We start from the raw sequence: 53,800 nt of genomic DNA, 5'->3' as shown, positions 1-53,800 counted from the left end.
CAGATGGCCGGCGAGTGCGACCTGGTCCTCGTGGTGGGTTCCACGAATTCGTCGAACTCCGTGCGGCTGGTGGAGGTCGCCCTGGAGGCCGGCGCCCGCGCCAGCTACCTGGTCGACTACGCCGCGGAGATCGACGAGGCCTGGCTCGAGGGGGTCGGCACCGTCGGCGTCACCAGCGGTGCGTCGGTGCCCGAGATCCTGGTGAGCGAGGTGCTGGACTGGCTCGCCGTCCGCGGTTACCCCGACGTGGGGACGGTGAAGGCCGCCGAGGAGCGGCTGGTGTTCGCGCTGCCGCACGAGCTGCGCCGGGCAGAGAAGGCGAAGCGGGACACCACCGACTGAGCACGCCCGCCGGCCTCAGCCGACGCCACCCCCGAACGTCCAGTCGTTGCTGCTGGGGGAGCCGTGGGATGGGGCGCCGTGCCTCGTCGACAGGTGCGGGGCGTCCGACCGGCCGCTGCGCCGTTGGCGCCGCACGACGATCAGTGCCAGGACTGCGAGGAGGGCGCCCCCCGCGGCCAGCCAGAGCAGCAGCTCCATGACGTCGTCCTCCTCCATCCCCGGCCCACCGTCGGGGCGAGCGTGTCAGGGCGGCTGTAGGGCCGCCGTGGTCAGCGGCGGGTGACCAGCCGCACGACGCTCAGCAGGAGGGCGATCGCGGTCGCGACGGCCATCGTCGGGAACCCGCGGACCAGCAGGGTCGCCATGGTGGGCAGGTTCAGCGTCGCCGAGGGGGCGAGGACGATGTTCACGACCGCGACCAGCGTGAAGACCAGTGGCGGCGCGACGATGACGGTCAGCAGGTCCCGGCGCCGGACGAGCAGAGTGGCCGCCGAGACCCCGATCGCCAGCGCGACCAGCGTGATCAGACCCAGGCCGATGCCGAAGAACGAGTCGACCGCACCGCCGGCGAGGGTCAGCAGGAAGACGCCGAGCACGGCGAGGGAGCCGCGCAGCCGACTCCCCGGTGCGGCGGCGGGCGACGCGGTCTGCGCACGGCCGCGCTCCTGCGCGGGGCGCCCAGCGCTCGGCCGCGGCGGGCCGGGCTCGCGACGGCGGGGACCGGCCGGCTGTGACCGGTCATCCGCGTACTCGCGCTCGGCCGCGCGCAGGCGCTCGCCGGCGCGACCGGGTGCGGGTGCGCCGGCACGGGACGGGCGCGCGGGGCGGGCCGGGCGGTCGCTGGCGACGGGGGGACGCGGTGCGCGTGCGGGGTACGGCCGATCGGGCCGTCCTCCGCTCTGCCATGCGCCCGCCGTGCTCGCCGTGGCCATGGCGCACCTCCGTCCCGCTCCCGAGGACGACCCGGCTGGCCGACCTCCGGGGCAACGGTAGCGACCCGAGCTGGCAGTTCGCGGGAGGAGGCCATCGCGTCGCAGGCATCCTGTGGTGGCCCAGTAGCGCAGGGTGATGGTTGTGACGGGCGGGGTGGACGAGTCCGTCCGGCGGTCCGGCCCGCGTCAGCCCGCGGTGCCGTCGCGCTCCTCCACCCCGGCCGGGTCCAGCCGCCCGAGGTCGTCGGCCGGCCGCAGCGTGCGGATGGTCGCTTCCACCGGGGCAGGCTCGGGTACGGGGGCCTCGGCGATCCCCAGGTCGTCGAACCGGCGCGCGGCGGTCAGCACCGAGCGCTCGTAGGAGCCGACCGTCTCGTTGTAGCGGGTGAGCGTGGTCGACAGCGCCGAGCCCAGGCGGGTGAGGTGCCCGGAGAGCGTGCTGAGGCGGGCGTGCAGCCGCCGGCCCACCTCGAGCACCTGGTCGGCGTCGCGGGCCAGCCGCTCCTGGCGCCAGGAGTAGGCGACCGTGCGCAGCAGAGCCAGCAGGGTGCTCGGCGTCGCGAGCACCACGTCGCGGGCGAAGCCGTACTCGAGCAGGCCGGGTTCGGCCTCCAGCGCCGTCGTCAGGAACCCGTCGGAGGGGACGAACAGGACGGTGAACGGGGCCGCCGGCCGGAAGGCGGTCGGGTACCGGCGGGCGGCCAGCTGGTCGACGTGGGTGCGCAGCTGCCGGGCGTGGGCCACCACCCGCTGGGCGCGGACGTCGCGGTCCTCGGCCTGCACCGCCTCGATGTAGCCGGCGAACGGCACCTTGGCGTCGACCACCACCTGCCGGCCGTCGGCCAGGGTGACGACGAGATCGGGGCGGACCCCGGCGCCCTCGTCGTTGGTGCCGCCCGGCTGCTCGACGAAGTCGCAGTGCTCGAGCAGGCCGGCGACCTCGACCACGCGCCGCAGCTGCACCTCGCCCCAGCGGCCGCGGACGTGCGGCGTGCGCAGTGCGGTGACGAGCGCGGCGGTCTCGTGCTTCAGCTGCGCCGAGGCCTGGCCGACTGTGCCCATCTGCTCGCGCAGCTCCCCGTGCGCGGTGGCCCGGGCCCGTTCCATGCCGGCCAGCAGCCGGTGCAGGTGGTCGAGCGACTCGTGCACCGGCTCCAGCCCCGTGTCCTCCGGGCGGCGGCGGGCGAGCAGGGTGACGACGCCCAGCGTGATCGCGGCACCGAGCAGCGCGCCCAGGAGGAGCCCGAGGATGAGGGAAGCGGCGTCCATGGGCGCGACCCTGCCGGAGGGGTGCGACAGTTCCGGGGAGGTCAGCCGGCGGGCACGCCGGCGTGCGCCGCCTCGTGGTCGAGCAGCCAGCGCTTGACCGGCGTCCCCCAGCGGAAACCGCCCAGCCCGCCGCCGGAGCCGAGCACCCGGTGGCACGGCACGAACAGGGCCGTCGCGTTGCGGGCGCAGGCGTTCGCCGCCGCGCGCACCGCCGCGGGACGGCCGCACCGGGCGGCGAAGGCCGCGTAGGTGTCGGGCGCCCCGGCCGGCACTGTGCGCAGCACGTCCCAGGCCTCCTGCAGGAACGGTCCGGAGCGCTGCCGGACCGCGACGGCGTCGATCGCGCCCACCCGGCCGTCGTGGAACTCCTCGACGGCGTCGAGCACGTCCAGTCGGGGGGCGAGCTCGCTGGACACCGGACGGAGGGACGGGTGCACCACGGCCAGCAGGTCGGCCACCTCGGCGGTCCAGCCGCTGGCGAGCACGACCTCCCGGCCGTCGGGGTCGGTGTCCACCACCACGGTGAACGGGCCGGGTGCCGTGGCGACGGTGGCGTGCCGGGTGCGGGTCGGGACGGTCATCAGGCGCTCCTCGGGAGGGCGGGCGTGCGGGTGAACAGGGACGGCGCGGCGAGCGCCCACAGGTGCATCACGGCGTAGGAGCGCCAGGGCCGCCAGCGGGTGGCGGCCTCGACGTCGGAGCTGCCGAGCGCGGCCAGCGACCGGCGCAGCGCGAGGTCGCCGGGCAGCCACACGTCGGGATCGGCGAGGCCGCGCAGGGCGACGAGGGCCGCCGTCCAGGGGCCGATGCCGGGGACGGCGAGCAGCGCCCGCCCGGCCGCCTCCCGGTCGGCGCCGGGGTCGAGCGCGATGTCGCCCCGGTCCAGCGCGGCGGCCAGCGCGGTGACCGTGCGGCGCCGTGCGCCGGTCAGCCCCACCGCGCCGAGGTCGGCGTCGGCGAGGGCGGCGGCCCGGGGGAAGGCGTGGGTGAGCGAGCCGACCGGCTCGGCCAGCGGTGTGCCGGCGGCCAGCAGCCGCGCGGTGAGCGTCCGTGCGCCCGCGACCGACACCTGCTGCCCGAGCACCGCGCGGACCGCGAGCTCCTCGGCGTCCGGCGAGGCGGGCACCCGCCGCCCGGGAGCGGCGGCGACGAGCGCGGCCAGCGCGGGGTCCCCGCCCAGGGCCTCGTCGACGGCAGCCGGGTCCGCGTCCAGGTCGAGCATCCGCCGGCAGCGGGTCACCGCGGCGCCCAGGTCGCGCAGCTCGGTCAGCCGCAGGCGGGCGGTCACCGCGGCGCTGCCGTCGGCCGCCGGGGACAGCCGGACCACCGCCGGGCCGTGCGGCAGGTCGAGCACTCGCGAGAAGGTGCTCCCGTCCCACTCCTCGAGCCCGGGGACGGCGTGCGCGCCCAGGAAGAGCAGGACCTCGTCGGCGGCGTACGGCGCCCGGGCGGCCAGCCGCAGCGTCAACCAGCCGGGCTGCCCGGCCGGGGCGCCGCGGCGGGCGCGGCGCAGCTCGGTCGGGGTGGTGGCGAACACCTCCCGCACCGTGTCGTTGAACTGGCGCACGCTGGCGAACCCGGCCGCGAACGCGATGTCGGTGACCGGGAGCCCGGTGGTCTCCAGCAGCACCCGGGCGGTCTGCGCACGCCGGGCCCGGGCCAGGGCAAGCGCGCCGACGCCGAGCTCCCCGACGAGCAGCCGGTGCAGCTGCCGCTCGGAGTACCCCAGCCGGGCGGCCAGGCCCGGCACCCCGGAGCGCTCCACCTCGCCGTCGGCGATCAGGCGCATCGCCCGCGCGACGACGTCGGCGCGCACGTCCCACTCGGGGGATCCGGGGACGGCGTCGGGACGGCACCGCCGGCACGCCCGGTACCCGGCCCCCTGGGCGGCGGCGGCGGTGGAGAAGAAGGTGACGTTGCGGGCGAGCGGTGTGCGGGCCGGGCACGAGGGGCGGCAGTAGATGCCGGTGGTGCGCACCGCGGTGACGAACCATCCGTCGAATCGTGCGTCCCGGCCGGCGACGGCGCGGTAGCGGCGTTCGTGGTCCAGGAGCTCGGTCACGTCGTCGAGCATGCCAGTGCAAGGGGACGGCTCCTGGCGGTTTTCGGACGCCGCCGTGGGGGTGGGCGGGGCCGTCCGCCGTCCACCGGTCGGTGGACGGCGGATCAGCGCTCCGGTCGTTCCCCCGGGGTGGCTCTCCGGCGATGCTGGCTGCATGACGACGATCCACGAGGCGCCGGACGTGCCCGGTGCGGCAGCCGGCGAGCGACCGGCCGTGCGGGTGCGCGGTCTGGTGAAGCGGTACGGGGGGCGGGCCGTCGTGGACGGCGTCGACCTCGACGTCCGGCGGGGCGAGGTGTTCGCCCTGCTGGGCCCGAACGGGGCCGGCAAGACGACGACCGTCGAGATCCTCGCCGGCCTCCGGCGGCGGGACGGCGGGACGCTCGAGGTGCTGGGGGAGGACCCGGCCGGCGCCGACCGGCGCTGGCGGGACCGCGTCGGTGTCGTCGGGCAGAGCACCGGGGCGGGTGACGCCCTCACCGTGCGCGAGACGGTCGACCACTACGCGCACTACCACGCGACCCCGCAGGACAGCGTCGAGCTGCTCGCCGCCGTCGGTCTGGAGGGGGCGGCGGGCACGCGCGTCGACCGGCTCTCCGGCGGGCAGCGGCGGCGGCTGGAGGTCGCGCTGGGCGTGCAGGGGCGGCCGGAGCTGCTCTTCCTCGACGAGCCGACGACCGGGCTCGACCCGGTCGCCCGCCGGCAGTTCTGGTCGCTGGTCGAGGGGCTCCGCGACCGCGGCACCACCATCGTGCTCACCACCCACTACCTCGACGAGGCCGCGCACCTGGCCGACCGGGTCGGGGTGATCGCGGCGGGCCGGCTGGTGGAGGTGGCCGCGCCCGGGGCGCTCGGCGCTGCGCTGCGGCAGGAGGCCACCGTGCGCTGGACCGAGGACGGCGTCGTGCGCGAGGTCGTCACCCGCACGCCGGCCGGCGTCCTGCGCGACCTGCTGACGGCGACCCCAACCGGCGAGATCCCCGACCTGACCGTGACCCGCCCCGGCCTGGAGGACGTCTACCTCCGGCTCGTCTCCGAGGGAGCTCCCCGATGACCGCCCTGCTGCCCACCCCGCCGCCGGCCGCCCGCCGTCCGGCGCCCCCGGGGGCCTGGGCGATCGGGCGGGCCAGGGTGGCCCTGGAGCTGCGGCTGTTCGTCCGCGACCCGGGCCAGCTGGTGTTCTCGTTCGCCTACCCGGTCGTGATGCTGGTGATCTTCGGCTCGATCTTCGCCGGCCGCGAGGTGGCGCCCGGGGTGGACTTCCGGCAGTACTTCCTCGCCGGCATCGCCGCGACGGGGATCATGCTGACCAGCTTCCAGGCCGTCGGCCTCGCGATCACCGAGGAGCGCGACCGCGGCGACCTGCTGCGGCTGCAGACGCTGGGCACCCCGCCGCTGGCGTACGGGATCGGCAAGGCCGGCCAGGTGCTGCTCACGACCGTCGTCCAGCTGACGGTGCTGCTGGTGGTGGCGGCGACGGTCTACGACGTGCCGATGCCCGGCGACGCCGGCCGCTGGCTGACCTTCGCCTGGGTGGCGGTGCTGGGCATCCTCGCCGGCACGGTGCTCGGCATCGCGGTGTCGTCGTTCGTCGGCAGCGCGCGGGCGGCGGGCGCGGGCATCCCGGCGGTCGCCGTCGTCCTGCAGTTCTTCTCCGGCGTGTTCTTCGTGTTCTCGGAGCTGCCGGGGTGGATGCAGCAGCTGGCCGCGGTCTTCCCGCTCAAGTGGATGACGCAGGGCATGCGCTCGGTCTTCCTGCCCGACGCGGCCGCGGCCGCGGAGCCCGCGGGCAGCTGGGAGCACGGGACCACTGCCGTGGTGCTGGCCGCATGGGTGATCATCGGCGTCGTGGTCTGCGCCCGGACGTTCCGCTGGCGGCGGAACGCCGGATGAGCGTCCGCAGCCGGCTCGGCGCCGCCTTCCTCCCGCCCGCGGACGAGGAGGGCGGCGCCGAACCGCTGTCCGAGCGCGGCTGGCGGGCGACCGTCGTCGGGATGCACGTCATCTCGGCGGCGTTGTGGGGGCTGGCCGTGGCGACGGCGGTCGCCGACCACGACGGCGGGCGGCTGACCGCCGTCCTGGGGGTGCTGGCGGGGTTCGCGCTGGCGTACGTGCTGGCCGGTGCGCCGGCGCTGAGCGGTGATGCGCCGGTCCGTGCGGTCGTCTACCTGGCGGTGCTCGTCGCCGGGTTCTGCGCGCTCGGGTTCCTGTCCCCGGAGCTGTTCTTCCTGCTGTTCCTCGCCTATCCGCAGGTGTGGTTCGTCGTGCACGGCCGGACGACGGGTGTGGCGTGGACCGTGCTGCTGGCAGCCGCCACCGCGGCCGGCCCGCTGGTGCGCGCGGTATCGGGGGAGCTGGCCCGGGAGGTGCTGGTGCAGACCGCCATCAGCCTGCTGTTCAGCCTGGCGCTGGGGCTGTGGATCAGCCGGGTGCTGCACCAGAGCGCTCACCGCGCCGAGCTCATCGAGCAGCTGGAGCGCACCCGGGCGCAGCTGGCCCGCGCCGAGCACGAGCGCGGTGTCCTGACCGAGCGGGAGCGGCTGGCCCAGGAGGTGCACGACACCCTCGCGCAGGGCTACACGAGCATCGTGGTCCTGGCGCAGACCGCGGCCGCCCAGCTCGCCGCCGACCCGGTGGTCGCCCGCGAACGGCTGACGCTGATCGAGGAGGTGGCGCGGGAGAACCTCGCCGAGGCGCGCGCCATGGTCGCCGCCTTCCGGCCGGTGGCGCTGGACGGCTCGACTTTGGTCGAGGCGCTGGCCCGCCTGGCCGAGCGGTTCGGGCGCGAGACCGGCCTCCCGGTGCGCGTGGACACGTCGGCGCTGGACGGCGGTCTGGCGCTGCGCCGCGACGAGGAGGTCGTCCTGCTCCGGGGAGCGCAGGAGGCGCTGACCAACGTGCGCCGGCACGCGGCGGCGCGGGCGGTGGTGATCCGGGTGTCGGTCGTCGGCGGTGAGGGGGCGCGGCAGGTGTCGGTGCACGTGGAGGACGACGGGGTGGGTTTCGAACCGTCCCGCGCGCGCGGTGCGGGGCTGGAGGGGCTGCGCGACCGCGTCTCCTCGGTCGGTGGCGAGGTCGACGTGGTGTCGGCGCCCGGTGAGGGCACGCGGGTGACGGTGCGGGTGCCGGCCTCGTGAGCGGCAGCGCGGTGATCCGGGTGGTGGTGGTCGACGACCACCCCGTGGTCCGGGGCGGCCTGGTCGGGTGGCTCGACGCGCAGCCCGACCTCGACGTGGTCGGGGAGGCGGGCGACGGGGCCGAGGCGCTGGCGCGGGTGGCCGAGCTGGCGCCGGACGTCGTCCTCATGGACCTCCGCATGCCACGGATGGACGGCGTCACGGCGACCGGGCGCATCCTCTCCGCGCACCCGGACGTCCGCGTGCTGGTGCTGACCACCTACGACACCGACGCCGACATCGTGCGCGCGGTGGAGGCGGGGGCGACCGGCTATCTGCTGAAGGACACGCCACTGCCGCAGCTGGCCGACGCCGTCCGGGCCGCGGCCCGCGGGGAGACCGTGCTGGCGCCGCCGGTCGCCGCGCGGCTGGTCTCGCGGCTGCGGGCCCCGGCCGCCGAGGCGCCGACCGCGCGCGAGCTGGAGGTGCTCGCGGGCGTGGCGCGGGGGCTGACGAACGCCGAGATCGGCCGGCAGCTGTTCATCGGCGAGGCGACGGTGAAGACGCACCTGCTGCGGGTCTTCGCGAAGCTCGGGGTGGACGACCGGACCCGGGCGGTGCTGGTGGCGGTGGAGCGCGGGTTGCTGCCCTCGCCGGGGCGGTGACCGGATCGTCATCGGCCCCGAGGGGCAGCCCTGGACCTGGGCCGCACCACGGCCGCTCCGCAGGGACCCGCCGCGAGCTGCGTCCGTGCGGTGCTTGCCCACGCTGTATCCCTTCGACCGATCCATCACGGTCGTCGGCCGGCGGCGGGGGGAACTGGAGCACGGACCTCATCAGGGCGGGGAGGCCCACGGTGGTGGGCGCCGCCGCGCGGGTGCCACCACGATGTCGGGCGTCCGGAGGCGGTGCGCCGGGGCCGTACTCTGAGTTCCCGTGAGCCTCACCATCGGGATCGTCGGCCTGCCCAACGTCGGCAAGTCGACCCTGTTCAACGCCCTGACCAAGAACGACGTCCTCGCGGCGAACTACCCGTTCGCGACGATCGAGCCGAACGTCGGCGTGGTGGGGGTGCCCGACCCGCGGCTGGAGAAGCTCGCGGAGATCTTCGGCTCGCAGAAGATCATCCCGGCGACGGTGTCCTTCGTGGACATCGCCGGTATCGTGCGCGGCGCCAGCGAGGGTCAGGGCCTGGGCAACAAGTTCCTGGCGAACATCCGCGAGAGCGACGCGATCTGCCAGGTGATCCGGGTCTTCAGCGACCCCGACGTCGTGCACGTCGAGGGCAAGGTGAGCCCGGCGGACGACATCGAGACGATCAACACCGAGCTCGTGCTGGCCGACATGCAGACGCTGGAGAAGGCGATCCCGCGGCTGGAGAAGGAGGCGAAGAAGGACAAGGAGCGCGCCGCGCTGCTGTCCGCCGCCCAGGACGCGCAGAAGGTGCTGGACGAGGGGAAGACCCTCTTCTCCGCCGGCGTCGACCCCGAGCCGCTGCGCGAGCTGACGCTGCTCACCACCAAGCCGTTCCTCTACGTCTTCAACGTCGACGCCGACGAGCTCGCGAACAACGAGAAGCTCGACGAGCTGCGGGCGCTGGTGGCCCCGGCGGAGGCGATCTTCCTCGACGCGCAGACCGAGTCGGAGCTGATCGAGCTGCCGGCCGACGAGGCCGCCGAGCTGCTCGAGTCCATCGGGCAGAGCGAGCCCGGGCTGGACCAGCTGGCGAAGGTCGGCTTCCGCACCCTGGGGCTGCAGACCTACCTCACCGCCGGGCCCAAGGAGTCGCGCGCCTGGACGATCCCGGTCGGCGCGACCGCCCCGCAGGCTGCCGGGGTCATCCACACCGACTTCCAGCGCGGCTTCATCAAGGCAGAGATCGTCAGCTTTGACCAGCTGGTCGAGGCAGGGTCGATGGCCGAGGCAAAGAGCAAGGGCTGGGTGCGCATGGAGGGCAAGGACTACGTCATGGCCGACGGCGACGTCGTGGAGTTCCGCTTCAACGTGTGACCTCCGGGCGCACCCCACGGTGGACGCGCGGAACAGGGGTTACAGGAGCAACGTTCTGGTGTCGATGTCCCCGATGGCCGGTGTCGCCGGGGTGCCCCACGACCGAGGAGACCTGATGGACTACCTGCGACAGCTGCAGGCGGAACGGCCGCTGCTCTTCGGGATCCTGCTCCTGGTGGGCTTCATCGTCGCCTTCCAGCTCGCGATCTTCGTGATCCAGCTGATCGTCGGGCCCTTCGGCCTGCCGGGCTGGGCGCCCCTCGTGATCCTGGTGGGCGGCCTCGTCCTCGTCGCCCGCCGGCAGCAGCGGTAACCCCTCGTCAGCCCGGTCGGGCGTTGAGCCGGGCCGCCTGCCGCGTGAGGTGGTCGCGCTCGGGCAGGTTCGGGGCGGCCCGGGCGGCCTCGGCGTAGAGCCGCGCCGCGGTCGCCGGGTCGCCGTCGCGCTCGTGCAGGTACGCCGCGACGGCGGAGTAGCGGGGGAGCGAGGGGTCCAGTTCGGCCAGGGCGGCCAGACCGGCCCGCGCACCGTCGGCCTCGCCGACCGCGACGGCCCGGTTGAGGCGGGCGATCGGACTGCCGGTGAGCCGCACCAGCTCGTCGTACCACTCCACGATCTGCACCCAGTCGGTCTCCCCGGCGGTGCGTGCGTCGGCGTGCAGCGCGGCGATCGCGGCCTGCGCCTGGAACTCACCCAGCCGGTCGCGGGCCAGCGCGGCCTGCAGCACCTCGACGCCCTCGGTGATCGACCGGGTGTCCCACGCGGTGCGGTCCTGCTCGGCCAGGGGCACGAGGCTCCCGTCGGGGCGGGTTCGTGCCGGGCGGCGCGCGGAGTGCAGCAGCATGAGCGCCAGCAGGCCCGCCACCTCGGGGTGGTCGACGGCGGCCGCGAGCCGGCGGGTGAGCCGGATGGCCTCGGCGGCGAGGTCGACGTCGCCGGAGTAGCCCTCGTTGAAGACCAGGTACAGCACCCGCAGCACGGTGGCGATGTCCCCGGGCTGGTCGAACCGGACGCCCGACACCGTCTTCTTGGCCCGGCTGATCCGCTGCGCCATGGTCGCCTCGGGGACGAGATAGGCCTGGGCGATCTGCCGCGTGGTGAGGCCGCCGACCGCCCGCAGCGTGAGCGCGACCGCCGAGGCCGGGGTCAGGGACGGGTGGGCGCACAGGAAGTACAGCTGGAGGGTGTCGTCCACGCCCCCGGCCGGCCCGGGCGGCGGCTCGCCCTCGACGCGCAGCTCGCGCTGCCGCCGGGAGGACTCGGCGCGGGTGGCGTCGAGGAACTTGCGCCAGGCCACCGTGACCAGCCAGCCCTGCGGGTCGCGCGGTGGGTTCTCCGGCCACACCCGGACGGCTTCGAGCAACGCTTCCTGGACCGCGTCCTCGGCCGCCGCGAAGTCGGCTCCGCGGCGGCGGAGGATCCCGATCACGGTGGGGATGAGCGCCCGGAGCAGGGTCTCGTCCACCGGTGCGGTCACTCCGTGACGGTCGGCGGCGCCGTCAGGAACGGACGCAGCTCGAGCCACTCGTGGATCGGCTTCCCCCCTGCTCCGGGAGCCGCGGACAGCTCGCCGGCCAGCTCCACCGCCCGCTCGTGGCTGTCGACGTCGATCACCATCCAGCCGGCGATGAGGTCCTTCGTCTCCGCGAACGGGCCGTCGGTGACCGGCGGCCGCCCCTCGCCGTCCGAGCGGACCCACGTGCCCTCGGGCGCGAGCGCCTGCCCGTCGACGAACTCGCCGGTGCCCTCCAGCCGCTCGGCGAACTCCTGCATGTACCGCACGTGGGCCGAGATCTCCTCCGGCGTCCACTTCTCCATCGGGACGTCGTTCACCGCCGCCGGCGCGCCGCGGTAGTGCTTGAGCAGCAGGTACTTGGCCATGGTGTTCTCCCTGGTGAGGTACGGCCCATTCTGGCCGTTCGCACCCGGGGGACGGAGCCGCGCTCGGATTCTCGACATGGGGCGCGGGCCCTGTCGAGGACCTTCAGGACGGGGTCAGACCCGGCCGCGGAGGATGCGGTGCCAGTAGACCTGCGGCAGCCCGTAGCGGTCGAACAGCCACTGCCAGCGTCGCGGCACGAACGGGTCGAGGAAGGGCACCGACGGCTGGGACCGGTTGTCGCGGTCGACCTCGTTCAGCATCAGCTTCCGGCGGGTCACGGTGATCGGCATGACCGTGTAGCCGTTGTACTGCTGCATCGGCTTGCCCGTCGCGGCGGCCGACAGGTTCTCGCTCAGCACCTTCACCTGCTTCCGCAGCGCGCCCCCCGACGGGCGGGTGGCGAGGTCGGCGGCGTCGCCGAGGCCCCAGATCGACCCGTGCCGGCGGTGCCGCAGCGTCCCGGGGTCGACGTCCACCAGGCCGGGGGAGGCATCGACGGCGAGGCCGGCGTCGGCGATCCAGCGCGGCGCCCGGTAGTGCGGGACGGCGTGCGCGAACGCGACGTCCTCCAGCACCCGCCGGCCGCTCGAGGAGGTGATCGTGACCGAGTGCAGGTCGCCGTCCACCCGCTCGATCCGTGACTCGCGCAGCACCTCGATGCCGTAGCCGGCGAACACGTCCTCCAGGTACCGGTCCGCTTCCGGGATGCCGGTCCCCGCCGCCGCCGGCAGCACGAGGCGGACCTGCAGGTCGTCCAGCACGCCGGCGCGCCGCCAGTGGTCGCACGCCATCAACAGCGGCTTGAGCGCGGTCGGCCCGCAGGACGCCGGCTCCGGGGGCACGGTGAAGACCACGGAGCCGGCCCGCAGCGACGTCACGCCCGGCCACACCAGCGGGGCGCTGCCCGGCACGTACGAGGACGCGGCCCACCCCTCGGTGTAGGCCCGCTGCAGCCCCGGCGTCGCGTCCCAGTCCTCCACGAGGCCGGGGCAGAGCACGAGGGTCGAGCAGTGCAGGGTCCGGCCCCCGCGGGTGCGCACCGTCATGGCGGCGGGGTCGACGGCGTCGACGGCGTCGCGGATCCACGTGCACCCGTCCGGCACGACGTCGGCCATCGGGCGCTCGAGCTCCGCCATCGATGCCTCGCCCGCGGCGACGTAGTTCAGCAGCGGCTTGTACCGGTGCACCGGGGACGGCGCCACGACGGTGACGTCCTCCACCCCGTCCCGGAGCAGCCGCGCCGCCAGGGAGATGCCGGCGTTGCCGCCGCCCACGATGAGCACGTTCGTTCCCGCCACGTCCGCTCCCGAAGATCAGGCCGCGGACCTCTGGTCAGCGCCGCAGCTCGGCCACCGTGTCGAGCCTGCCCAGTTTGTGCGGGTTCCGAACCGCGTACATGCGGCTGATCCGGCCGTCCTCGACGACGAACGTGACCACGGTGTCGAACTCGCCGCCGGGGTCGATCCGCGCCCCGACCGCCCCGTTGACCAGCGGGGTGGTGATCCGCACGCCGGGCGCGAGCTCGGCGAACCGGGACAGCGCGTTCGCCACCCGCGCCCGGCCCGCGAACGGTCGCCGGGCGGCGGGCGCCAGACCGCCGCCGTCCGCGACCACGACGACGTCGGGCGCCAGGACGTCCAGCAGCGCCTGCACGTCGCCACCGGTGAGCGCGGCGAGGAACCGGTCCACGACCTGCTGCTGCTCGGTGCGGCTCACCGTCATCCGCGGTCGCCGGGCCGCCACGTGCTCGCGGGCCCGGTGCGCGATCTGCCGCGCCGCGGCGCTGGACCTGCCCACCGCCTCGGCGATCTCGTCGTAGGGCACGTCGAACACCTCGTGCAGCACGAGGACCGCGCGCTCGACCGGTCCCAGCGTCTCCAGCACCGTGAGCACCGCGATCGAGACGCTCTCCGCGAGCTCGACGTCCTCGGCGACGTCGGGGCCGGTCAGCAGCGGCTCCGGCAACCACTCGCCCACGTAGTCCTCGCGCCGGCGGGAGATCGTCCGCAGCCGGTTCAGCGCCTGCCGGGTGACGATCCGCACCAGGTAGGCGCGCGGGTCCCGCACCGTCGCGGGGTCCACCTCGGCCCACCGCAGCCAGGTCTCCTGCACCACGTCGTCGGCGTCGGCGGCCGAGCCGAGCAGCTCGTAGGCGACGGTGAAGAGCAGGCCGCGGTGGGCGGGGAAGGGGTCGTCGGTCATGCCGGGGTGAGGCCGTCCCGCGAAGGGGTGGCCAGCGGCGGCAGGCCGCAGGACGCCGCGAACTCCTGTGAGCGGATGCCGAGTGCGACGTTGGCCCGCGCCGTGAGGTTCATCGCGCCGACCCGGGCGGTCAGCTCGACGAGCGCGGGCGCGCCGAGGTCGGTCAGCAGCGCGGCCGACAGCTCGTCGGTCACGGCCGGCGGCGTCTGGCTCATCGCCTCGGCGTACTCCATCACTCGCCGCTCCAGGGGCGTGAACACCGTCGACTGCCGCCAGCGCGGCACCTCGCGGGCCTTCGCCTCGTCGAGCCCGCGGTTGCGCGTCATGAAGTAGTGGAGATCCAGGCAGAACCTGCACCCGACGGTCGCGGCCGCGGCCATCGACGCGAAGGTCGCGAGCTGGGGGTCCAGCCGGTGCCACGCGTCGGACTTGCGGCCCAGGCCCATCAGGTCCTTGACCACGGCCGGGTGGTGCCAGAGCACGCCGACTGACTCCGGTACCTGGCCGAACATCCTCCGGCACATCGCCTTCACCAGGCCTCCGTAGATGCCGGTGACCTCGGTCGCGGGGACCCGCGTGCTGCTCGCCATGTCTCCTCCTCCAGGTGTGTCGATCCGACGACATGGAGACACCGGCCGCGCCGCCGGTGTGACAGGGCGAGGAAGTCCACGGAGTCACACGGCGACGGCGAGACCGGCGGCGGTCGCGAGCAGCGCCAGGCCGCCCAGCCACGCCGACCGGACCCCGGTGCGCCGGCCGGCGGCGCTCCCTCGCCCGGCCAGCACGGCGCCGCCGACCACCGCGGCCGCCCCGGCTGCCACCGCCGCGAGCTCCATGACCAGCCACGGCGACGCGGTCGGGTGGAGCCACCGGGTGGGCGGCGTCCACCCGAGGAGCCAGCTGTAGGAGGCGACCCAGCACACGACGGCGAGGACCGCCAGGGTGCGCACGGGCCACCGCCACCGGTCGGCCCGGACCGGTCGTGAGCTCTCGCGGGCATCGAGCACGCCGGGAGAGTAGGGGAGGAGGCCACCCAGCGGCGGTGGACCGGACCCCGTGCGTCGGCGAGGGGCGCCCGGGGGTGACCCGGCGGCCCTCGCCGACGGAGCGCGTCCCGTCAGGTCGTGACGAGCCCGCGCACGCTCTCGGTCAGGGTCAGCGCCAGCCGGCGGGTCACGCGCAGCCCCTGGTCGGCCAGGGCGTAGGTGGTCTCGATGACCTCCTCCGGCCGGACGAACACGGCGGGCACGAAGCTGCGCACGATCGTCGTCACCCCCTGCACGAGGCCGACGACGGCGTCCTCGCTGCTGTCCGCCGCCGCGGCGAGCTGCCGGCGGGCCTGCACCTGCTCCTGCTCGCGCAGCTCCACGAGGAGGTCGCGGCGGACGGCGAGGACCAGCTGGCGGGCCCGCTCGTCGTGGGATCCGTTGCGGGCCTCCTGCAGGACCTGGGCGGCCAGCAGCTCCCGGGCCCGGTCCTCGGCCTCCTCGCGGGTACGGGCCAGCTCGTCGAGCTCCGGCGTCGTCGGCTCGGTGCCGGCCGCGTCCTCGTCGGACTGCTTGCGGTTCTTCGGCTCGGTGGTGGACGTGGCCGGCGGCTTGGCTGCGGGCGTGGTCATGGCTTCCTCCTGGATCGTCTCCGTCCGGACAGCACCAGGCTCCGGCCGGAAGGTGACCCGTGGGGGAGCAGCGCGCGCACGGCAGGGGAGCGACCCGGTAACAGTCGTACCGCGGCCGCCGGGATCAGCCGGCGAGGCGGGCGCACTCCCCGCACCGCGCCGTGCCGTGCTGCGTGGGCCAGTCCTGCGCGGCGGTCGCCCGCACCAGCTGCCCGCACAGCGACGCCTCCAGCCCGTCCACCACCGGCTTGGCGACCGCGTGCACGACGTCGTCCGCGCGACCGGCCCCGGCGTCGTCCGACCGGACGTCACGCCCGATCCAGCCGACCCGGATCCCGATCACGAAGGGGCTCGCCGTCATGGCGCCAGCGTGGGCACCGAAGGTGTCCGCCCGGTGACGCGGTCCGGAACACCTGGCGGCGACCGGGCGTCTCACCCCTTCCGGGCGGGCCGGTAGACCAGGTGCAGGACGCCGGTCGGGAAGGCCTCCGAGGACAGCAGCTCCAGCGGGGTGCGGCCCAGCTCGTCGGTCCAGCGGCGCTCCCCGGCGACCACGACCGGGTCCACCAGCAGCACCAGCTCGTCGAGCAGGCCGGCCTCCAGCAGCGACCGCACGGTCGTCAGGCTGCCGGACATGCCGATGGTGCCGGCGGTGCGCTCCTTCAGCGCCCGCACCTCGTCGAGGGAGCGCAGCACCGTCGTCCCGGCCCAGTCGGAGCCCTGGAGCGTCGTCGACAGCACGTACTTGGTGGCCGGGTTGATGAACTCGGCGAACTCGTCGCTGTCGTTGCCGGGCCAGTACCGGGCCCACTGGTCGTGCAGGACGCGGCCCATCAGGTAGGCCTCGCACCGGCCCAGGTGCCGGTCCATGGCCGCGCCCATCGCCTCGTCGAAGTACGGCCCGTGCCACTGGTCCGGGCGCTCGGCCGAACCGTCGACGGTGGTGAACAGGGCGGCGGCGATGCGTCCCACGGGATCTCCTTCGGTGAACCGGTCGTCGAGAACCTAGACGGGCCGGCCGCGGCGAACTCATCGGCCGGCGTGCGAGGGGGCCCGCACCCCCGGCAGGCTGGCACCCGGTGGCCGGCAGGCGGCCGCCGCTGCGCCCGAGGAGGCACCGCGTGTCCCGACCACCGTTCCCGCCGTTCACCCTGGAGACCGCCCAGCAGAAGGTGCGCGCCGCGGAGGACGCGTGGAACACCCGCGACCCGGTCCGGGTGGCGCAGGCCTACACGGAGGACACCGTCTGGCGGAACCGCGCCGAGTTCCTGCGGGGCCGTGACCAGGTGGTGGACTTCCTGACCCGCAAGTGGCAGCGCGAGCTGGACTACGCGCTGCGCAAGGAGCTGTGGGCCTTCACCGACGACCGCATCGCGGTGCGCTTCCAGTACGAGTGGCAGGACGCCGAGGGCCGCACGTGGCGCTCCTACGGCAACGAGAACTGGGAGTTCGCCGCCGACGGCCTGATGCGCCGGCGGGAGGCCAGCATCAACGACGTGCCCATCGCCCTCGAGGAGCGCTGGATCCTCGGCCCGCGGGAGGACGGCGACACGACGCCGCTCCCGCTGCGGTGAGGTCCGGCCGGGGGAGACCCTGAGCGCCGTTCTCGGGGACGGATCCGGGTGTCACCGGATGTCGCGCCGGCGGCGCCGCGCGCAGGCTCGTGGCATGACGAACTCAGTTCCCCTCCCTCCGCCCGCGGACGCCCCCGACGGCGGGCAGCAGCTCCCGCCGCGGCGACCGGAGCTCCGGCGCAGCACCACCGACCGCATGGCCGGCGGGGTGTGCGGCGGGCTCGCCGAGTACACCGGCATCGACGCCGTGCTGTGGCGGGTCGGCTTCGTCGGCCTGACCGTCGCCGGTGGTGCCGGCATCCTCGTCTACCTGCTGCTGTGGGTGCTGATGCCCGCGGGGCCGATGCGGGACGACGAGAACCCCAGCCCTCTGGAGCGGCAGGTGCAGCGGCTGCACGACGTCCTCACCGGTGGGCGGGCGGCGTCCCCGCGGTGAGCCCGGTCGCCCTCCCGCGGGCCGGCCGACGGTCGGCACCGGCCCGCGAGGGGCGCCGATCCGACAGGATGGGCCGACCCCAGCCGTCGACCACTGTTGGAGCACCGTCGTGACCGTTCCCCCCGCGCCCCAGCCGGCCCCTGTGGTCGTGCCGAAGTTCTTCGTCCGGCAGCGGGTCACGATGATGGTCAACCGCTACGAGGTGCGCTCGGCGAACCCCGACGGCAGCGAAGGGCAGCTCCTCGCCCTCGCCGAGCAGAAGCGGATGAAGCTGCGGGAGGAGGTCACCTTCTTCGCCGACGAGTCCAAGAGCCGGCGGGTGTTCTCCTTCAAGGCCCGCCAGCGGCTGGACGTCGGCGCCGAGCACGACGTCCTCGACGAGCACGGGCAGCCCGTCGGCTACTTCCGGAAGGCGTTCGGCGCCAGCCTGCTGCGCTCCACCTGGCATCTGTCGGCGCCCGGCATCGACGCCGTCGGCCAGGAGCGCAACCGGTTCATCGCGCTGCTGCGCCGGGTGTGGGGCCTCATCCCGTTCCTCGACAGCATCCCGGTGCCGTTCCTCTTCCACTTCGACTTCACCGACAGCCGGACCGGGGCGCTGGTGATGAGCAGCGAGAAGCGGATCGCGCTGCGCGACCAGTACACGGTGACCGTTCCCGACGACCGCCTGGACTTCCGGGTGGCGGCGGCGATGGCCGTCGCGCTGGACGCGCTGCAGAGCCGCTGACCCACGCTCTGGGGGTGTTCGCGGCGCTCCACGGCCACTGCAGGACCCGCGGAGCGGTCGGAACGCTCCCAGGGCGCAGGGGAAGGTGCGGCGGGCCGGCGGCGTTGCGCCAGGCAACCGACGTGAAAGGCCCGTACCGCACATGAGCATCACCCTGTCCGTCCTCGACCTGGCACCCATCCCGCGCGGGGAGACCGCGAGCAGCGCCATCGCCGCGAGCGTGGCCCTCGCCCAGTGCGCGGAGGAGCACGGTTACGCGCGCGTCTGGTACGCCGAGCACCACAACATGCCCTCCATCGCCTCGTCGGCCACCAGCGTGCTGATCGCGCACGTCGGCGCGCAGACCAGCAGCATCCGGCTGGGTGCCGGCGGGGTCATGCTGCCCAACCACTCGCCGCTGACGATCGCCGAGCAGTTCGGCACGCTCGACGCGATGTACCCCGGCCGCATCGACCTGGGGCTGGGCCGTGCCCCGGGCAGCGACCAGAACACCATGTACGCGCTGCGCCGCGACCCGCGTTCGGCCGACAGCTTCCCGCAGGACATCCTCGAGCTGCAGGCCTACCTGGCCGGTGAGAGCCGGGTGCCCGGTGTCGACGCGATCCCCGGCAAGGGCTCGCGGGTGCCGCTGTACGTGCTCGGGTCGTCGATGTTCGGCGCCACGCTCGCCGCGGCGCTCGGGCTGCCCTACGCGTTCGCCTCGCACTTCGCGCCGGCCATGCTCGAGCCGGCCGTCGCCGCCTACCGCCGGGAGTTCAAGCCCTCCGAGCAGCTGGCGGAGCCCTACGTCATCGCCGGGGTCAACGTCGTCGCCGCCGACAGCACCGCGGCCGCGCAGGAGCAGCTGCAGGCCGTCCGGCGGAACCTGGCCGTCGGCCTGTTCGGCCGTGGCCGGGCGCTCACCGACGAGCAGGCCGACCAGCTGCTCGCGCAGGGAGCCGGTCAGCACGTCTCCACCATGCTGACCCACACCGCCGTCGGCACCCCGGCCGAGGTGCGCGAGCACCTCGAGGGGTTCGCGAAGCTGGCCGACGCCGACGAGCTGATCGTCGCCCACCAGTCGGCGTCCCTCGACGGACGGCTGCGGTCGGTGGAGCTCCTGGCCCAGGCCATGGGGGACCGCGCACTGTGACGCACCGGGGTTTCGGGTCCCGGGGAGCCGCGGGTAGGCCGCCGCGGTGACCTACTCGATCGTGGCCCGCGACCCCGAGACGGGGGAGATGGGCGTCGCCACCCAGTCCCAGGCCTTCGCGGTCGGCAACAGCGTCCCCTTCGCCCTCCCGGGGCACGGGGTCATCGCCACGCAGTCGATGGCCGAGCCCATGTACGGCTCCGTCGGTCTCGACCTCCTGCGCGGCGGGTTCACCGCGCAGGAGGTGCTGACGGCGCTCAGCAGCGTCGACCCCCAGCCCGAGCGCCGGCAGGTCGCCGTCCTCGGTCTCGCCGGCGACTTCGCCGTGTACACGGGCACCAGCTGCGTCGACGCCGCCGGTCACCTCGTCGGCGACAACTGCGTCGCGCTGGCCAACATGGCGAGCTCGCCCGCGGTGTGGGAAGCGATGGTGGAGCGGTTCGAGGGCTCCGCCGGTCTGCTCGCGCAGCGCCTGCTCAGCGCGCTGGTGGCGGGGGAGGAGGCCGGCGGTGACTTCCGGGGACGCCGGTCGGCCGCGATCATGGTCGTCCGCGCGACCACGACCGGGCGTCCCTGGCACGACATGGTGGTCGACCTGCGGGTCGACGACTCCCCGGACCCGCTGGGCGCCCTGGCCGACCTGACCGTGACCCGCGCCCGCTACCAGGACGTCGTCCGCGCCTTCCAGCAGGCCATCGACGGGGACCCCGTCACGGCCGACCGGGAGCTGGAGCTGCTGCGCCCCATGGACCCGGTCACCGAGCCCGACCAGCTGATGTGGCGGGCCGTCGTCGCGGCCCTCGCGGGCCGGGAGGACGACGCCCGGGCGATGCTCGTCGAGCTTGCCGCCTCCGCGCCGCAGTTCATCGAAGCGGCCAGCCGCTTCGGCAAGGCCGGGCTGATGCCGGCCGACGTCGTCGACCGGATCATCCCGCCGGTGCCTCCCGCCTGACGCTCCCGGCGCGGCCCCGGCCTCCCCCCGGCGGGGGAGGAGGGACGTGAGCTGCGTTTCAGCCGATCTCGTACCGCGCCGATCGTCCGGTCATGGATGAGCGGCGCACCGGGAGCACGCGGGGGCGCGACGCGGACCGGGCGCTGCGTGCCGTGCGGGTCACGGCCGCCGTCGCGTCCGCCGCCTGGGTGCTCTGCCTGGTGATGGCCGCCCTCGGGATCCCGTGCGTCGGGGAGTACCTGGCCGCGGGCGGGAAGCTGGTCTTCCTCGCCGCCCTCACGGTCGTGCTCGTGCTGCGGGCACGCGTGACCTCGGTCGCACGCCGGGCGTGGCTCTGCTTCGCCGGCGCGGTCGGGGCCTACCTGCTCGGTGGCGCGGTCTACGAGCTGCACTACCGCGGGCTGGAGACGGTGCCCCGGCCGTCGTGGGCCGACGCCCTCCAGCTGGGGTTCTACCCGCTGGCCTTCCTCGCGCTGCTGCTCATGATCCGCGGCCGGGTGCGGCGGCTCACGGCCGACCTCTGGCTCGACTGCCTGGTCACCGGGCTCACCGCCGGGGCCCTGGCCGCGTCCCTGGCCCTCGGGGACCTGCTCCGCACCGCGGCGGACGGGCACGGCGCCGCCTTCGTCGGCATCGCCTACCCGGTGGGTGACCTGCTGCTGCTCAGCCTGCTGGCCGCCGGCCTGGTCGTCATCGGGCGGCGCGGCGGGGGCGGCTGGTGGTGGGTCGTCACCGGGCTCCTGCTGTTCGTCACCGGCGACACCGTGTACGCCTACCAGGTCGCCCACGACACGTACTCCGTGGGCAGCGCGCTCGACGTGGTCTGGGGTCTGGCGTTCCTGTGCTTCGGGTTCTCGGCCTGCCACGCCCCCGCCGGGGGCATCTCCGACCCCGCCGCGGTCCGCGCGCCGCTGCTCGTCCCCGCGGTGTGCACCCTGACCGCGGTCGGGCTGCTCGTCCACGGGTACTTCCGTGGCGGCGACCCGATGACGGGGGCGCTCGCCTTCGGCGCGGTCCTCGCCGCCCTGGCGCGGACCGCGCTCACCTTCCGCGCCGTCCGCGCGCTGGCCGACAGCCGCCGCCAGGCGCGCACCGACGAGCTGACCGGGCTGCCCAACCGGCGCTGCGTCTTCGAGGCGCTCGACGCCCTGGACACGCGGCTCCTCGCCGGTGAGGAGCTCGCCGTCCTCGTCCTCGACCTCGACCGGTTCAAGGAGATCAACGACTCGCTGGGCCACGGTGTCGGCGACGCGCTGCTGCGGGAGGTCGGCACCCGGCTGCGGGCGCAGGTGCGCGACGGTGACCTGCTGGCCCGGCTGGGCGGGGACGAGTTCGTCGTCCTGGCCCAGGACCTGGACGTCGACGGCGCCCTCGTCCTGGCCGACCGCCTCCGCGACCACCTGCGGCGCCCGTTCCGGCTCGCCGGCATGGAGCTCGGCCTGGACGCCGCCGTCGGTGTCGCCGTGGGCCCCGAGCACTCGCGCAGCGCCGTGGAGCTGCTGCAGCTGGCCGACCTGGCGATGTACTCGGCGAAGTCCGGCCGCCTCGGCGCCGCCGTGTACGACGAGGACCGGGACGGGCACGGTCGGCACCGGCTGGAGGACGTCTCGGCGCTGCGGCGGGCCCTCGAGACCGGTGAGCTGGTGCTGCACTACCAGCCGAAGCTCGATCTCCCCACGGGCACGGTGGCAGGCGTCGAGGCGCTCGTCCGCTGGCAGCACCCGACGCGGGGGCTGCTCTACCCGGACGCGTTCATCGACCTGGCGGAGTCGGCCGGGCTCATGGGCCAACTGACCGCCCGGGTGGTCGACATGGCCCTGGCCCAGTGCCGCCGCTGGGCCGACCAGGGCCGGTCGCTCACCATGGCGGTCAACGTCAGCCCCTCGAACCTGGTCGACCAGTCCTTCCCGGACGACGTCGCCCGCCTGCTCGCCGCGCACGGGCTGACCGCGGGCAGCCTGGTCCTCGAGGTCACCGAGAGCCTGCTGATGGAGGACCGGGAGCGCGCCGTCGGGGTGCTCGGCCGGCTGCGGGACGACGGCGTCGGCGTGGCCATCGACGACTACGGCACCGGCCACTCCAGCCTGGCCTACCTCGCCGCGCTGCCGGTCACGGAGCTGAAGCTGGACCGCACGTTCATCGCGGCGATGACCGGGAGCGCCCGAGCGGCTTCGATCGTCACCTCCACCCTGCAGCTGGCGCACGCGCTGGGCCTGGTGCTGGTGGCGGAGGGCGCGGAGGACGCGGCGACGGTCGCGGCCCTCGCGGAGCTGGGCTGCGACGTCGTCCAGGGGTACCACCTGAGCCGGCCGCTACCGCCGGACGAGCTGTGGAGCTGGCTGGACGAGCGGGAGCAGGCGCCGCTCACCAGCCGGGCGTGAGCCCTTCGTCGAGCCAGGTCTCGTACTCGTCCTCGGTCATCGGGCGAGCCGCGGCCAGCGCCGCCTCGAGCACCGGCAGCGCGACGACCGGGTCGGCCGTCACGCCGATCCGGACGTCGGGGTCGAAGCGGACCAGCTCCTGCCAGTACCCGGACGAGCGCAGCCAGCGCCCGTCGCCGAGGGCGGTGCAGGAGGTCATCGGCTGGTCGCCGCCCGGCGTCCAGAGCGAGGTCGCTGCGCACGGGTCGGCCGCCGCGGGATCCACCGGCTGGGCGCGGAACAGCCAGAGCACCGCGTCGGCCCGGTGGTCGGCGCGTTCCAGCCGCGTCCAGATCAGCGGGCTGCCGGTCGCCTGGGACGCGGAGACCCGGTAGCCGTCGACCGCGGTGACCCACGGGTGGTCAGTGGTGCCCACCTCCGTGAGGATCCGCTGCTGCTGGGCGTCCTGGGCCGCCTCCGTCCCGCGCGGCACGAGGACCGCCGCGGCGCATCCCGCGAGGAGCACCGCCGTGACGATCCGGACCACGCCGGGCCACTGCAGGCCGGCGACCGCGGCGAACGGCAGACCGGCGGCCGCGTAGCGGAGCAGCACGGGCACGCCGTCGCCGACGTCCAGGCGCAGCGCCACCCCCGCGAGCACGACGACGGCACCGGACGCGACCACGCCCAGGGTGACGCCCCGCAGCACCGAGCCGGGCCGGCCGCAGCCACCCGGTCCCGCGGTGCGGTCCACGGCGACGGCGAGCCCGCAGGCGACGGCGGTGAGCACGGCGACCGCGATGCCCACGGCGGTCCAGCCGCCGAAGAGCGAGGCGATGACGACGGGCGCGCCCACGACCGCCATCAGGATGCCGAGCCCACCGGCCAGCAGGACGTGCAGCAGCGCGCGGACCGGGGACGCCGTCGGGGGTGCCACGCGGTCTTCGGCGGTCGTGGGCGGCACGCGCGCAGTGTGCCAGCCGGCGTGCGGCCTCGGAGTGCACGAGAGCCCCCCTCCGGTGTCCGGAGGGGGGCTCTCGTGCAGTTCCGCGCCAGGGGGGCGCGGTGAGGTCAGCTCTTCGGCCGCGCCCCGGCGCGCAGGGCGCCGAGCAGGTCGTGGTTCAGCCGGGAGATCGTCTCCATCGAGATGCCCTTCGGGCAGGAGGCGGAGCACTCGCCGATGTTCGTGCAGCCGCCGAAGCCCTCGCGGTCCTGCTGCGCCACCATGTTGACCACGCGGTCGTTGCGCTCGGGCTGGCCCTGGGGCAGCAGCCCCAGGTGCGTCACCTTGGCGGCGGTGAACAGCATCGAGGAGGCGTTCGGGCAGGCCGCCACGCAGGCACCGCAGCCGATGCAGGTGGCGGCGTCGAACGCGGCGTCCGAGTCGGCCTTCGGCACCGGGGTCGCGTGCGCCTCGGGCGCGGTGCCGGTGGGCACGCTGATGTAGCCGCCGGCCTGGATGATCCGGTCGAACGCCCGTCGGTCGACGGCGAGGTCCTTGATCACCGGGAACGCGGTGGCGCGCCACGGCTCGATGTCGATCGAGTCGCCGTCCTTGAAGGAACGCATGTGCAGCTGGCACGTGGTCGTCTGCTGCGGGCCGTGCGCCTGACCGTTGATCATGACGCCGCACATGCCGCAGATGCCCTCGCGGCAGTCGTGGTCGAAGGCGACCGGGTCGTCGCCCTGCATGATCAGCTGCTCGTTGAGCACGTCGAGCATCTCGAGGAACGACATGTCGGGGGAGATGTCGGTGATCTTGTAGGTCACCATCTTGCCCTTGGCCGTCGGCCCCTGCTGGCGCCAGATGCGCAGCGTCAGGTTCATCCCGCGCTTCTCGGCCGCGGGGTTGCCGACGCTGGAGCGCATCGGGCCTTCGTGTGTGGCTGTCACTTGTAGCTCCGCTGGGCGAGGTGGACGTACTCGTACTCGAGGTCTTCCCGGTGCAGGACCGGGGGCTGGCCCTCCGGCGTCCACTCCCAGGCGGCGACGTAGGCGAAGTTCTCGTCGTCGCGCAGCGCCTCCCCGTCGGGCGTCTGGCTCTCCGCGCGGAAGTGGCCACCGCAGCTCTCGCGGCGGTGCAGGGCGTCGATGCACATCAGCTCGGCGAGCTCGATGAAGTCGGCGACCCGGCCGGCGTGCTCCAGCGTCTGGTTGAAAGAGTGCCAGTCGCCGGTCACCTTCAGGTTGGTCCAGAACTCCTTGCGGATCTCCTGGATGCGGTCGATGGCCTTGCGCAGGCCCTCGTCCGTGCGCTCCATGCCGCAGAGGTCCCACATCAGCTGGCCGACCTCGCGGTGGAAGGACGCCGGGGTGCGGTTGCCGTTGATGCTCAGCAGCTTCTGCACCTGCTCCTGCACGCCGGTGAGCGCCTCGACGGCGGCGGGGTGGCTCTCGTCGACCTTCTCGAACGGCCCGTCGGCGAGGTAGCTGCTGATCGTCGACGGGAGCACGAAGTAGCCGTCGGCCAGCCCCTGCATCAGCGCGGAGGCGCCGAGCCGGTTCGCGCCGTGGTCGGAGAAGTTGGCCTCCCCGATCACGAACATGCCCGGGATCGTCGACTGCAGGTCGTAGTCGACCCACAGCCCGCCCATCGTGTAGTGCACGGCGGGGTAGATCCGCATCGGGACCTCGTAGGGGTCCTCGCCCGTGATCTGGGCGTACATGTCGAAGAGGTTCCCGTACTTGGCCTCGACGGCCGGACGCCCGAGGCGCTCGATCGCCTCGGCGAAGTCCAGGTAGACGCCGAGCCCACCCGGGCCCACGCCGCGGCCCTCGTCGCAGACGTTCTTGGCCTGGCGCGAGGCGATGTCGCGGGGCACCAGGTTGCCGAACGAGGGGTAGAGGCGCTCGAGGTAGTAGTCGCGGTCGGACTCGGGGATGTCCCGCGGGTCGCGGTCGTCGCCGCGCTCCTTGGGCACCCACACGCGGCCGTCGTTGCGCAGCGACTCCGACATCAGGGTCAGCTTCGACTGGTAGTCGCCCTTGACCGGGATGCAGGTGGGGTGGATCTGCGTGTAGCAGGGGTTGGCGAAGTACGCGCCCCGCTTGTGCGCCCGCCAGATCGCCGTGGTGTTGGAGCCCTTGGCGTTGGTGGAGAGGTAGAAGACGTTGCCGTAGCCACCGCTGGCGATGACCACCGCGTCGGCGAAGTGCGTGCTGATCTCGCCGCTGACGAGGTCGCGGGCGACGATGCCGCGGGCGCGGCCGTCGACGACGATCAGGTCGAGCATCTCGGTGCGCGAGTGCTCCTCGACGGTCCCGGCCGCGATCTGCCGCTCCAGCGCCTGGTAGGCGCCGTAGAGCAGCTGCTGGCCCGTCTGGCCGCGGGCGTAGAAGGTGCGCGAGACCTGGGTGCCACCGAAGGAGCGGTTGTCGAGCAGGCCGCCGTACTCGCGGGCGAAGGGGACGCCCTGGGCGACGCACTGGTCGATGATGTTGACGCTGACCTCGGCGAGGCGGTGCACGTTGTTCTCGCGCGAGCGGAAGTCGCCGCCCTTGACCGTGTCGTAGAACAGCCGGTGCACGCTGTCGCCGTCGTTGCGGTAGTTCTTGGCGGCGTTGATCCCGCCCTGCGCGGCGACGCTGTGCGCGCGGCGCGGGCTGTCCTGGTACCAGAACGACTTCACGTTGTAGCCGGCCTCGCCCAGCGTGGCGGCGGCGGAGCCACCGGCCAGGCCCGTGCCGACGACGATGATCGTCATCTTGCGGCGGTTGGCGGGGTTGACCAGGCGGCCGCGGAACTTGCGCTCGCTCCAGCGCTCGCCGATCGGGACGTCGGTGGGGGCCTTGGTGTCGGCGATGGGCTCGCCGACGGTGAACAGCTCGAGAGGCATCTGGGGGAGCTCCTTAGTCGATGAGCCCGAAGAGGACGGAGAACGGCACCAGCAGGAATCCGAGGGTCAGGACGGTCGAGAACCCGAGGGCGAACAGGCTGACCGTCTTCTCGCGGCGCCGGTTGCTCTGGCCCAAGGTCTGCGTGGCGCTCCAGATGCCGTGCCGCAGGTGCATGCCCAGCAGGATCACCGAGATGGCGTAGAAGATCGTGACGAACGGGTTCTGGAAACTGGCGACGAGCCGGTCGTACGGCGTGCTGTCGAAGCCCTCGGCGTTCACCGCACCCAGGGTGAGGTCGAGGACGTGGTAGATGATGAAGGCGCCGACGATCACGCCGCCCCAGCGCATCGTCCGCGAGGCGTAGCTCTGGGCGGTGGCCTTCTTGGTCACGTAGCCCGACGGGCGCGCACGCTTGGCCTGGCGCCACAGCGAGACGGCGGCCCAGAAGTGCGCCACGACGGCGACCAGCAGCACGATCCGGATGACCCAGAGCGTGGTCTGCCCGGGCAGCGCCGGGTTGCCGACCGTGCGGATCCAGCCCGAGTACGAGTTGAACGCCTCGGCGCCGGAGAAGGCCTTCAGGTTCCCGATCACGTGCGCGATCAGGTACAGCACCATGATGATGCCGCTGACGGCCATCACGGCCTTCTTGAAGACCGAGTTGGTCTTCGCCACCTTCGGGGTCCTGCGCTGAGTGTGCTCCACCGTCACCACAAGTCCCCACGCTAGGACTACACGGTGCTTGCCACCAAGCCAACACGAGGTGACACGGCTCATGTAAGGCGACCCTCACCGCAGGTCGGAGGGGAGGCTCCCGGCATCCGTGCACGTCGGGGGCGCGCGGTGGTGGTCCAGGCGCCTCCGGTGGGGGATCGTGTCCTCGTGCCCACCCCCACCCGTGGATTCCTCGGCCGCCGCCGCGAGCGCGACCCGCGGCTGCCGCCCGGCCAGTACGACGTCGGCGCCGACTGGCCGGTGCTGACCGCCGAGCCGACCCCGCGCATCTCATCCGAGACCTGGAGCATCACCGTCGACGGGAAGGTGGAGTCGCCGACGACGTGGTCGTGGGAGGAGGCGCACCGGCTGCCGCCGTCGGAGTACCGCGGCGACATCCACTGCGTCACGACCTGGTCGAAGTTCGACACCCGGTTCTCCGGCGTCAGCGTCGACACGCTGCTCGATGCCGCCCGGCCGACCGCCGAGGCGCACTTCGTCATGGCGACGTCGAAGACCGGCTACACGACCAACCTGCCGCTGGCCGACGTCACCGGCGGCAAGGCGTGGTTGGTCTGGGACTTCGACGGTCGCCCGCTGACCCCGGAGCACGGTGGTCCCGTCCGGCTGCTGGTGCCGCACCTGTACTTCTGGAAGAGCGCCAAGTGGATCAGCAAGCTGACCCTGCTGGCCCGTGACCAGCCGGGCTTCTGGGAGCAGAACGGCTACCACGACCGCGGGGACCCGTGGCGGCAGCAGCGGTACCAGGGTGACTGAGGCCCCGGACCCGGTCGTGCTCGGCGCCGGGGTCCCCGGTGCCCCTGCCGGTGGCTGGCGGACGGCCACCGTCGCCGGCGTCCGTCGGCCGGTGCCGCGCTCGGTGCAGCTGCGGCTGGACGTCGCCGACCGGGTCGACCACCTGCCCGGGCAGCACTACGTGGTCCGGCTCACCGCCCCCGACGGGTACACCGCGCAGCGCTCCTACTCGGTCGCCTCCGCGCCCGGCGATCCGCTGGTGGAGCTGTTCGTGGAACGGCTGGACGACGGCGAGGTCTCCACCCACCTGGCCGACGTCGTGGAGCCGGGCGACGTGCTGGAGGTGCGCGGCCCCATCGGTGGCTGGTTCGTGTGGGACACGGAGAGCCCGGCGCTGCTGGTCGCCGGCGGCACCGGCGTCGTCCCGTTCGTGTCGATGCTGCGCACCGCCCGGGCGCTGGGACGCGCCGACCGGCTCCGGATCGCCGTCTCGGTCCGGACGCTGGAGCTGCTGCCCTACGCCGACGAGCTGCTCGCCGCCGGCGCGCTGGTCGTCACCACGCGGGAGCCGCACGGCATCCGGCCCGCCGGCCGGCTCACCGCCGCGGACCTCGTGCCGCTGTGGGAGCCGGGTCAGACGGCCTTCGTCTGCGGCTCGGCCGCGTTCGCCGGCGCGGCCACCCGGCTGCTGGAGACCCTGGGCATCCCGGCGGCGGACATCCGGGTGGAGCAGTTCGGGCCGAGCGGCTGAGGGGCCCGGCCGGGCCCCTCAGCCGCTCGGGTCGTCAGCCGGCCGCGGTCGGGTTCCCGGGGGTGAACAGCCACTGGTGGAACAGCTCGTCCAGCTGCTGCCCGGACACCTTCTCCGCGAGCGCGACGAACTCCTCGGTGGTGACCGTGCCGCCGGCCTGGGACGCCACCCACTCCCGGACGATCGCGAAGAACGCCTCGTCGCCCACCTCGGTGCGCAGCGCCTGGAGGGTCATCGCGCCGCGGTAGTAGACGGCGATGTCGAAGAGGTTCTCCGTGGCCGGCCCCGGGTCGCCGATGGTGAGCTCCCAGAACTCCGGCGGGGCGCCCGCGGCGATGGCGTCGAACTCCTGCTGCGGGCTGGACAGCCCTTCGCGCTCGAGCCAGAGCCACTCGGCGTACGTGGCGAACCCCTCGTTGAGCCAGATGTGCCGCCACTCGTCGATGCGCAGGAGGTCGCCGGTCCACTGGTGGGCCAGCTCGTGCACCACCACGAGGTCGCCGCTCACGGCGTCGGAGAAGAACGCCGACGCGTAGATCGGACGGGTCTGCGTCTCCAGCGCGAACTGGAACTCCGGGTGGTCGTCGACGATGCCGCCGGAAGCACGGAACGGGTACGGCCCGAAGACGCCGGAGAGGAAGTCGGTGATCTCCGGCTGCCGGGCCAGCGACCCCTCGGCCACCTCACCGACGGAGGCGCCCCCGGACCCCGGGTCGAGCTCCATGGTGAACAGGTCGGGGTCCAGCGCGTCCCAGTACCGGATGCCGTCGGCCCGGTACTCGCGCAGGTCGAACTCGCCGATCGCCAGCGTGACCAGGTAGGTGGCCATCGGCTCCTGCGCGCGCCAGTCCCAGGTGGTCCACCCGTGCGCGGTGCGGGTGCCGCGGAGGACGCCGTTGGAGACGGCCTCCAGGCCCTCCGGGACCGTGGCGCGGACGGTGACCGAGGCGGCGTCCCGGGGGTGGTCGTTCGCCGGGAACCAGGTGGCCGCGACGTCGGGCTGGCCGGCCACGATCGCGCCGTCGTCGGTGTGCATGAAGCCGGAGGTGCCGAACGCGTCGGTGATGGTCTGCGGAACGCCGTCGTAGGTCACCGTGGTGGCGAACCTCTGCCCCGCACGGGGCGCCTTGGCGGGGGTGACGGTGAGCTCGCCGCCCTCGCGCGCCCAGGCCGCGTCGCTGGAGCCCACCCGCACGGACCGGACCTCCATGCCCTCGAGGTCGAGGTTGAAGCTGGAGAGGTCCTGCAGCGCCCGGGCGGTGATCGTCGCGACCCCGTGGAGCACGTCGGTCGCCGGGTCGTACCGGACGTCCAGGTCGTAGTGGACGACGTCGTACCCGCCGTTCCCGTCGAGCGGGAAGTAGGGATCCCCGAGGCCGGGGGCGCCGGGGGACCCCGTGCGGGGCGGGTCGTCGCCGGCGGACGCGGTCCCGGCACCGAGGCCGAGCGCCACCACCGTCGTCATGGTCAGGATCGAGAGTTTCCGGGACATGGCTGCTCCTCCGAGCCGTCGCGGGTCTCCTGTGCGCGGAGACGGCGACGGTAACGGCTCGGTGCGGGCGCGATTCTCCGCGCCGACCCGCCGTGGCACCCCCGCCGCGTGGGACCACCGGGCGGTCACACGCGGTCGCTCGCTGCTACCGGCGGCCCGGCTCAGCGGTCGTCGCTGCGCGGCCGGCCGGGTAGAAGTGGGGGATGACGACGACCGCACCGCACCCGACCCGGACCCGGACTCGGGCGTCGGTCGGCGGCACGGCCGGGAGGGCATCCTCAAGTACACCGAGAGCCAGACCGTCGCCGTCCAGCGCAGGCTGCCGGTGGGGCCGGTGCCGGGGCTGCCGCTGGAGCGCTACGCGACGGTGGTGACCGCCGGGCTCCGGGCGCTCAAGCGGCTGCCGTTCCGCAGGTGAGCCCCTCGCCGCCCGGTGTCAGATCCAGCCGTGCCGGCGGGCCTCGGCGACGGCGGCGTGCCGGTTCGGCGCCCGCAGCTTCGCGGCGGCGGCGGAGAGGTGGTTGCGAACCGTGCCGGGGGAGAGGTGGGCGCGCGCGGCGATCTCCTCCACCGGCGCGCCGCCGGCGGCGAGCTCCAGGATGTCGGCCTCGCGCGGGGTCAGCGGGCTGTCCCCGGCGCTGATCGCCTCGGCGGCGAGCTCGGGGTCGACGTACCGGCCGCCGGAGTGCACCGTGCGGACGACGGTGGTCAGCACCCCGGCGTTCACCGTCTTCGGGAGGAACCCGCGCACCCCCGCCTCGAGCGCGCGCTTGAGGTGGCCCGGTCGGCCGTGCCCGGTGACGATCACCAGGCCGCAGCCGGGAAGGAACGCGGCCAGGTCGGCGGCGAGCGAGATGCCGTCGCGGTCGGGGAGCTGCAGGTCGAGGACGGCGACGTCGGGGGAGTGCGCCCGCGCCATGGCCAGCGCCTCGGCCGCGGAGGCCGCCTCCGCGACGACGTCGAGGTCGTCCTCCAGGGCCAGTAACGCGGCCAGCGCCGAGCGGATCAGGTTCTCGTCGTCGGCGAGCAGCACGCGGATCACCGGCGCACCGCCACCGGCACCGTGGCCTCCAGCGCGAAGCCGCCGTCCGCCGGCCGCGCCCGGAGTCGGCCGCCGAGGGCGGTCAGCCGTTCGGCGAGCCCGGTGAGGCCGTTGCCCCACTCCGTCCCGGGCGCGTCCGCTCCGTCGTTGACCACGGTCAGTCCTGCCTCCTGCTCGGTGACGGTCACGGTGATCGTGCACCGCGACGCACGGCTGTGCCGCAGCACGTTGGTCACCGCCTCGCGCACCACCCAGGCGAGCGCGCTCTGCAGGTGCTCGGGCAGCGCCGTCCCCGCGTCCTCGCCCGAGACGCTGCAGGCGACGCCGGCCGCGCGGAGCACCGAGCGGGCGCCCGCCAGCTCGCCGCCGAGGTCCGCCGAGCGGTAGCCGCGGACGACCTCCCGCACCTCCCGCAGCGACCCCTCGGCGATGCGGCTGATGTCGTCGAGCTCCTCGGCGGCCCCGGGCTGACCGCGCCGGACGAGCGCGCCGGCCAGCTGGCTCTTCACCGCGATGGTCGAGAGGTCCCGGCCCATGACGTCGTGCAGGTCGCGGGCGAACCGCAGCCGCTCCTCGGCCACCGCCAGCTGCAGCTGGACCTCCCGGCTGCGGGCCATCTCCTGCACGACGTCGAGCACCCAGACGGAGAACCGGAAGGCGAGCACCACCCCGATCACCGCCAGGGTGAGCGCGGTCCCCTGCGCCACCGCCGCGGGGGCCGGCGTCCCGTCGAGGTAGGCGGCGAAGCCGCTGAGCACCCCGATGGTGAGCGTGTGCGGCAGCAGCTGCCGGGTGGTCCAGACCGTCGCGCACGCGGTCAGCACCGTGCCCAGGGGCAGCGCCACCGACCACGGCACGGCGGGCGACGGCTCCCCGGTGCCGAACGCCCAGGCTCCCGCCGCCGCCATCAGCCCCGCGGCGGCGAAGGCGCCGAGGACCGTGCGCCGGGGCAGCGGCTCGCCGCGGCCGTGCGCGGCCAGACCGCGGCGGGTCACCACCACCCCGCCGACCGCCGTGGCGACGGACCCGGCGAAGAACAGGCCGACGGCGAGATCCGGGACCGGCTCGGCGGCCGCGCCGAGCACCGCGACGGCGAAGAGCGGGATCGCGCCGAGGAACGTGTAGAACGACCACCGCGTGTAGAGCTCGATGCGCTCGGGGTCGGAGCGGCTGCCCCACCAGCGGGTCACGGTCGGCACGGCGCCCATGCTGCCCGACCGGCGCGCCGTCGCCGGGCTCACCGCCGTGGCGCCCAGCGGAACCCCCGCCGGGCGAGCACGCCGGCGACGACGAGCCAGCCCGCGAGCACCGCCAGCGGCAGCGTCGCCGCGCTCCACGCGCCGGCCCAGTCCACCGCCTCGCCGCTCCAGGTCTGCCCCGCCAGACCGAGCTGGCTCAGCTCGACGGCCGGGGTGAGCGGCAGGAACCGGGCCGCGGTGGCGAGCGGGTCGGGCAGCACGGAGAGCGGGAAGAACAGCCCGGACAGCGTGGTGGAGACCAGCAGCAGCGGGAGCGCGGTGATCTGCGCGCTCTCGGGCGTGCGGGTGAACGCGGTGCTCGCGGCCGCCAGCAGCAGCATCAGCGCGCCGCCGCCGATCAGTGCCACCAGCGGCAGGACGACGTCCACCGGCATCGCCCACTCGCCGAGGACGGCGATCCCGGCGCCGACGAGGACCACCTGGCCCACCGTGATCAGCAGGGTCGGTGTGGCGGTCCCGAGGATCACCTCCGCGCCGGTGAGCTCGCCGGTGCGCATCCGCTGCAGGACCAGGTCCTCCCGGCGGGCGACGAACGTGGTGAGCAGGTTGGTGTAGGTCAGGAAGACCAGCATCACGCCGATCGCGCTGACCAGCAGCCGGGGGCCGACCGGGACCGCGCCGTCACCGAAGCCGAGCAGCGGGACGGCAGCGACCAGCAGCAGCGGCAGCACCGCCGAGTTCACCACGGCGGTGCGGTTGCGCAGGTAGAGCCGGGTCTCGGCGCCGGCGAGGGCGAGGGTGCGCCGGAGCCGGCTCGGCCCGGCGGGCGACGTCGTGGACGGGGCGGTGGACGTGGGGGCGGGCATCAGGCGCTCCTGCTCTCGGGGGCGGATCGGTCGGTGATCGGGGAGGCGCCGTCGGCGACGGCCAGGAAGGCCTGCTCCAGGGAGGCCGACCGCGCCTGCAGGCCCGCCAGCTGGACGTCGTGGTCGGCGGCCCAGGCCAGCAGCGTGGTCAGCGCCGCCTGGAGGTCGCGGGTGTGCAGCTCGACCCGGGGAGCGGGGGCGACGAGCCGGGTACCGGGCAGCGGCGGCAGCGGGGGAACGTCCCGGTCGAGGGTGAAGCGGACGGTGGCCGGCTGGGCCGCGGTGATCTCGACCGGGGTGCCTTCCAGCTCGATCCGGCCGGCGCGCAGGATGGCGATCCGGTCGGCCAGCTCCTCGGCCTCCTCGAGGTGGTGGGTGGTGAGCACGACCGCCGTCCCGCCCCGCACCATCTCCTGCACCAGCGACCACACCGTCCGCCGGCTCTCCGGGTCCAGGCCGGTGGTGGGCTCGTCGAGCACCAGGACGCGCGGCCGGCCCAGGAGGGCGAGGGCGAGGTCCAGGCGGCGGCGCTCGCCGCCGGAGAGGCTGCGCACGCGGACGTCCGTCCGGCCGGTCATGCCGACCTGCGCGAGCGCCTCGTCCACCGGGCGCGGGGACGTCAGGGTCCGCGCCCAGGTGGACACCGTCTCGCCGACGGTGAGATCGCCGGGCAGGCCGCTGCTCTGCAGCAGCACTCCCAGGTGCGGGCGGACGGCGGCGGGCTCGCGGTGGGGATCGGCGCCCAGGATCCGCACGGTGCCCCCGTCGGGCCGGGCCAGCCCCTCCAGCACCTCCAGCGCGGACGTCTTGCCGGCGCCGTTGACGCCGAGCAGCGCGAACACCTCGCCGGGGTGCACCTCGAAGGAGATGCCCCGGACGGCTTCGAAGTCGCCGTAGCGCCGGCACAGGTCCACGACCTCGACCGCCGGTGGCGCGTCCGGCCGCGGTCCTGGCCGGGCGCGGGGGGAGTGGTCGACGGTGGTCATCCAGAACCTCCTCGGCGCGCCCCGCCGGCCGCCGTCGGGCCGGTTCTCCGGGTCGCACCCCCCACGTTGCCGCCCGGTCGGGCGCTGCACAGGTGCCGTCGTTCACGACCTGCGCCGCCGTCCGCACGCCCGACCCGTGACGCGTGTCATGGTCTGGCACGACGGCGGGCCGTCGTGCACGGTGACGGTCGGGGTGCCGGGCGGCGGTCGCAGCCGCCGTGACCGGCGAGGGCCGAGGAGGCGATGTGGAGGATCTGGCCGCCAGGGCCCTGGCGGGGCTCATGATCGGGTCGGGTGCCGGCCGCACCGTCGTCCCCGGGTACTTCCGGGGGCTCGTGCCGCCGTGGGTGCCGGCGCCGAGTGCGGCGGTCGCGGTCAGCGGCGCCGCCGACGTGCTCGCGGGGGTGCTGCTCACCCGTCCCGCCACCCGCCGGGCGGGAGCCTGGCTGGCCGCCGCCCTCGTCACCGCGTACCTGCCGGCCCACCTCGACCCGTTGCGCCGCGCGTCGACGGCGACCCGGCTGTTCGACCGGCGGCCGGGCATCGCCGCGCGGCTGCTGGTGAACGTCAGCTACATCGGCTGGGCGGTGGCTGTCGCCCGCGGTGCGGAAGGCCGCAGTCGAGGACGCGGCGCGCCTCGGTCAGCACCGCGGGGCTGAGCACCGGCGCCCAGGCTTCGGCGAGGCGGTGGAAGTACGCGCCGTGCTGCTCGACGAACCCGGGGGCGTGCTCGGCGACGTCGAGCTCGTTGACCAGGCTGAGGTCGGCGAAGGCGCGCAGCTGCGCGCCGTCCAGCCGCTCGACGTCGCGGGTCCGGCGATCGTGCAGGAGACCGGTCGACGCCAGGTCCTCCCACGTCCGGTCGCGGTCGCAGCTGCCGTACCGATGGACCAATGCCTCCGCGGCCGCACCGATGATCGCCGCGAGCAGCGGCCGCTCGTCGTCGGCGAGCAGCCGGACGTCGAACCCGTCGGTGCCGTACACCGCGTGCGCCCGGCCGGCGAGCTGCACGTCGGGGGTGGCGCCCAGCCGGGCGAGCGTTCGCTGCACCCGCTCCAGGTGCGCGGCCAGCGTGCCGCCGGGATGGCCGATCTCCTCGGCGCCGCGTGCGCGGAGCAGCGCAGCCAGGCGCTCGTCGGGAATGGTCATCACCGGACCGTAGCCACGCCGCCGATGACCGGCGATGAGCACGATCACGTGTGGGGGCGGGACCGCTCCGGGTAGGGCCGCGCCAACGCGCCGCCCGGTCCCCGGTCCCGGTGTCGACGATCGGAGGAGCACCGTGGAGGACCAGGAGCAGGACCGGAAGCGCGCGGAGCTGGGCGAGACCGACGTCCCCGCCGAGGACGAGGTCGCCGAGGCGTTCGAGAAGATCGTCAGCGAGGGTGCGCAGCGCCTGCACCGCCGGTGGCGGGAGGTGCTGGCAACGGGGCTGGCCGGCGGGCTGGAGATCGCCGTCGGCGTGCTCGCCCTGCTGGCGGTCCTGGAGGCCACGGGCAGCGAGCTGCTCGCCGGCCTGGCGTTCAGCATCGGCCTGATCGCGCTGATGCTCGGGCGCAGCGAGCTGTTCACCGAGGGCTTCCTGGTCCCGGTCACCGCGGTGTTCGCCGGGCGGGCGAGCACCGCCCAGCTGGCGAAGCTGTGGGCCGGGACGCTGGTCGCCAACCTCGTCGGCGGCTGGCTGGTCATGTGGGTGGTCGTCCTCGCCTTCCCCGAGCTGGCGGACACCGCCGTCGAGTCGGCGGCGCACTTCGTCGAGGCGCCGCTGGACGTCCAGGCGGTCTCCCTGGCCTTCCTGGCCGGCAGCGTGATCACGCTGATGACGCGCATGCAGCACGGCGCGCACTCCGAGACGGGGAAGATCGTCGCCTCGGTGATCGGCGGCTTCCTGCTCGCCGGGCTGGTGCTGTTCCACTCGATCCTGGACTCGCTGCTGATCTTCGGCGCGCTGCACGCCGGCGCCCCGTTCGGCTACATCGACTGGCTGGGCTGGTTCTGGTACACCGTGCTGCTCAACATGGCGGGGGGGCTGTTCGTGGTCACCCTGATTCGCCTGGTGCGGAGCAAGGAGCTGATCGAGCGGGAGCGCGCGGCCGTCGCCTCCGGCCACTGAGCAGCGCGCCTCCGGCCGGTCGCGGCGGGCTCCCGCCATCCTGGCGGCGTGATCGAGCTCGACGGTCTGACCAAGCGCTACCGCGCCCGGGTCGCCGTCGACCGGCTGACGGTCACGGTGCAGCCCGGCCGGGTCACCGGCTTCCTCGGGCCCAACGGCTCGGGCAAGACGACGACGATGCGCTGCGTGCTGGACCTGGCCCGGCCCACGGCAGGGACGGCGACGGTGCTGGGCCGGCCGTACCGCGAGCTGGCTCACCCGGTGCGGGAGGTCGGTGCGCTGATCGACCCGCGCGCCCGCCACCCGGGGCGCACCGCCCACGCCCACCTGCTCGCGCTGGCGCGGAGCAACGCGCTGCCGCGGCGCCGGGTGGACGACGTGATCGGGCTGGTCGGGCTGGAGCCGGTCGCCCACGAGCGGGTGCGGGGCTTCTCCCTCGGCATGGCGCAACGACTCGGCATCGCCGCCGCCCTGCTCGGTGACCCGCAGGTCCTGCTGCTCGACGAGCCGGTCAACGGGCTCGATCCGGAGGGGATCCGGTGGGTGCGCGAGCTGCTGCGCGATCTCGCCCACGAAGGGCGGACCGTGCTGGTCTCGAGCCACCTGATGAGCGAGATGCAGGACACCGCCGACCACCTCGTCGTCCTCGGCCGTGGCCGGCTGCTCGCCGACGTCCCGATGGGCGAGCTGCTCGGCGCGCACGTCGCCGTCCGGGTGCGCAGCCCGCAGGCCCCGCTCCTGGCGTCGGCGGTGCAGCGCGCCGGCGGCTCGGTCGAGCTGGAGATCGACGGGTCCCTGCGGGTCGACGGGCTGGCGGCCGCCGAGGTCGGGGACCTCGCGCACGACCTCGGCGTGCGGCTGCACGAGCTCAGCCCGGTCGCCACCTCCCTCGAGGAGGCGTACCTGGAGCTGACCGGCGACGACGTCGAGTACCGGGCGGTCACCCCGTGAGCCGCGGCGTGCCGTTCTCCGCGGTCGTGGGCAGCGAGTGGACCAAGCTGCGGTCGACGCGCTCCACCTGGTGGTGCTCGGCGCTGTTCGTGCTGCTGGCCGGCGGCGCGGGCTGGCTCGCCGCGGCCACCACGCAGGCGGCTCCGCGCGCGGACCTCGCGGTGAGCTCGGCGCTCACCGGGTTCGGCTTCGGCCCCGTGCCGCTGGTGGTCCTCGGCGTGCTGGTGGTCAGCAGCGAGTTCCGCACCGGGCTGGCGCTGGCCACCTTCACCGCGGTGCCGCGCCGAGGTCGGCTGCTGCTCGCAAAGACCGTCGTCGTCGTCGCCTGGAGCGTGCTCCTCACCGCGGTCGTGGCCGCCTTCTGCCTGCTGGCCGCCACCCGGCTCACCGCCGTCCCCGGCGGCATCCCGCCCACCGATGCCGATGTGCTGCGCCAGCTGTGGCTGCAGGTCGCCGGGGCGGCGCTCACCGGGGTGCTCGCCGTCGGCCTGGGGGCGGTCCTGCGCTCGAGCGCCGGCGCCCTCGGCGCCGCGCTCGCCCTGGTGCTGGTGCTCCCGCCGGTGCTCGCGATCGCCGGCACGGAGCTCAGCGTGCGGGTCTCGCGCTGGCTGCCGGCGTTCCGGGTGGGGGAGGACGCCTTCCTCGCGGCGGCGACCTCGTGGCAGACCGGCCTGCTCGTGGCCGGCGCCTGGGCGGCGGCGGCCTGGCTGCTGGGTGCGGCGCTGCTGGTGCGCCGCGACGTCTAGCTCCGCACGGCCCGGCGGATCGCCGACACGTACCGGGCGGTGGCCACCCGCTGGAGCGCCAGGCTCAGCGGACCCGCCAGTCGGGCGGCGGGCGAGGCCAGGCGGAAGAAGACCCGGATCGTGTAGACGACGTCCCCGTCGTCGGTGAGCCGGACGGTGAACCGCTCCTCGCCGCTCTCCGGGTGGCCGGGCAGCGTGCCGTAGGCGAAGCCCCGCTCGTTCCCCTCGGTGGCGGCCCACACGACGCGGCAGGGGATGTCGTACCCCAGCCGCGGCAGCCCCGCGGTCAGGACCACGACGGTGCCCGGTACGCCGGCCGGCCCCGAGGCGCGGATCCGCAGGCCGGCACCGCGCTGCGCCCGCCAGCCGAGCACCGCGGCGGCCGCCCGCTCGAAGGCCGCCGGCCCGGCGCCCACGACCGCGGAGTGCTCCGCGTGGTGGTAGCCGGCCGGCAGCGCCTCGCCCCCCGTGGCGCCCACCTCGGCGTAGGTGAACGGCGCCTCGGCGAGCAGTGCCGGATCGGTCGCGCGCAGGAGGCCCACGTCCCCAGTGTCCCGTCCACCCGCTCCCGCTGCCGGGTGCGGTCAAGGGGCCCGCGGTGCCGCGAGCGCCGCTGCGGCTCGGCGACGCGGACGGGTACCTCCGCGTCGGGCACGACGCGGGCAGCCGCACCGGGCGTAGGTTGACCCCACTGTGCTGCCCGCTGTCACCGCCACCCGCTACGTCACCCCGCTGCGCGAGGGTGGGTCGCTGCCCGGGCTCATGGAGGCCGACGACCTGGGCACCTACGTGGTGAAGTGGCGCGCGGCGGGGCAGGGCGTGAAGGTGCTGGTCGCCGAGGTCGTCTGCGCCGAGCTCGCCCGGGCGCTGGGGCTGCCGGTGCCGGCGCTGGTCACCGTCGACGTCGTCCCCGAGCTGGCCGTGGGCGAGCCCGACCACGAGGTGCAGGAGCTGCTGCAGCGGTCGGCCGGTCGCAACCTCGGGCTGGACTACCTCCCCGGCGCGCTGGACTTCGAGGCCGGCGCCGACGGGGTCGACCCGGAGCTCGCCGGCCGGGTGCTGTGGTTCGACGCGCTGATCGGCAACGTCGACCGCTCCTGGCGGAACCCAAACATGCTGTTCTGGCACGGTCGGCTGCAGCTGATCGACCACGGAGCCGCGCTCACCTTCCACCACCACTGGCCGGGGGCGGCAGCGGCCGTGGCCCGGCCCTACGACGCGTCCGCGCACGCCCTGGTCGAGTGCGCCCCCGACGTGCCCGCGGCCGACACGGCGCTGGCCCGCCGGGTCACCCGGGAGCTGCTGGACCGCGTGCTGGCGCAGGTGCCCGACGAGTGGCTCGACGACCCGCAGGCCGGTGCCGCGCCCGACGCCGTACGGTCCCGGTACGTCGAGCAGCTGCTCGCCCGGCTGGACGCCCGCGCGGCCTGGCTGCCCGGGGTGGTCGCCGCGGCCGCCGCCGGGGGAGCGGGCCGCCGGCGGGCGCCGCGCGGGGAGAACCGGCCCGCGTGGCTGGGGCCGCCGCCGCCGGAGGGGATCAGCCAGCGATGAAGGACACCTTCGAGTACGCGGTGCTGCGGGTGGTCCCGCGCGTCGAGCGGGGGGAGTTCCTCAACGCCGGCGTCCTCGTCTACTGCCGGCAGCGCGACTACCTGGGCTCGCGGCTGCACCTCGACGTCGACCGGTTGCGCGCGCTGGACCCCACCGCCGACCCGGTGGCCATCGGCCGGGCGCTCCAGGCGGCCGCGGACGTCTGCTCGGCCGATCCGGGCGTCGGTGCGGCCGGTCGGGAGGCGCTCGGGGCCCGGTTCCGCTGGCTCACCGCGCCCCGCAGCACCGTCGTCCAGCCGGGCCCGGTGCACACCGGCCTGACGGCCGACCCCGACGCCGAGGCCGACCGGCTGCTGCGCGTGCTGGTGCTCCCGGTCGAGGGCTGACCCCGACCTCGGCTGCGGTCGGGCAACCGCCGGCGGCTCCGGCGCGGCCGTCGCGGTGCTGCCCGTCACCGGACGCGGGCCGTCACCCGTCACCCACGGCGCGTGGCGCAAACGGTGGCCAGGAGGTCAGCGCTCGTTCACTGCTCGGTCACGTCGTGGTGGCCGGAGCCGGTTTGGCTTCGCGCGCCCGACTTCCTCTCGACCCAGAGGGTTCTGATGACCGACATCCTCGAGCCGCGCAAGCGCGCGCTGCTGCCCCTGCTCTCCGGCATCCGGCACGGCAGCCGCAGCCACACGACCTGCTTCTACAAGTGCGGCAACGCCTGCGACAGCGCCATCCCCAACCCGACGGACAACCCGACCTTCGCGGCTGTGGTCCAGCAGTCGTTCAGCCGGCGCAACCTGCTGAAGGCGGCCGGCGTCAGCGCCCTGGTCGTCGCGGCCGGACCGGCTCTCCCGGCCGCGGCCCAGACCTCGTCGTCCCGCCGCGGTGGTGCCGCCGACGGGGCCCTGACGTTCCAGCCGGTCCAGCAGAACTTCCTCGACGAGCTGGTCGTCCCCACCGGGTACGCCTCCAGCGTGGTCATGCGCTGGGGTGACCCGGTGCTGCCCGGGGCGCCGCCGTTCCGCATCGACCGGCAGACGCCCGAGGCCCAGGCCAAGCAGTTCGGCTACAACTGCGACTTCATCGGGTGGCTGCCCCTGGACGACCGCAACGCGCTGCTGGTGGTGAACCACGAGTACACCGACGAGCAGCTGATGTTCGCCGGTGTCGCCGACGAGGAGGGCGCGGGCGACATCCCCGACGAGTACAAGCGCGTCGCGATGATGGCGCACGGCATCTCGGTGGTGAAGGTCCGCCGGGAGGGTCCGGCCGGTCAGTGGCGGGCCACGCGGGAGCGCGACCGCAACCGCCGGATCACGACGGACACCCCCTTCCAGCTGACCGGGCCGGCCGCCGGGTCCGAGTACCTGCGGACCAGCGCCGACCCCGAGGGGCGCACCGTCCTGGGCACCCTGAACAACTGCGCGGGGGGCGTCACGCCGTGGGGCACGACGCTGCACGGCGAGGAGAACTTCAACCAGTACTTCGGGACGACGGCGCCGATCAGCGAGGCCACCCAGATGGCGGCGCTGCGCCGGTACGGCGTCAGCGCCGAGGACGTCCCGACCCGCAAGTGGCACACCGTCGACCCGCGGTTCGACCTCAGCAAGGAGCCCAACGAGGTCAACCGCTTCGGCTGGGTGGTCGAGCTCGACCCGTACGACCCCACCTCGACGCCCAAGAAGCACACCGCCCTGGGGCGCTTCAAGCACGAGGGTGCCGATGTGCGGATCGCCGAGGACGGCCGGGTGGTCGCGTACTCGGGCGACGACGAGCGCTTCGACTACATCTACAAGTTCGTGTCGAAGAAGAAGTACCGGGAGGGCACCGACCGGGCGACGCGGCAGCACAACATGACCCTGCTGGAGGAGGGCGACCTCTACGTCGCCCGCTTCACCGGCGACTCGCCGGCCGCCGAGATCGACGGCAGCGGGCAGCTGCCCGCCGACGGGGAGTTCGACGGGGTCGGGCACTGGATCCCGCTGGTCAAGGACGGCCGGTCGATGATCCCGGGCAAGGACGTCGCGTGGGTCCTGGTCTTCACCCGCCAGGCCGCCGACCGGCTGGGCAAGCTGCTCGACGAGAACGGTGACTTCCCGGACCCGGACAACGTCCAGGTCATCGATCCCTCGAAGGTGCCGACCAAGATGGACCGGCCCGAGGACATCCAGACCAACCCGGTCAACGGCCGGGTGTACGCGGCGCTGACCAACAACTCGAACCGGACCGGTCAGAACGGCCGGCCGGGGGCGGACGAGGCGAATCCGCTCACCCGCTCCTGGGCGTTCGTGCCCGCCGACGACGAGGCCGGCACGCCGGCGAGGTTCGAGGAGCGGCCGGGCAACCGCAACGGGCACGTCATCGAGTGGGAAGAGGTCGGGTCGGCCACCGGGGAGACCTTCAACTGGCGGATCTTCCTCCTCTGCGGCGACCCGGAGTACCCCGGCACGTACTTCGCCGGGTACGACAAGTCGCAGGTCAGCGCCATCTCGTGCCCGGACAACCTGGAGTTCGACCCGGCCGGCAACCTGTGGATCTCCACCGACGGGAACGTGCTCTCCACGCGGAACCAGGAGGCGGGCACCATCGGGGGCACGAACGACGGGCTCTTCGCCGTTCCCACCCAGGGCCCGGAGCGCGGCCACCTCAAGGCGTTCCTCACCGTGCCCATCGGCGCCGAGTGCAGCGGGCCGATGATCCCGTCGGACGGCCGGTCGGTGTTCGTCTCCGTGCAGCACCCCGGTGAGACGACCGGCTCCACGGTGGAGAACCCGTCGAGCCGGTGGCCCGACATGCAGGCGTACCGGCCGTTCCCGCGGCCGAGCGTCGCCGTCGTCTACCGCCCGGACGGTGGCCGCATCGGCAGCTGAGAGGAGCGCGAGCCCCGCACCGGTCCGGTGCGGGGCTCGCGTCGTCTCAGGGCAGGAGGGCGTCGATGCGGCGGGCCAGCTCCAGGTCCAGCTCGCTCACCCCGCCGGCGGAGTGGCTGACCAGCGTCAGGTGCAGGCGCCGGAACCGCAGGTCGACGTCCGGGTGGTGGTCCAGCTCCTCCGCGACGTCCGCGATCGCGACGATCGCGGCGACGGCGGCGCGGAAGCTCGGCAGCTCGACGGTGCGGCGGATGCCGTCGACGTCCCCCGACCACAGCGGGAGGGCGCGGAGCGCGGCGGCGAGCTCGTCAGGGGAGAGGCGGGGTGGGCGCGGCATCCGCCCATGGTGACGTGAGGGAACGGCGGCGACGTACTGGAACGGCCTCGTCCCCGGGGCCCGCGGCGCGGGGAGGGACGAGGCCCTTTCAGGGGTGGTTCCTCAGAGGTGCAGGCCGCACTCGGTCTTGGTGGAGCCGGCCCAGCGCCCGGCCCGCGGGTCCTCGCCCGGCGCGACCGGCCGGGTGCAGGGCGCGCAGCCGATCGAGCCGTAGCCGATCTCGAACAGCGGGTTCACCGGGACCTGGTGCTCGGTCGTGTAGGCGTCGACGACGTCCTGGGTCCAGGCCGCCATCGGGTTGACCTTCACCATGCCGCGCTTGGCGTCCCAGTCGACGAGCCGGGTGCCGGCGCGCGTCGGCGACTCGTCGCGCCGCACGCCCGAGCCCCAGGCCGTGAACCCGGCCAGCGCCTGCGCCAGCGGCTTCACCTTGCGCAGCTCGCAGCAGAGGTCCGGATCCCGGTCGTGCAGCTTCGGCCCGAAGGCGAGGTCCTGCTCCGCCACTGTCTGCGGCGGGGTGACGTTGTGCAGCGTGATCGGCAGCACGCTGCTGACCCAGTCGCGGGTCCCGATCGTCTCGGCGAAGTGGTAGCCGGTGTCGAGGAAGACCACGTTGACGCCGGGGATCACCCGGGAGGCCAGGTGCGACAGCAGCCCGTCGGCCATGGACGACGTGATCGCGAACTGGTCGCCGAAGGTCTCCCCGGCCCAGCGCAGCACGGCCAGCGCCTGCTCCACCGGGTCGGCGATGCCCTCGAAGCGGGCATCGGCGTCGGCGGCGAGTTCCGGTGTCGGTGCGATCGCAGTGGTCATTCCGGCACCCCCGTGGCGAGCAGTCGGACGGTGAACGCACGGAGGCAGGCGCCGCAGCGCCAGCCACCGGCCGACTCCCCGTCGTAGGGGGTCAGCTCCTCGTCCCCGCAGTACGGGCAGTGGAACACCGGCAGCTGCCGGGTCCTTCCCGGCTCCGGCTCCTCGGTCACAGCAGCCAGGCCTCCTCGGCGCGGGAGACGTAGTGGGCGAAGGACTCGCCCGGCGTCCGGCGGTCGAGGAAGCCGCGCAGCACGCGCTCGCAGTAGTCGGCGGTCTCCGCCTTCGTCACCTTGTGCCCGCGGAACTTGCGACCGAAGGTGGCCTCCACCCCGAGGTGGCCGCCGAGGTGGACCTGGAAGCCCTCGACCATCTCGCCGGTGTCGTCGCGCACCATCGAGCCCTTGAAGCCGATGTCGGCGGTCTGGAAGCGGGCGCAGCTGTTCGGGCACCCGTTGACGTTGATGCCGATCGGCACGTCGAAGTCCGGCAGCCGCCGCTCCAGCTCGGCGTAGAGCTCCTGCGCGTGCTGCTTGGTCTCCACGATCGCCAGCTTGCAGAACTCCAGGCCGGTGCAGGCCATCGTGCCGCGGCGGAACGCGCTCGGGCGCACCTGCAGGTCGTGCTCGGCCAGGGCCTCGACCAGCGCCTCCACCCGCTCGTCGGGGACGTCGAGGATGACCAGCTTCTGCTGCGTCGTCGTCCGGATGCGCCCCTGCCCGTACTCGTCGGCGAGGTTCGCGATCGTGGTGAGCAGCGAGCCGGTGATCCGGCCGGTGCGCAGCGCGAAGCCGACGGCGTTGTTGCCGTCCTTCTGCTTGGCGACGCCGACGTGGTCGCGCTGGTCGTGCTTCGCGGGGGCGGGCGCCGGGCCGTCGGGCAGCGCCTCCTCCAGGTACTCGTCCTGCAGCACCTGGCGGAACTTCTCCGGGCCCCAGTCGGCCATGAGGAACTTGATCCGGGCCCGGTTGCGCTGCCGGCGGTAGCCGTAGTCGCGGAAGACCGACGTGCAGGCGGCCCAGACGTCGGTGACCTGGTCGGGCCGGACGAAGACGCCGATCCGCTGGGCGAACATCGGGTTGGTGGACAGCCCGCCACCGACCCACAGGTCGTAGCCGGCCTCGCCCGCCTCGTTCACGACGCCGACGAACGAGACGTCGTCGATCTCGGGCTCGGTGCAGTGGTCGACGCAGCCGGACATCGACGTCTTCCACTTGCGGGGCAGGTTGCTGAACTCGGGGCTGCCCACGTACTTGGCGACGGTCTCGGCGATGACGTCGGTGGCGTCGATGACCTCGTCCTCGAGGATCCCGGCCAGCGGGCAGCCGAGCATCACGCGCGGCACGTCGCCGCAGGCCTCCATCGTGGAGAGGCCCACCGACTCCAGCCGCCGCCAGATCTCGGGCACGTCCTCGATGCGGATCCAGTGGTACTGCACGTTCTGCCGGTCGGTGACGTCGGCGACGTCGCGGCCGAACTCGGTGCTGATGCCGCCGAGGACGCGCAGCGCGTCGCTGGTCAGCTGCCCGCCGTCGATGCGCGCGCGCATCATGAAGTAGGAGTCCTCGAGCTCCTCGGGCTCCAGCACGGCGGTCTTGCCGCCGGGGATGCCCTGGGCGCGCTGGGTGTAGAGGCCCATCCAGCGCATGCGACCCCGCAGGTCCCCGGGGTCGATGCCGTCGAAGCCGGTCTTCGAGTAGATGTCCAGGATCCGCTGGCGCACCTCGAGGCCGTCGGAGTCCTTCTTCATCCGCTCGTTGGGGTTGAGCGGTTCGCGGTAGCCCAGCGCCCACTGGCCCTGACCGCGTTGCGGCCGGTTGCTGCTCCGGGTGGGGGTGCTCACGTGGCGTACTTCTTCCTGCGCTCGCCGACCGCCCGGCAGCCGGCCGGGGTGGGAGGCGCTGCTGGTTCGGGACGCAGCGGGACAGCTGCGCGAGGGACCTGGGTCAGCGCGCGGCGCGACAGGCGGCGCTGGAGACGAGCGCCAGGTCGATGTGCAGACGCGCGACGAGGAGACTGCCGCGGTCGGTCATGTCGCGATCCTCCCACATTCCGGGCGGCCCGGTGCAGGGCTCACCCGACGGGGCGGGGAGGCCGCGCCCCGTCGGCCGGTGCGTCGTGGCCGCCCTCGGTCGGCACGGGCTCGCTGAAGGACCGCCACGCGGCGTCGAGCGCGACCAGCTCGGCTGCGTGCGGGGGGAGCTGCCCGGCGACGACGTCGGCCACGGTCACCCCCTCGAGCACCCGGCGGTAGGCCTCGCGGGCGGCGACCCACACCTCGGCCAGGCCGGTGGCGGCGCCGGGGTAGCTGACGTCCTCCGGCCGCTGGCCGTGCACCTCGGCGAGGAAACCCTGCTCCACCCGCATCACGCGGGCGATCGAGATCTCCGACGCGGGCAGGGCCAGCCGGTACCCGCCGTCCCGGCCGCGCTGGCTGGTGACCAGGCGGGCGTGCTGCAGGTCGGCGAGGATGGCCTGCAGGAAGCGGTTGGGGATGTCCTGGGCGGTCGCGATCCGATCGCAGGTCAGCGCCTCCGGGGCCGCCGCGGCGAGCTCCACGACGGCTCGGACGGCGTAGTCGACCCGGGCGTTGATGCGCACGCTGCCCATACTGCCGTGATCTGGGAGAGTGCCCGGGTGTTCCAGCTGCGTTTCACCACCTCGGTGGAGGCGCCGCTGACCGTGGCGTTCGACGTCGCCCGTGCCCTGGGCCGGCCCTGGCCGTTCCCGCTGGCGGAGGTCGTCGCGGTGCGGCCGGAGCGGGACGTGTTCACCGCTGCGGTCGGGTCGGGCGGCTGGGTCACCCACTCGCGCTGCTTCTCCGCCACCGGCGCCGGCACGCTGGTCGAGGAGCAGGTCGCCTGGGAGACCGGGCTGCCCGGCGCGGTGGGGGCCGTCGTCGACCGGGTCGTGCTGCGGCGCCGGATCGCCCGTGCCATGCGGGCGCACCTGGACGCGTACGCCGCGGCGGCCGCGCTGCGGGCGCGCGAGGTCGTGCAGGTCGTCGGTGCCGCGCTGGTCGAGGGGGACCGGGTGCTGGTGGCGCAGCGCTCGGGCGGGCCCTTCGACGGCTGCTGGGAGTTCCCCGGCGGCAAGGTCGACCCGGGGGAGACCGACCGGGCGGCGCTCGTGCGGGAGTGCGCCGAGGAGCTCGGGGTGGCGGTCGTGCCCGAGTCCTTCCTGGGGGAGGTGCTCCTGGACGGTGTGGTCGGCGGCGGTGCGCCCGGGGCCTCGACGATGCGGGTGTGGGAGGCGCGGATCGCCTCCGGCCGGCCGGAGGCGCGGGAGCACACCGAACTGCGCTGGGTCGGCGCCGCCGACCTCGACGCGCTCGACTGGATCCCCGCCGACCGCCCCCTGCTCCCCGCCGTCCGGGCACTGCTCGCCCGCCGCTGAGCGCCGGCGGGGCCGTGGAGCCGTCTCGCCACCGTCGGAACGGGAACGGGCGCCGCTCCCGGTGGGAGCGGCGCCCGTCGTCGCCGTAGCCCCTGTGCGAGGGGTGCGGAGGCCTTACTTGAAGGCGTCCTTCACCTTCTCGCCGGCCTGCTTGAGGCTGCCCTTGGACTCTTCCTTCTTGCCCTCGGCCTGGAGGTCGCGGTCGTCGGTGGCGTTCCCGAGCGCCTGCTTCCCCTTGCCGGACAGCTCCTCGATCTTGCTCGTCGTCTTGTCCGTGCCGCTCATCGCAGTACCTCCGGTCGTCGGTTGCTCGGAGCGGTCGTACCCGCCCCGACGTTCCCCGACACGCGCACCGGAAAGCCTCCGGTCCACCTGCGCCCGTGGCGGGAGGACCGCCCGCCGGATGCCCTGCGAGGCGTGGAAGTTACGGTCAGCGCGCGGATCGTGAGCCCAGGTCACAACTCGATGACGTCCGTGGACACCCTCTCCGGGGCGTGCCTAGGGTCCACCCGTCGCAGTCCCGGTCCTCCCCGGTCCGGCTGCGTCCGGCTCGAGACCATCCAGTCGCCCGCGGGTCGTGGGTCGACCTGTCCGTTCCCCCCGCTCGCGCGGGTCGAGGGAGGCATTGCACGTGAAGTTGAGCAAGCGCAGAGGTGGGCTCGTCGCGGCCGGCGTCGCCGCCGCGATGATGCTGTCCGCCTGTGGTGGCAGCGACGACAACGGCGGCGGCGGCGGCACCTCCGCCGACGGCGGCGGCACCTACAGCATCTACGTCGGCGAGCCGGAGAACGCCCTCATCCCGGGTAACACCACCGAGAGCGAGGGCCACCAGATCATCTCCGGTCTGTGGACCGGCCTGGTGGAGTACGCCACGGACGGCGAGGTGCAGTACACCGGCGTCGCGGAGTCGATCGAGTCCGAGGACAACACCACCTGGACCGTCGAGCTCAAGGAGGGCTGGACCTTCCACGACGGCACCCCGGTGACCGCGCAGTCGTTCGTCGACGCGTGGAACTACACGGCCTACAGCCCGAACGCGCAGGGTGCCTCGTACTTCTTCTCGAACATCCTGGGCTACGACGACCTGCAGGCCCCCACCGACGACGAGGGCAACGTCACCGGTGACCCGGCCGCCGAGGAGATGAGCGGCCTCGAGGTCATCGACGAGAACACCTTCGAGGTGACCCTCGCGACCCCGTTCGCCCAGTTCCCGGTGACCGTCGGCTACAACGCCTTCTGGCCCATGCCCGAGGCGTTCTTCGAGGACCCGGAGGGCTTCGGCAGCCAGCCGATCGGCAACGGCCCGTTCGAGGCGACCGAGGAGTTCGTCCCCGGCCAGGGCTTCACCGTGACCCGGTACGAGGACTACGCCGGCGAGGAGGAGGCCCAGGCCGAGCAGGTGGAGTTCCGGGTCTACGCCGACCTGAACACCGGCTACAACGACCTGCAGGCCGGCAACCTCGACGTCCTGCCGGACCTGCCGCCGGACGCCATCGCCTCGGCCGAGGACGTGCTCGGCGACCGGTACCTGGAGGCCCCGTCCTCCGGGTTCACCTACCTCGGCTACCCGACCTACGACGAGCGCTTCTCCGACCCGCAGGTGCGGCAGGCGCTGTCGATGGCCGTCGACCGGCAGGCGATCTCCGACGCCATCTTCGCCGGCAGCCGCGAGCCCGCCGACGCCTACGTCGCGCCCGTCGTCGACGGCTACCGCGAGGGTGCCTGCGAGTACTGCGAGCTGGACGTCGACCAGGCCAACGCGCTGCTCGACGAGGCCGGCTTCGACCGCAGCCAGCCGATCGAGCTGTGGTTCAACGCGGGCGCCGGCCACGACGCGTGGGTGCAGGCCGTGGGCAACCAGCTGCGCGAGAACGTCGGTGTCGACTACGTCCTGCGGGGCGAGCTCGACTTCGCCGAGTACCTCCCGCTGCTGGACGAGCAGGGTGTGACCGGTCCCTTCCGCCTCGGCTGGAGCATGGACTACCCGAGCCCGCAGAACTACCTGGAGCCGCTGTACTCCACCGCGGCCCTGCCGCCGGCGGGTTCCAACGCCACGTTCTACTCGAACCCGGAGTTCGACGCGCTGATCCAGCAGGGCAACAGCGCCGAGAGCAACGAGGAGGCCATCGAGTACTACAACCAGGCCGAGGACATCCTGCTCCAGGACATGCCGATCATCCCGATGTTCTTCGACGTGGAGCAGGCCGCCCACTCGGAGAACGTCAGCGACGTGGTGATCGACGTGTTCGGCGACATCGACCTCACGCGGGTCACGCCGCAGGGCTGAGCTAGCCGCACCGCACGGCCGCCGCCGGGGACCCCCGCCCAGACCGGGTCGGGCTCCCCGGCGGTCGGCCGCTCGGGCTCGTCCCGCATCATGGACGACGCCTCCGCGCCCGCGACATGGGCGTGGCGCGTCTTGACCGAGGAGCGACATGGGCCGCTACATCGCGCGCCGCTTTCTACTCACGATCCCCGTCCTGGTCGGGGCCTCGTTCCTGATCTTCGCGTTGGTCTACGCACTGCCGGGCGACCCGATCCGGGCCCTGGGCGGCGATCGCCCGCTCGCCCCCGCCGTGGTCGCCCAGTTGACCGCGGAGTTCAACCTCAACGACCCGCTGTGGCTGCAGTACGTCAAGTACGTCGGCGACCTGCTGCAGGGCGACTTCGGCACCGACTTCCGCGGCCGCGAGGTGCTGGACACGATCTCCCAGCGGATGCCGGTCACGGTGAAGCTGGCGCTGGTCGCCATCGCCTTCGAGATCGTCATCGGCATCGTCGCCGGCGTGCTGGCCGGCATCCGCAAGAACGGCTTCTTCGACAACGTGGTCCTGGTGAGCACCACGCTGATCGTCTCGATCCCGATCCTGGTGCTCGCGTTCGTCGCGCAGTTCACCTTCGGGCTCCAGCTGGGCCTGTTCCCGATCGCCGGCATCAACGAGGGCTGGTACAGCTACCTGCTGCCCGGCCTCGTCCTCGCCGCCGGGTCGCTGGCCTACGTCGCCCGCCTCACGCGGACCAGCATCGCCGAGAACATGCGCGCCGACTACGTGCGCACCGCGCGCGCCAAGGGCCTGCCGCGCCGCGACGTCATCGTCCGGCACACGCTGCGCAACAGCCTGATCCCCGTCGTCACCTTCATCGGCGCCGACATCGGCACCCTCATGGGCGGTGCGATCGTCACCGAGACGGTGTTCAACCTGCCGGGCATCGGCCGAGCCGTCTTCGACGCCGTGCGGGCCCAGGAGGGCGCCGTCGTGGTCGGCATCGTGACGCTCCTGGTCTTCGTCTTCATCTTCTTCAACCTGGTCGTCGACGTGCTCTACGCCGTCCTCGACCCGAGGATCCGCTATGAGTGACCCGAAGTTGACGGCCGTCGGTCACGACGAGGCCGGGGCCGGTGCCGTGACCGGCGCGCACGACGAGGAGGCGCAGGCCCGGCAGAACAGCCTCTGGAGCGACGCCTGGCGGCAGCTGAGGCGCAACTTCCTCTTCTGGATCGGCGCCGTGCTCGGCCTGCTGTTCGTCGGCATGGCGCTGCTGCCGACGGTCTTCGCCCGTGGGGTCGACCCGCGGTCGTGCAACCTGTCCAACTCCAACGCCGAGCCGTCGGCGGAGCACTGGTTCGGCTTCGACCAGCAGGGCTGCGACTACCTGGCCAACGTCGTCTACGGCGCCCGGAACTCGCTGATCATCGGCCTGCTGGCGGTCGTGGTGATCCTGGTGCTCGGGGTCCTGGTCGGCGCCATCTCCGGCTTCTACGGCGGCGTCACCGACAGCATCCTGAGCCGGATCGCCGACATCTTCTACGCGCTGCCGCTGATCCTGGGCGCGCTGGTGGTCCTGCGCAGCGGCATCCTCGGCCGGGGCGTGATCGCGGTGGCGATCGCGCTGGCGCTCTTCGGCTGGATGACCGCGATGCGGCTGGTCCGCTCGCAGGTGATCGCGATCAAGAGCTCGGACTACGTCGCCGCCGCCCGGGCGATGGGGGCCTCGGACATCCGGATCCTGATGCGGCACATCCTGCCCAACGCCGTCGCCCCGGTGCTCGTCTACGCCACCATCACGATCGGCATCCTCATCGCCGCGGAGGCGACGCTGACCTTCCTCGGGGTCGGGCTCCAGCCGCCGGCGATCTCGTGGGGTCTGCAGATCAACACCGGGCAGAGCCTGCTACGCACCGCGCCGCACGCCGTCCTCTTCCCGAGCCTCATCCTCACCCTGACGGTGATGGCCTTCGTCCTCATGGGTGACGCCCTGCGCGACGCCCTCGACCCGAAGCAGCGTTCATGAGCACCGCGTCCACGTCCGTTTCCCCCGGCCCCGCCCGCGGCGCCGGGACACCCGTCCTCGAGGTCGACGACCTGCGGGTCGAGTTCCGCACCGAGTCCGGGGTGGTCAACGCCGTCAACGGCGTGAGCTACACCGTCTCGGAGGGCGAGACCCTCGCCATCCTGGGTGAGTCCGGCTCCGGCAAGTCCGTCTCCGCGCAGGCGATCATGGGGATCCTCGACTCCCCGCCGGCGGAGGTCACCAGCGGCCGGATCGTCTTCCAGGGGCGTGACCTGCTCACGCTGCCGGAGGAGGAGCAGCGCAAGGTCCGCGGGCCGGGGATCTCGATGATCTTCCAGGACGCGCTCTCCTCGCTGAACCCCGTGTACAGCGTCGGCTTCCAGATCGGCGAGATGTTCCGGGCGCACCGGGGCACCTCGCGCAAGGAGGCCAAGGAGCACGCGGTCGAGCTGATGGAGCGCGTCCGGATCCCGGCCGCCAGGCAGCGGGTGAACGACTACCCCCACCAGTTCTCCGGCGGTATGCGGCAGCGCGTCATGATCGCCATGGCGCTCGCGCTGGACCCGCGCATCCTCATCGCCGACGAGCCGACCACCGCGCTCGACGTCACGGTGCAAGCACAGGTGATGGACCTGCTCAAGGACCTGCAGCGGGACACCGGGATGGGGCTGATCCTCATCACCCACGACCTCGGCGTGGTCAACGAGGTCGCCGACAACGTGGCCGTGATGTACGCCGGCCGCATCGTCGAGCGGGGCACCGTCGACGAGGTGTTCGGCAACCCGGCCCACCCGTACACCGACGGGCTGATGCGCTCCATCCCGCAGGTGGAGGTCAAGGGCGGCCGGCTCCAGCCCATCGGCGGGCAGCCGCCCAACCTGGCCGCCATCCCGTCGGGCTGCCCGTTCCACCCGCGCTGCCCGAAGCGCCGCACCGGTGCGGAGGCCGCCGCGGGTCGCGACTGCGTCGCCGACGCCCCGCCGCTGCGGCTGGTCGTCCCGGGCCGTGAGGCCGCCTGCCACTACAGCGAGGAGGTCCTCGGTGTCTGACGCCAGCTCCGGGAGCAGCGCAGCGGACCGGTCCGCGGAGGCCGACCGGCAGAGGCTGTCCGACGCGGCCGACGCGGCGGCGACCCGCCCGGCGCACCGGCCCGGTGAGGTGCTTCTCGAGGTCAAGGACCTCAAGAAGCACTTCCCGCTCACCCAGGGCATCGTCCTCAGGCGCACGGTCGGCCACGTCCGCGCCGTCGACGGGGTCAACCTGCAACTGCGCCGCGGGGAGACGGTCGGCCTGGTGGGCGAGTCCGGCTGCGGCAAGTCGACGGTCACCAAGATGCTCGTGTCCCTCGAGAAGCCGACCGACGGGCAGATCCTCTACAAGGGTGACGACGTCACGAAGATGAGCGGCCGCGCGCTCAAGCAGTACCGGCGCGAGGTCCAGATCATCTTCCAGGACCCCTACGCCTCGCTGAACCCGCGGATGACCGTCGGGGACATCGTGGCCGAGGGCTGGTCGGTGCACGCCGACGTCGCGCCGAAGAAGGGGCGGCTGCAGCGCACCCAGGAGCTGATGGAGCGGGTCGGGCTCAACCCCGACTTCGTCAACCGCTACCCGCACCAGTTCTCCGGTGGGCAGCGGCAGCGCATCGGCATCGCCCGGGCCCTCGCCCTGCAGCCCGAGGTCATCGTCTGCGACGAGCCGGTGAGCGCCCTGGACGTCTCGGTCCAGGCGCAGGTCGTCAACCTGCTGGAGGACCTGCAGAACGACTTCGGGCTCTCCTACCTGTTCATCGCCCACGACCTCTCCGTGGTGCGGCACATCTCCGACCGGGTCGCGGTGATGTACCTGGGCAGCATCGTGGAGGAGGGCACCGACGCCCAGGTCTACGGCTCGCCCGCCCACCCGTACACGCAGGCGCTGCTCTCATCCGTCCCGGTGCACGAGCCGCACCTGCGCGGGCTCAAGGAGCGGATCCTGCTGCAGGGCGACGTGCCGAGCCCGGCCAACCCCCCGTCGGGCTGCCGGTTCCGGACCCGCTGCTGGAAGGCCCAGGACATCTGCGCCACCGAGCCGCCGGCCCTGGTCGACCGGGGGCAGGGCCACCCGTCGGCGTGCCACTTCGCCGAGGCGCGCGCGGTCGTCCCCACGGAGGGCTGAGCACCTCGCGCTGGGATCAGGTGACCTGATCCCAGCGCGTCCTCCCTCGCCATGCACGGTGGGGGAGGACGCCGCACGGTGGGGGAGGACGGCGCTGCGGCCCCCGGCCCCCTCGATGCGGCGACGGCCTCAGGGAGAATGGCCGACCGTGACCGCTGACCGACGACTGCTCCTCGTGCATGCGCATCCCGACGACGAGACGATCAACAACGGCGCCACGATGGCCCGCTACGTCGCCGAGGGCGCCGGCGTCACCCTGCTCACCTGCACGCTGGGAGAGGAGGGGGAGGTCCTCGTGCCGGAGCTGGCCCAACTCGCCGCGGACCAGGC

61 protein-coding genes (2 of these 61 cut by a window edge) are annotated in these 53,800 nt (G+C 73.9%); 30 read left to right on the top strand and 31 right to left on the bottom strand.

Annotation, left to right across the window (positions count from 1 at the left end):
* Positions 1-342 carry the 3' portion of a 4-hydroxy-3-methylbut-2-enyl diphosphate reductase gene (locus ACI79K_RS11280; protein WP_456590935.1) on the top strand. It extends 630 nt beyond the left edge of the window, so only the last 342 of its 972 coding nucleotides appear in the window; its start codon lies beyond the left edge, outside the window; it ends in the stop codon at positions 340-342.
* A gap of 15 nt (positions 343-357) precedes the next feature.
* On the opposite strand, the gene ACI79K_RS11275 is transcribed toward ACI79K_RS11280, so the two are convergent.
* The 5 genes from ACI79K_RS11275 to ACI79K_RS11255 all read right to left on the bottom strand — a co-directional run bounded on the left by ACI79K_RS11275 (position 358) and on the right by ACI79K_RS11255 (position 4,605).
* Positions 358-558 carry a hypothetical protein gene (locus tag ACI79K_RS11275; protein WP_456590934.1) on the bottom strand — a complete coding sequence of 67 codons (201 nt, stop codon included), beginning with the start codon at positions 556-558 and terminating at the stop codon, positions 358-360.
* A 53-nt stretch (positions 559-611) separates the two neighbouring features.
* The gene (locus ACI79K_RS11270; protein WP_456590933.1) at positions 612-1,274 is read right to left on the bottom strand and encodes a DUF6542 domain-containing protein; all 663 of its coding nucleotides are present in this window, start codon (positions 1,272-1,274) and stop codon (positions 612-614) included.
* Between the two features lie 186 nt (positions 1,275-1,460).
* On the bottom strand, positions 1,461-2,543 hold the full coding sequence (locus ACI79K_RS11265; RefSeq protein WP_456590932.1) for a DNA recombination protein RmuC: 1,083 nt from the start codon (positions 2,541-2,543) through the stop codon (positions 1,461-1,463).
* A gap of 41 nt (positions 2,544-2,584) precedes the next feature.
* On the bottom strand, positions 2,585-3,124 hold the full coding sequence (locus tag ACI79K_RS11260) for a methylated-DNA--[protein]-cysteine S-methyltransferase (protein WP_456599730.1): 540 nt from the start codon (positions 3,122-3,124) through the stop codon (positions 2,585-2,587).
* Complete coding sequence (locus ACI79K_RS11255; RefSeq protein WP_456599729.1) at positions 3,124-4,605, bottom strand: DNA-3-methyladenine glycosylase 2 family protein; 1,482 nt, start codon at positions 4,603-4,605, stop codon at positions 3,124-3,126. Before ACI79K_RS11255 ends, ACI79K_RS11260 begins: the two co-directional genes overlap by 1 nt.
* A gap of 154 nt (positions 4,606-4,759) precedes the next feature.
* Between ACI79K_RS11255 and ACI79K_RS11250 the strand changes: the two genes are divergently transcribed.
* The 6 genes from ACI79K_RS11250 to ACI79K_RS11225 all read left to right on the top strand — a co-directional run bounded on the left by ACI79K_RS11250 (position 4,760) and on the right by ACI79K_RS11225 (position 10,044).
* On the top strand, positions 4,760-5,659 hold the full coding sequence (locus ACI79K_RS11250) for an ABC transporter ATP-binding protein (protein WP_456599728.1): 900 nt from the start codon (positions 4,760-4,762) through the stop codon (positions 5,657-5,659).
* Positions 5,656-6,498 (top strand): ABC transporter permease, encoded by an 843-nt coding sequence (locus ACI79K_RS11245; RefSeq protein WP_456590928.1) that lies wholly within the window; start codon positions 5,656-5,658, stop codon positions 6,496-6,498. The genes ACI79K_RS11250 and ACI79K_RS11245 overlap by 4 nt, the downstream gene beginning before the upstream one ends.
* The gene (locus ACI79K_RS11240) at positions 6,495-7,742 is read left to right on the top strand and encodes a sensor histidine kinase (protein ID WP_456599727.1); all 1,248 of its coding nucleotides are present in this window, start codon (positions 6,495-6,497) and stop codon (positions 7,740-7,742) included. The genes ACI79K_RS11245 and ACI79K_RS11240 overlap by 4 nt, the downstream gene beginning before the upstream one ends.
* Positions 7,739-8,386, top strand: a complete 648-nt coding sequence (locus ACI79K_RS11235; protein ID WP_456590926.1) for a response regulator — start codon at positions 7,739-7,741, stop codon at positions 8,384-8,386. The genes ACI79K_RS11240 and ACI79K_RS11235 overlap by 4 nt, the downstream gene beginning before the upstream one ends.
* Positions 8,387-8,657: 271 nt before the next feature.
* Positions 8,658-9,731, top strand: a complete 1,074-nt coding sequence (gene ychF, locus ACI79K_RS11230; protein ID WP_456599726.1) for a redox-regulated ATPase YchF — start codon at positions 8,658-8,660, stop codon at positions 9,729-9,731.
* A 115-nt stretch (positions 9,732-9,846) separates the two neighbouring features.
* A complete protein-coding gene (locus tag ACI79K_RS11225) occupies positions 9,847-10,044 on the top strand; it encodes a hypothetical protein (RefSeq protein ID WP_456590924.1) in 198 nt (65 codons plus the stop codon).
* A gap of 7 nt (positions 10,045-10,051) precedes the next feature.
* On the opposite strand, the gene ACI79K_RS11220 is transcribed toward ACI79K_RS11225, so the two are convergent.
* The 9 genes from ACI79K_RS11220 to ACI79K_RS11180 form a co-directional block, all read right to left on the bottom strand.
* Positions 10,052-11,206 carry an RNA polymerase sigma factor gene (locus ACI79K_RS11220; protein WP_456599725.1) on the bottom strand — a complete coding sequence of 385 codons (1,155 nt, stop codon included), beginning with the start codon at positions 11,204-11,206 and terminating at the stop codon, positions 10,052-10,054.
* The gene (locus ACI79K_RS11215; RefSeq protein WP_456599724.1) at positions 11,203-11,610 is read right to left on the bottom strand and encodes a YciI family protein; all 408 of its coding nucleotides are present in this window, start codon (positions 11,608-11,610) and stop codon (positions 11,203-11,205) included. The genes ACI79K_RS11220 and ACI79K_RS11215 overlap by 4 nt, the downstream gene beginning before the upstream one ends.
* A 114-nt stretch (positions 11,611-11,724) precedes the next feature.
* The gene (locus ACI79K_RS11210) at positions 11,725-12,909 is read right to left on the bottom strand and encodes an NAD(P)/FAD-dependent oxidoreductase (RefSeq protein ID WP_456590921.1); all 1,185 of its coding nucleotides are present in this window, start codon (positions 12,907-12,909) and stop codon (positions 11,725-11,727) included.
* A 34-nt stretch (positions 12,910-12,943) separates the two neighbouring features.
* Positions 12,944-13,813: an RNA polymerase sigma-70 factor gene (locus ACI79K_RS11205; RefSeq protein WP_456590920.1), complete on the bottom strand. Its 870-nt coding sequence runs from the start codon at positions 13,811-13,813 to the stop codon at positions 12,944-12,946.
* Complete coding sequence (locus ACI79K_RS11200; protein WP_456599723.1) at positions 13,810-14,403, bottom strand: carboxymuconolactone decarboxylase family protein; 594 nt, start codon at positions 14,401-14,403, stop codon at positions 13,810-13,812. The genes ACI79K_RS11205 and ACI79K_RS11200 overlap by 4 nt, the downstream gene beginning before the upstream one ends.
* 84 nt (positions 14,404-14,487) lie before the next feature.
* Entirely contained in the window at positions 14,488-14,820 is a 333-nt protein-coding gene (locus ACI79K_RS11195) for a hypothetical protein (RefSeq protein ID WP_456599722.1), read from the bottom strand.
* Between the two features lie 110 nt (positions 14,821-14,930).
* Positions 14,931-15,431, bottom strand: a complete 501-nt coding sequence (locus tag ACI79K_RS11190) for a hypothetical protein (RefSeq protein ID WP_456599721.1) — start codon at positions 15,429-15,431, stop codon at positions 14,931-14,933.
* A gap of 124 nt (positions 15,432-15,555) precedes the next feature.
* Positions 15,556-15,792, bottom strand: coding sequence for a hypothetical protein (locus ACI79K_RS11185; RefSeq protein WP_456599720.1), 237 nt, complete (start codon positions 15,790-15,792; stop codon positions 15,556-15,558).
* A 71-nt stretch (positions 15,793-15,863) separates the two neighbouring features.
* Positions 15,864-16,403, bottom strand: coding sequence for a dihydrofolate reductase family protein (locus ACI79K_RS11180; RefSeq protein ID WP_456590915.1), 540 nt, complete (start codon positions 16,401-16,403; stop codon positions 15,864-15,866).
* A 149-nt stretch (positions 16,404-16,552) separates the two neighbouring features.
* On the opposite strand from ACI79K_RS11180, the gene ACI79K_RS11175 reads away from it, so the two are divergent.
* From ACI79K_RS11175 to ACI79K_RS11150, 6 genes are all read left to right on the top strand, one after another.
* On the top strand, positions 16,553-17,005 hold the full coding sequence (locus ACI79K_RS11175; protein ID WP_456590914.1) for a nuclear transport factor 2 family protein: 453 nt from the start codon (positions 16,553-16,555) through the stop codon (positions 17,003-17,005).
* A gap of 94 nt (positions 17,006-17,099) precedes the next feature.
* Positions 17,100-17,441, top strand: coding sequence for a PspC domain-containing protein (locus ACI79K_RS11170; protein WP_456590913.1), 342 nt, complete (start codon positions 17,100-17,102; stop codon positions 17,439-17,441).
* 109 nt (positions 17,442-17,550) lie between these two features.
* The gene (locus ACI79K_RS11165) at positions 17,551-18,168 is read left to right on the top strand and encodes a hypothetical protein (protein WP_456590912.1); all 618 of its coding nucleotides are present in this window, start codon (positions 17,551-17,553) and stop codon (positions 18,166-18,168) included.
* A gap of 142 nt (positions 18,169-18,310) precedes the next feature.
* Positions 18,311-19,300 carry an LLM class flavin-dependent oxidoreductase gene (locus ACI79K_RS11160; protein ID WP_456599719.1) on the top strand — a complete coding sequence of 330 codons (990 nt, stop codon included), beginning with the start codon at positions 18,311-18,313 and terminating at the stop codon, positions 19,298-19,300.
* Between the two features lie 46 nt (positions 19,301-19,346).
* Entirely contained in the window at positions 19,347-20,252 is a 906-nt protein-coding gene (locus ACI79K_RS11155) for a DUF1028 domain-containing protein (protein ID WP_456599718.1), read from the top strand.
* Between the two features lie 92 nt (positions 20,253-20,344).
* Entirely contained in the window at positions 20,345-22,633 is a 2,289-nt protein-coding gene (locus tag ACI79K_RS11150) for a putative bifunctional diguanylate cyclase/phosphodiesterase (protein ID WP_456599717.1), read from the top strand.
* Here ACI79K_RS11150 and ACI79K_RS11145 read toward each other — a convergent pair.
* The 4 genes from ACI79K_RS11145 to ACI79K_RS11130 all read right to left on the bottom strand — a co-directional run bounded on the left by ACI79K_RS11145 (position 22,617) and on the right by ACI79K_RS11130 (position 27,124).
* Positions 22,617-23,576, bottom strand: a complete 960-nt coding sequence (locus ACI79K_RS11145; protein WP_456599716.1) for a hypothetical protein — start codon at positions 23,574-23,576, stop codon at positions 22,617-22,619. The two genes, ACI79K_RS11150 and ACI79K_RS11145, sit on opposite strands and share 17 nt — an antisense overlap.
* 107 nt (positions 23,577-23,683) lie before the next feature.
* A complete protein-coding gene (locus ACI79K_RS11140; RefSeq protein ID WP_456590907.1) occupies positions 23,684-24,481 on the bottom strand; it encodes a succinate dehydrogenase/fumarate reductase iron-sulfur subunit in 798 nt (265 codons plus the stop codon).
* A 20-nt stretch (positions 24,482-24,501) separates the two neighbouring features.
* The gene (locus tag ACI79K_RS11135) at positions 24,502-26,448 is read right to left on the bottom strand and encodes a fumarate reductase/succinate dehydrogenase flavoprotein subunit (RefSeq protein ID WP_456590906.1); all 1,947 of its coding nucleotides are present in this window, start codon (positions 26,446-26,448) and stop codon (positions 24,502-24,504) included.
* Positions 26,449-26,461: 13 nt separating this feature from the next.
* A complete protein-coding gene (locus ACI79K_RS11130) occupies positions 26,462-27,124 on the bottom strand; it encodes a succinate dehydrogenase cytochrome b subunit (RefSeq protein WP_456590905.1) in 663 nt (220 codons plus the stop codon).
* A 207-nt stretch (positions 27,125-27,331) separates the two neighbouring features.
* Between ACI79K_RS11130 and ACI79K_RS11125 the strand changes: the two genes are divergently transcribed.
* Positions 27,332-27,940, top strand: a complete 609-nt coding sequence (locus tag ACI79K_RS11125) for a sulfite oxidase-like oxidoreductase (protein ID WP_456599715.1) — start codon at positions 27,332-27,334, stop codon at positions 27,938-27,940.
* Positions 27,933-28,670 (top strand): FAD-binding oxidoreductase, encoded by a 738-nt coding sequence (locus tag ACI79K_RS11120; RefSeq protein ID WP_456599714.1) that lies wholly within the window; start codon positions 27,933-27,935, stop codon positions 28,668-28,670. Before ACI79K_RS11125 ends, ACI79K_RS11120 begins: the two co-directional genes overlap by 8 nt.
* A gap of 34 nt (positions 28,671-28,704) precedes the next feature.
* On the opposite strand, the gene ACI79K_RS11115 is transcribed toward ACI79K_RS11120, so the two are convergent.
* A complete protein-coding gene (locus ACI79K_RS11115) occupies positions 28,705-30,162 on the bottom strand; it encodes a M1 family metallopeptidase (protein ID WP_456599713.1) in 1,458 nt (485 codons plus the stop codon).
* Positions 30,163-30,358: 196 nt separating this feature from the next.
* On the opposite strand from ACI79K_RS11115, the gene ACI79K_RS11110 reads away from it, so the two are divergent.
* Positions 30,359-30,580: a hypothetical protein gene (locus ACI79K_RS11110; RefSeq protein WP_456599712.1), complete on the top strand. Its 222-nt coding sequence runs from the start codon at positions 30,359-30,361 to the stop codon at positions 30,578-30,580.
* Positions 30,581-30,598: 18 nt separating this feature from the next.
* On the opposite strand, the gene ACI79K_RS11105 is transcribed toward ACI79K_RS11110, so the two are convergent.
* The 4 genes from ACI79K_RS11105 to ACI79K_RS11090 are packed head-to-tail and all read right to left on the bottom strand — an operon-like array spanning position 30,599 to position 34,255.
* Complete coding sequence (locus tag ACI79K_RS11105) at positions 30,599-31,204, bottom strand: response regulator (RefSeq protein WP_456587270.1); 606 nt, start codon at positions 31,202-31,204, stop codon at positions 30,599-30,601.
* Complete coding sequence (locus tag ACI79K_RS11100; protein ID WP_456587271.1) at positions 31,201-32,403, bottom strand: sensor histidine kinase; 1,203 nt, start codon at positions 32,401-32,403, stop codon at positions 31,201-31,203. Before ACI79K_RS11100 ends, ACI79K_RS11105 begins: the two co-directional genes overlap by 4 nt.
* A gap of 38 nt (positions 32,404-32,441) precedes the next feature.
* On the bottom strand, positions 32,442-33,269 hold the full coding sequence (locus tag ACI79K_RS11095) for an ABC transporter permease (protein ID WP_456587272.1): 828 nt from the start codon (positions 33,267-33,269) through the stop codon (positions 32,442-32,444).
* Positions 33,269-34,255, bottom strand: a complete 987-nt coding sequence (locus ACI79K_RS11090) for an ABC transporter ATP-binding protein (protein WP_456587273.1) — start codon at positions 34,253-34,255, stop codon at positions 33,269-33,271. Before ACI79K_RS11090 ends, ACI79K_RS11095 begins: the two co-directional genes overlap by 1 nt.
* A 245-nt stretch (positions 34,256-34,500) precedes the next feature.
* Here ACI79K_RS11090 and ACI79K_RS11085 point away from each other — a divergent pair, with 245 nt between their 5' ends.
* Positions 34,501-34,914 carry a DoxX family protein gene (locus ACI79K_RS11085; RefSeq protein ID WP_456587274.1) on the top strand — a complete coding sequence of 138 codons (414 nt, stop codon included), beginning with the start codon at positions 34,501-34,503 and terminating at the stop codon, positions 34,912-34,914.
* On the opposite strand, the gene ACI79K_RS11080 is transcribed toward ACI79K_RS11085, so the two are convergent.
* Positions 34,823-35,404: a DUF6817 domain-containing protein gene (locus ACI79K_RS11080; protein ID WP_456599711.1), complete on the bottom strand. Its 582-nt coding sequence runs from the start codon at positions 35,402-35,404 to the stop codon at positions 34,823-34,825. The genes ACI79K_RS11085 and ACI79K_RS11080 overlap by 92 nt on opposite strands.
* Positions 35,405-35,537: 133 nt before the next feature.
* Here ACI79K_RS11080 and ACI79K_RS11075 point away from each other — a divergent pair, with 133 nt between their 5' ends.
* The 3 genes from ACI79K_RS11075 to ACI79K_RS11065 are packed head-to-tail and all read left to right on the top strand — an operon-like array spanning position 35,538 to position 38,065.
* The gene (locus ACI79K_RS11075; protein WP_456587276.1) at positions 35,538-36,368 is read left to right on the top strand and encodes a formate/nitrite transporter family protein; all 831 of its coding nucleotides are present in this window, start codon (positions 35,538-35,540) and stop codon (positions 36,366-36,368) included.
* Between the two features lie 48 nt (positions 36,369-36,416).
* Positions 36,417-37,319 carry an ABC transporter ATP-binding protein gene (locus tag ACI79K_RS11070; protein WP_456587277.1) on the top strand — a complete coding sequence of 301 codons (903 nt, stop codon included), beginning with the start codon at positions 36,417-36,419 and terminating at the stop codon, positions 37,317-37,319.
* On the top strand, positions 37,316-38,065 hold the full coding sequence (locus ACI79K_RS11065) for an ABC transporter permease (protein WP_456587278.1): 750 nt from the start codon (positions 37,316-37,318) through the stop codon (positions 38,063-38,065). The genes ACI79K_RS11070 and ACI79K_RS11065 overlap by 4 nt, the downstream gene beginning before the upstream one ends.
* Here ACI79K_RS11065 and ACI79K_RS11060 read toward each other — a convergent pair.
* Positions 38,062-38,607 carry a DUF1990 family protein gene (locus tag ACI79K_RS11060; RefSeq protein WP_456599710.1) on the bottom strand — a complete coding sequence of 182 codons (546 nt, stop codon included), beginning with the start codon at positions 38,605-38,607 and terminating at the stop codon, positions 38,062-38,064. The two genes, ACI79K_RS11065 and ACI79K_RS11060, sit on opposite strands and share 4 nt — an antisense overlap.
* A 151-nt stretch (positions 38,608-38,758) precedes the next feature.
* On the opposite strand from ACI79K_RS11060, the gene ACI79K_RS11055 reads away from it, so the two are divergent.
* The 3 genes from ACI79K_RS11055 (at position 38,759) to ACI79K_RS11045 (ending at position 42,477) form a co-directional block, all read left to right on the top strand.
* On the top strand, positions 38,759-39,616 hold the full coding sequence (locus tag ACI79K_RS11055; RefSeq protein WP_456587280.1) for a HipA family kinase: 858 nt from the start codon (positions 38,759-38,761) through the stop codon (positions 39,614-39,616).
* The gene (locus tag ACI79K_RS11050; RefSeq protein ID WP_456597446.1) at positions 39,613-40,002 is read left to right on the top strand and encodes a DUF3037 domain-containing protein; all 390 of its coding nucleotides are present in this window, start codon (positions 39,613-39,615) and stop codon (positions 40,000-40,002) included. Before ACI79K_RS11055 ends, ACI79K_RS11050 begins: the two co-directional genes overlap by 4 nt.
* 216 nt (positions 40,003-40,218) lie before the next feature.
* The gene (locus ACI79K_RS11045; RefSeq protein WP_456599709.1) at positions 40,219-42,477 is read left to right on the top strand and encodes a PhoX family protein; all 2,259 of its coding nucleotides are present in this window, start codon (positions 40,219-40,221) and stop codon (positions 42,475-42,477) included.
* 46 nt (positions 42,478-42,523) lie between these two features.
* Here ACI79K_RS11045 and ACI79K_RS11040 read toward each other — a convergent pair whose 3' ends face one another.
* The 5 genes from ACI79K_RS11040 to ACI79K_RS11020 form a co-directional block, all read right to left on the bottom strand.
* Positions 42,524-42,814, bottom strand: a complete 291-nt coding sequence (locus ACI79K_RS11040; RefSeq protein ID WP_456587284.1) for a 4a-hydroxytetrahydrobiopterin dehydratase — start codon at positions 42,812-42,814, stop codon at positions 42,524-42,526.
* A 102-nt stretch (positions 42,815-42,916) separates the two neighbouring features.
* Complete coding sequence (locus ACI79K_RS11035) at positions 42,917-43,627, bottom strand: phosphoadenylyl-sulfate reductase (protein ID WP_456587285.1); 711 nt, start codon at positions 43,625-43,627, stop codon at positions 42,917-42,919.
* Complete coding sequence (locus ACI79K_RS11030; RefSeq protein WP_456587286.1) at positions 43,624-43,797, bottom strand: hypothetical protein; 174 nt, start codon at positions 43,795-43,797, stop codon at positions 43,624-43,626. The genes ACI79K_RS11035 and ACI79K_RS11030 overlap by 4 nt, the downstream gene beginning before the upstream one ends.
* Positions 43,794-45,467 carry a nitrite/sulfite reductase gene (locus ACI79K_RS11025; RefSeq protein WP_456587287.1) on the bottom strand — a complete coding sequence of 558 codons (1,674 nt, stop codon included), beginning with the start codon at positions 45,465-45,467 and terminating at the stop codon, positions 43,794-43,796. The genes ACI79K_RS11030 and ACI79K_RS11025 overlap by 4 nt, the downstream gene beginning before the upstream one ends.
* A 230-nt stretch (positions 45,468-45,697) precedes the next feature.
* Complete coding sequence (locus tag ACI79K_RS11020; protein ID WP_456587288.1) at positions 45,698-46,234, bottom strand: RrF2 family transcriptional regulator; 537 nt, start codon at positions 46,232-46,234, stop codon at positions 45,698-45,700.
* 27 nt (positions 46,235-46,261) lie between these two features.
* Here ACI79K_RS11020 and ACI79K_RS11015 point away from each other — a divergent pair, with 27 nt between their 5' ends.
* Positions 46,262-47,020 carry a (deoxy)nucleoside triphosphate pyrophosphohydrolase gene (locus ACI79K_RS11015; RefSeq protein WP_456599708.1) on the top strand — a complete coding sequence of 253 codons (759 nt, stop codon included), beginning with the start codon at positions 46,262-46,264 and terminating at the stop codon, positions 47,018-47,020.
* Positions 47,021-47,134: 114 nt separating this feature from the next.
* Here the strand turns inward: ACI79K_RS11015 and ACI79K_RS11010 are convergent, their stop codons facing one another.
* Positions 47,135-47,305: a CsbD family protein gene (locus ACI79K_RS11010; RefSeq protein ID WP_456587290.1), complete on the bottom strand. Its 171-nt coding sequence runs from the start codon at positions 47,303-47,305 to the stop codon at positions 47,135-47,137.
* 346 nt (positions 47,306-47,651) lie between these two features.
* Between ACI79K_RS11010 and ACI79K_RS11005 the strand changes: the two genes are divergently transcribed.
* The 6 genes from ACI79K_RS11005 to mshB form a co-directional block, all read left to right on the top strand.
* Positions 47,652-49,307: a peptide ABC transporter substrate-binding protein gene (locus ACI79K_RS11005; RefSeq protein WP_456587291.1), complete on the top strand. Its 1,656-nt coding sequence runs from the start codon at positions 47,652-47,654 to the stop codon at positions 49,305-49,307.
* A 148-nt stretch (positions 49,308-49,455) separates the two neighbouring features.
* Positions 49,456-50,379 carry an ABC transporter permease gene (locus tag ACI79K_RS11000; protein WP_456587292.1) on the top strand — a complete coding sequence of 308 codons (924 nt, stop codon included), beginning with the start codon at positions 49,456-49,458 and terminating at the stop codon, positions 50,377-50,379.
* Positions 50,372-51,313 (top strand): ABC transporter permease, encoded by a 942-nt coding sequence (locus ACI79K_RS10995; RefSeq protein WP_456587293.1) that lies wholly within the window; start codon positions 50,372-50,374, stop codon positions 51,311-51,313. Before ACI79K_RS11000 ends, ACI79K_RS10995 begins: the two co-directional genes overlap by 8 nt.
* On the top strand, positions 51,310-52,362 hold the full coding sequence (locus ACI79K_RS10990) for an ABC transporter ATP-binding protein (RefSeq protein WP_456587294.1): 1,053 nt from the start codon (positions 51,310-51,312) through the stop codon (positions 52,360-52,362). Before ACI79K_RS10995 ends, ACI79K_RS10990 begins: the two co-directional genes overlap by 4 nt.
* Positions 52,355-53,470, top strand: a complete 1,116-nt coding sequence (locus tag ACI79K_RS10985) for an ABC transporter ATP-binding protein (RefSeq protein ID WP_456597439.1) — start codon at positions 52,355-52,357, stop codon at positions 53,468-53,470. Before ACI79K_RS10990 ends, ACI79K_RS10985 begins: the two co-directional genes overlap by 8 nt.
* A 148-nt stretch (positions 53,471-53,618) precedes the next feature.
* A protein-coding gene (gene mshB / locus ACI79K_RS10980) for an N-acetyl-1-D-myo-inositol-2-amino-2-deoxy-alpha-D-glucopyranoside deacetylase (RefSeq protein WP_456587296.1) crosses the window boundary here: on the top strand, positions 53,619-53,800 show its 5' portion. The gene runs 712 nt beyond the window's last position; the window shows 182 of its 894 coding nt (coding positions 1-182); the start codon lies at positions 53,619-53,621; the stop codon falls past the right edge of the window.

This window comes from Blastococcus sp. SYSU DS0616, assembly GCF_054051015.1.
This window is presented reverse-complemented; position numbering and strand designations above follow the sequence as displayed.

Bases quoted from the DNA above. Each gene is read 5' to 3' on its own strand.
- ACI79K_RS11240 (WP_456599727.1), top strand. From the start codon at position 6,495: ATGAGCGTCCGCAGCCGGCTCGGCGCCGCCTTCCTCCCGCCCGCGGAC.
- ACI79K_RS11150 (WP_456599717.1), top strand. From the start codon at position 20,345: ATGGATGAGCGGCGCACCGGGAGCACGCGGGGGCGCGACGCGGACCGG.
- ACI79K_RS11275 (WP_456590934.1), bottom strand. From the start codon at position 558: ATGGAGGAGGACGACGTCATGGAGCTGCTGCTCTGGCTGGCCGCGGGG.
- ACI79K_RS11040 (WP_456587284.1), bottom strand. From the start codon at position 42,814: ATGCCGCGCCCACCCCGCCTCTCCCCTGACGAGCTCGCCGCCGCGCTC.
- ACI79K_RS11095 (WP_456587272.1), bottom strand. From the start codon at position 33,269: ATGCCCGCCCCCACGTCCACCGCCCCGTCCACGACGTCGCCCGCCGGG.
- ACI79K_RS11010 (WP_456587290.1), bottom strand. From the start codon at position 47,305: ATGAGCGGCACGGACAAGACGACGAGCAAGATCGAGGAGCTGTCCGGC.
- ACI79K_RS11135 (WP_456590906.1), bottom strand. From the start codon at position 26,448: ATGCCTCTCGAGCTGTTCACCGTCGGCGAGCCCATCGCCGACACCAAG.
- ACI79K_RS11160 (WP_456599719.1), top strand. From the start codon at position 18,311: ATGAGCATCACCCTGTCCGTCCTCGACCTGGCACCCATCCCGCGCGGG.
- ACI79K_RS11260 (WP_456599730.1), bottom strand. From the start codon at position 3,124: ATGACCGTCCCGACCCGCACCCGGCACGCCACCGTCGCCACGGCACCC.
- ACI79K_RS11205 (WP_456590920.1), bottom strand. From the start codon at position 13,813: ATGACCGACGACCCCTTCCCCGCCCACCGCGGCCTGCTCTTCACCGTC.
- ACI79K_RS11215 (WP_456599724.1), bottom strand. From the start codon at position 11,610: ATGGCCAAGTACCTGCTGCTCAAGCACTACCGCGGCGCGCCGGCGGCG.
- ACI79K_RS11090 (WP_456587273.1), bottom strand. From the start codon at position 34,255: ATGACCACCGTCGACCACTCCCCCCGCGCCCGGCCAGGACCGCGGCCG.
- ACI79K_RS10995 (WP_456587293.1), top strand. From the start codon at position 50,372: ATGAGTGACCCGAAGTTGACGGCCGTCGGTCACGACGAGGCCGGGGCC.
- ACI79K_RS11245 (WP_456590928.1), top strand. From the start codon at position 5,656: ATGACCGCCCTGCTGCCCACCCCGCCGCCGGCCGCCCGCCGTCCGGCG.
- ACI79K_RS11050 (WP_456597446.1), top strand. From the start codon at position 39,613: ATGAAGGACACCTTCGAGTACGCGGTGCTGCGGGTGGTCCCGCGCGTC.
- ACI79K_RS11115 (WP_456599713.1), bottom strand. From the start codon at position 30,162: ATGTCCCGGAAACTCTCGATCCTGACCATGACGACGGTGGTGGCGCTC.
- ACI79K_RS11270 (WP_456590933.1), bottom strand. From the start codon at position 1,274: ATGGCCACGGCGAGCACGGCGGGCGCATGGCAGAGCGGAGGACGGCCC.
- ACI79K_RS11035 (WP_456587285.1), bottom strand. From the start codon at position 43,627: ATGACCACTGCGATCGCACCGACACCGGAACTCGCCGCCGACGCCGAT.
- ACI79K_RS10990 (WP_456587294.1), top strand. From the start codon at position 51,310: ATGAGCACCGCGTCCACGTCCGTTTCCCCCGGCCCCGCCCGCGGCGCC.
- ACI79K_RS11200 (WP_456599723.1), bottom strand. From the start codon at position 14,403: ATGGCGAGCAGCACGCGGGTCCCCGCGACCGAGGTCACCGGCATCTAC.
- ACI79K_RS11000 (WP_456587292.1), top strand. From the start codon at position 49,456: ATGGGCCGCTACATCGCGCGCCGCTTTCTACTCACGATCCCCGTCCTG.
- ACI79K_RS11080 (WP_456599711.1), bottom strand. From the start codon at position 35,404: ATGACCATTCCCGACGAGCGCCTGGCTGCGCTGCTCCGCGCACGCGGC.
- ACI79K_RS11185 (WP_456599720.1), bottom strand. From the start codon at position 15,792: ATGACGGCGAGCCCCTTCGTGATCGGGATCCGGGTCGGCTGGATCGGG.
- ACI79K_RS11045 (WP_456599709.1), top strand. From the start codon at position 40,219: ATGACCGACATCCTCGAGCCGCGCAAGCGCGCGCTGCTGCCCCTGCTC.
- ACI79K_RS11265 (WP_456590932.1), bottom strand. From the start codon at position 2,543: ATGGACGCCGCTTCCCTCATCCTCGGGCTCCTCCTGGGCGCGCTGCTC.
- ACI79K_RS11225 (WP_456590924.1), top strand. From the start codon at position 9,847: ATGGACTACCTGCGACAGCTGCAGGCGGAACGGCCGCTGCTCTTCGGG.
- ACI79K_RS11140 (WP_456590907.1), bottom strand. From the start codon at position 24,481: ATGCGCTCCAGCGTCGGCAACCCCGCGGCCGAGAAGCGCGGGATGAAC.
- ACI79K_RS11250 (WP_456599728.1), top strand. From the start codon at position 4,760: ATGACGACGATCCACGAGGCGCCGGACGTGCCCGGTGCGGCAGCCGGC.
- ACI79K_RS11190 (WP_456599721.1), bottom strand. From the start codon at position 15,431: ATGACCACGCCCGCAGCCAAGCCGCCGGCCACGTCCACCACCGAGCCG.
- ACI79K_RS11020 (WP_456587288.1), bottom strand. From the start codon at position 46,234: ATGGGCAGCGTGCGCATCAACGCCCGGGTCGACTACGCCGTCCGAGCC.
- ACI79K_RS11170 (WP_456590913.1), top strand. From the start codon at position 17,100: ATGACGAACTCAGTTCCCCTCCCTCCGCCCGCGGACGCCCCCGACGGC.